Origin of the sequence: Cutibacterium nasicola (genome assembly GCF_051303185.1) — a bacterium.
In the GTDB taxonomy this organism is placed as follows: Bacteria; Actinomycetota; Actinomycetes; order Propionibacteriales; family Propionibacteriaceae; genus Cutibacterium.
Window position 1 is genome coordinate 344,133 of sequence record NZ_JBPPGE010000001.1, and the last position, 57,671, is coordinate 401,803.

A 57,671-nucleotide genomic window follows, 5' to 3' on the forward strand; every position below is an offset into this window, starting at 1 on the left:
AACTACGCCGAGTCGTCTCGGAGGACCTGGCCGAGGTGTCCGCCAAGTACGGCACCCCTCGTCGCACCGTGCTGCTGGGGGCGGCCCCTGCAGTCGCTGCAGCCTCCGCCCCGTTGGAGGTCCCCGACAGCCCCTGCTGGGTGCTGCTGTCGGCCACCGGTCTGCTGGCCCGCATTGACACCGACGACGACCTTCCCGGTGTCGGCGACAGAGCGAGCCACGACGTCATCATCTCCCGTGCACGCACCACGGCTCGTGGTGATTTCGGCATCATCACCAGCGCGGGTCGACTCATCAGGACACACGCCATCGAGCTGGCCAGTCTGCCCATGACCGCCACCGCCCCGTCGGTGGCCGGCGGCACCCCGTTGGCAGACCTCGTCGGGTTGGAGACGGGGGAAAAGGCCCTGGCGGTGACGAGCCTTTCCGGTGACGGCCCATCCCTGGCCCTGGGAACCCGCAACGGCATCGTCAAGCGGGTCAATCCTGAGCTGCTCGGCAAGGACTTCTGGGAGGTCATCGGACTCAAGGACGGCGACGAGGTCGTCGGAGCCGTTGAGCTGGACGACGAACACCTTGAGCTGTGCTTCGTCACCGAGGGCGCCTCCCTGCTCCACTTCCCCGCCTCGACAGTGCGCCCCCAGGGGCGTTCCGGTGGCGGCGTGGCCGGTATCAGGGCCAAGGACCCGGTCATCTTCTTCGGAGCGGCCCCCAGCCATGGTTCCTCGGTCGTGACGGTTGCGGCCTCCTCCCCCGCTGCCGCCGGTACGGAACCCGGTTCGGTCAAAGTGACCCCCCTTGACCAGTACCCGCCCAAGGGCCGCGCGACCGGCGGCATGAGGTGTCAGCGCTTCCTCAAGGGTGAAAGGGCCCTGGTGCTGGCCTGGATTGGTCCTGGCCCTGCCGTGGCATGTGCGGCATCCGGCGTTCCTGTCACACTACCGGGGCCGACCATGCGTCGCGACGCTTCCGGGGATCAAGGGCTCCAGCCCATTCTGGCCGTCGGCACCCGCAACCATGATGGGGACGACGTGGCCCAACCCGCGGAACCACTCGACCCCGAACCGCTTGTCGCGGACACGGTCGACGAGGATCTCGGATCCACCGACGTCGAGGATGAGGGGACCCCACATACGGACGGAGCTCTCATCCCTGCCCCGGAGTCGACGCTCGGGGAGGGCTCGGAGGAGTCCAGGCCGCACCGACGTCATCGCCGTGCCAGAACTGACCACGATGACGAATCAGGACCGGATCTGTTCAGCTGATCGGGACGCAATGACCTGGTCGACACCCTGAGTGATGACAATGCTCGCTGTGCCGGATCCTTCGACCTGGCAGACATGCCGGGGACGGGCAACTCTAAGGGGCGAGATCGTCAGATGGCCGGCCTGCGTCACGGCGTCGAGACTCTGCATTGGGGCTCGCTGGTAGCCGCTGAGGTGCGCATGGTCCATGACGTCATGACCGGGCGACTCGAGCGGGTCTGTTGATCCCAGTCGGTCCCAGGATGGTGCTCCATCCAGATGTTCCGGTTCACCTGAACCGCAATACCTGGGCCACTCACGTGTCCTCGGGTTCGGCGGTGCTGACCGGGATCATCGCTACCAGACCGACGACGAGTACCAGGACGATGCCGATGATTCCCCAGTACTGGTTATTGTCGCCTCCCGTGATGGCGTGTCCCATCGTGACGAAGAGACCGAACAGGGCTGGTGCCAGGAAGGACACCGCTTTGCCCGTGGTGGCGTAGAGGCCGAAGACCTCTCCTTGGCATCCCGGTGGGCAAATCCGGGCGAGGAGGCTTCGCGAGGCCGACTGGGCAGGGCCGACGAAGCCACACATCATGAGCCCAAGCACCCAGAAGACCATGGCCGAACCGTTGTGGCCGATGAATATGCCAACGCCGCAGGCAGACAACACGACCAGAGAGAAGACGATGAGATATTTGGGTCCAATTCGGTCGTCCAGACGTCCCATCAGAATGGTCGAGACACCGGCAACCAGGTTGGCCACGATGCCGAAGATGAGGACGTCGGCAGCACTGAATCCGAAGGTCTGCCGGGCCAGCGGGCCACCGAACTGGAAGACGCCGTTGAGGCCGTCGCGGAACAGTGCCGAGGCGATGAGGAAGATGATGGTGTTGCGGCTGATGTGCCAGATTCTCACCACACTGCGCCACAATTCGGCGTAGGCATGGCCCAGCGCACGGAATCCTCGTAGTCTGGGCTCGGATCGGTCCACCGGACGTGGGTTGTCACGCAGGATGAGGAAGGTGGGTAGGGTCAGCACCAGGATCCAGATGGCGCAGAACAACATCGCCACACGGATGTTCATGCCTTCGTGGCTCGTGACCCCGAACCAGCCGACCCCCGGCTTGATCCAGGCGATGTAAATGATGAGCAGGGCAATGATGCCGCCCAGGTATCCCATGCCCCATCCCAGACCGGAGATGCGACCGACCTTGCTGGGCTCCGCGACGTCGTCAAGCATGCCGTTGTACAGCGAGCTGCCGACATCCGAGATGACCGTGCCGACTCCCAACAACACCAGTCCCAGGACGAGGTAGGACGGATGGGGCTTGACGAGGAACAACAGTCCGGACATCACGGCCAGGGTCCAGGTGAGCCATTTCAGGACTGTCACCTGGCGTCCTCGTCTGTCTGCCCATTGACCGACGATCGGCGCCAGCAAGGCGATCGCCAGGCCGGCAAGGCTCATCGTCCACGACAGGGCCGTCACAGTGGTGTCCTTCGACCCGAAGGCGTCGCCCACGAGGTAGACGGCAAAGACGAAGGTGGTGATGACCGATGCGAAAGGCTGAGTGCCCGGATCCCACATGGCCCAGGCGAAGACGCGTTTGCGTTGATCAGCCGGCACGTCGGTGTGACTCATGGTTGTGGAGTTTATCGACGTCGAGCGAACAGTACGTAAACGAACGGATTCGCCCAGCGCCTTGAGACTTCAACCAAGTCCGACCGGAACCGGGTATGACGGAGGGGCCGGCCCCTTTCCAAGAAGGTTCAGGGACACTCAGGCGTCAATCTGTTCGGCGTCGAGACGGTAGGCCCCCTCGACGATGAACTGCTTTCGCGGGGCCACGTCGTTGCCCATGAGGACATCGAACGTGCCCTCGGCCTCAGCGGCATCGTCAACGGTGATGCGACGCAAGGTGCGATGACGCGGGTCCATGGTCGTCTCCTTGAGCTGGGACGCATCCATCTCACCAAGGCCCTTGTACCGCTGCGGTTCCTTGAATCGCACTCCCTTCTTGGCGAGCTGAGCGGCAGTGCGCTGGTACTCGGCGTCGGTGTACGTATACAGGTACTTGTCCATCCCCCGTTTGGGGTTGATGAGCTCGAACCGGTGCAATGGCGGCACGGCTGAGAAAACCCGTCCAGCCTCCACCATCGGGCGCATGTACCGGAAGAAAAGGGTGGCCAACAAACATCGAATATGGGCACCATCGGAGTCGGCGTCCGCCATGAAGATGACCTTGCCGTAGCGGGCCTGGTCGAGGTCGAAGGTCTTGCCCGATCCGGCCCCGACCACCTGGATGATCGACGCACACTCCAGATTCTTGAGCATGGCGCCCAGGTCAGCCTTCTGGACATTGAGGATCTTGCCTCGGATCGGCAGCAGGGCCTGGTGCTCGGAGTTGCGGGCCACATTGGCAGTACCCAGGGCCGAATCACCCTCGACGATGAACAGCTCGGTGATGTCGGGATCTGAGGAGCGGCAGTCCTTGAGCTTGGGTGGCAGGTGGGAGGACTCCAAAGCGTTTTTGCGACGCTGGTTCTCCTTGTGGGCGCGGGCCGCGACGCGAGTCCGGGAGGCATTGACGACCTTCTCCATGAGGGTGCGTGCCACCGGTTTGTCAGCAGCCTTGGACGAGGTCAGGAAGGCCGTCATCCTCTGCTCGACGATGCGAGCCACCAGACGACGCACTGGCGGAGTGCCCAGTACCTCCTTGGTCTGGCCCTCGAACTGAGGCTCGGCCAGGTTCACCGTCACCACAGCGGTCAGACCCTCCAGGACGTCGTCCTTGACGATCTCCTCGGAGGACTTGAGGATGCGGGTACCCTCCAAACCAGCGTTGAAGGCCCGCAGCAGACCCTGCTCAAATCCCTGAACATGGGTGCCGCCCTTGGGAGTGGCGATGATGTTGACGAAGGAGCGCACCGTGGTGTCGTACCCAGTCCCCCATCGCACGGCGATGTCCACCTCGAGGTCACGGTCGACGTCGGTCGGCGTCATGCCGCCATTCTGGTCTAGCATCGGGACGGTCTCGGTGAAGGAGGCCTCCCCCTGCAATCTCGTGACGTCATTGATCGGCTGGTCATTGGCAAGGTACTCGGCAAACTCTGAGATGCCGCCGTCGAAGCGCATCGTCTCGGAGACGGTCTCGAGAACATCGCCGGTCTGCGGATCAGCCTGGATGCCGCGCTCGTCGGTGATGACGATCTCCAGCCCAGGAACGAGGAAAGCGGTCTGACGAGCGCGATCGGCAAGCTTGGACCACGACAACTTGGCATCGGGCAGAAAGATCTGAGGATCCGGCCAGTAACGCACCCGGGTACCGGTGGCTCCCCGCTTGGCCTTGCCAATCTTGCGCACCCCGGACTCGGGGGTGAAGGGGGCATCGGGGTCGTCCCCGTCAAAGACGCCGGGGACACCGCGTCGGAAACTCATTCCCCACACGGTGGACTTACGGTCCACCTCCACGTCCAGGCGGGAGGAGACGGCGTTGACCACCGATGCGCCCACGCCGTGAAGGCCACCTGAGACGTCGTAGGCGCCGCCACCGAACTTTCCGCCGGCATGGAGCTTGGTGTAGACGACCTCGACACCACTCAGCCCAGTCCTCGGCTCGACGTCGACCGGAATACCGCGTCCCTCGTCGGTGACGAGGATCGACCCGCCCTTCTCCAAGGTGACGGTGATACGGCGCCCGAATCCGGCCAGGGCCTCGTCCACACCGTTGTCGAAGATCTCCCACAGACAGTGCATGAGGCCGCGGGTGTCCGTCGACCCGATGTACATGGCGGGACGTTTTCGGACAGCCTCAAGACCTTCGAGCACCAAGAGGTTCTTCGCGCCGTACTCGCGGCTCGTCGACGCCGTGCGCACGGTGTTTCCGATACTGACTGAGGCGTCAGCAGCACCGGATGATGAGGTCGAGGTCTTGTCCATCGTCACGCAGATAGCCTATCGGCAGGCTCGGACAGGGCTCTGCGGAAAATGTCCGCCCCCCGTGGGGTCCATTCCGCGATACTTCTGGGAACATTCCGCCGATGACGTACGTTGTTCAGTACGGTGACCGAACGCATGAACCGGAGGAGGTTGTCATGAGCACCACGATGATCGAGCACCACGCCCTCACCACTGCGGACCGTTGTGATCGTTGCGGCGCACAGGCCTACGTGCGCATCACACTGCGCAATGGTGGCGAGCTCCTCTTCTGTGCCCACCATGCCAGGGCTCACGAGGACAAGCTGAAGCAGGTGGCCCTGCACATCCAGGACGACACCACGAAACTCTCCTCCCATACCTGAGGAACCCGCGATCGTCGGCGTGTCGGGGTCTACCGCCCCGGACGGCGGTGCAGCGCCGAATTCGCCCCCCTGGCTGCCCACGCCGTTGCACTGTCCGGTGCCACCGGCGACCCCCAGAGTTGGGTGTCTGGCAACGACCTACAGCAACCAGGTGGACCGTCATTCGGCTTCGATCACGTCCCCGCGGATGAGCCGTTGGAGCTCCACCCCACCGAGCGAATCGTCGACCGCACCATCGGTGTCGTCGACGTGGAACCCGTGACGCTCGTAGAACGTGATCGCGCGGGCGTTGTCGGCGAAGACCCACACGTAGGCTGAGCGGTGCCCGATGCAGGCGTTGAGGAGATCGTCCGAGGCACCGCAGTTACGAGCTTCGGGAAGGACGTGAAGGGTCGCAACCTCCCACGGGGTGGGAGCATCCGGGCTGGTGGAGATACGTGCCATCGCCACTCCGACGGTCCTCATGTCGAGGCGATCGACAAGGATCTTGAAGACCGCGCCGTCGTCCATGAACTGCTTCCACTGCTCAATCGTGGTGTGGACGATACCGGGGCCAGTAACCTCGGTGAGGATGTCATTGGGGATCACCCCCTGACCAATCTCCCGGAAGCACACTGCTTGAACAGCCGCAGCCTCAGGCAGGTCCTCACGATGAGCATCCCTGACGACGAAACGACCGGGAGCGGTGGCCGAGTCGTGCGCCGATCTTGACGACGTGTCAACATTGACTGACGTATCCATGGCCTGATCCTATCGGTCCGAGGTCTCAAGGAGGCCCGATTCGCAACGGTCAGGGGGGTGGCACCGAGACCGGCACCACCCCCCTTCTGGTCACCTCGCGACCTAGCTTCTCACCTCACTCGAAGAACCGGGTCACCAAGTCCTTGGAGTAGTGGCACACCTCGTCAAAATCGCCGAAGCTCATGATCTCTCCGGCGTAGAAGGTGTTGCGGCGACCCTGCATGCCCTCGACCTTCTCGTACCACCCGGCCTTATAGTCCTCCGAGCTGACGTGCGGGAAGTAGTACCAGGTCTGCTCCTCAATGATCTTCTCAACCGGGTGACCGAAAGTCTCCATGTCATCGAGGACCATCTGGCGGCACTCCTCCTGAGTCTTGTCCGCGTAGTCGGGATGGTTGCGCAGCAGGTAGGTCGTGATGATCTGGTGCGGATCATCGGCCCAGCGGTGGTAGTAGACCATGACGTGGCCGAGGCGTTCAGGCCTCATGTTGTCCGGGATGTACCCGGAGATGGTCGGATACTCCTTCACCAGGCAGGCATCCACCATGTACTGCTCATGGATGATCTTCGAGAAGTACTCCTGCTCGTCCTCGTCGGCGTCGGAGTAGTCGAGGAATTTCTCCAACGGGACGGTGAGGACGAGGACGTCGAACTCGTGGTCCCAGTCAGTGGTGTGGATTTGAACCTTACCGTCCTCGCGGGTGATGCGAGTGATGTCGACGTTGCGCTCGGCCGGGTGATCCAAGGTGGCGTTGAGGTGCTCGAACATCGCCTGAGTGCCGTCAGCCCACGTCCACAGGTCTCCCTTGGCAAACGACATCATGGTGATGAAGTCGAGGTACTTCAGCACATAGGCAGCCGGGACGTTGTCGAAATGCCCGTAGCCGAAGGCCGTGAAGGGGTTGATCCACAGGTCCCGAGCAGCCTCGCACCCGTTGAGGGCGAGGAACTCGTCGAAGGGCAGCATGAGATCCTCATGGACCTTGTTGTAGTGACCGTTGGCGTCATAGCCCTGGTACTTCGTCGCGAGGAGCTCTCCCAGCTTCTGCACTGCGGCCATGACCTGAGGACCACGCACTGGATCCTTCTCCGGCACGTAGATCTCGCCGTCCTCGCGCAGGAACTCACGACGCAGTTTTGGTCCGTCGACCTTGTCCCCGGTGCGATCCATGATCTCTTGGGTGGTGTCATAGCTGGGAACGCCCATGATCGCCCCCATCTCATAACGACGACCGCGGTAGTTCGGTGAGTGACACTTGCCGCCGACGTGGTCGGTTCGTTCCAGGATCGTGTAGTCGTGGAATCCGGCCTTTTCGAGGTACATTCCGGCAGCCAGTCCGGCCGGGCCGGCACCGATGATGGCAATACGTGAATCCTTCGAGACGGACATCGTTCTTCCTTGTCAATACGTGGTGAATAGTTTCGGTGGTTGGGTTGGGAGGTCTCAGCGGGCGGTTCGCCGACCGCGAGCCATCTCATCGAGATGTGCCGCCAGTTCCTTGGCACGGCGCTCGGCCTCGGCGTCATTCGATGCCGGAGTGTCCTTGGTCCACCCGTTGTGGGCATTGTTGCCCTCGATGTCGGCGTGGTACTCCTCCCCCGGGGCCGGTGGCCAGTTGGGATCCTCGGTGAATGGGGCGCGCTCGCTAGCTACCCGCGGGAAGTCGCGAGACCAACGAATCTCGGGGTAGGGAATGCGGTATTGCAGCTCGTCGTCAGTCCCATAGGACTTGCCCATGAAGCGCTGGTAGGCGCGTAGGAAAACGTTCTTGCGGGCGGTTCCGACAGCAGCCTTCTCCAGCCCCTGGAACATTCGACGATTCATCATTCCGCCGCCGTCCATCATGACCAGATCCATGAGGAAGGCCGAGATCGGGCTGGACTCCTCGGAGGCCGAGACGTTCCACCGCGAATAGATTCGCGTCCGGTTGCCGCCGTCGAGGGGTTCCAGAGCGATGGCCCAGCTCCAGCGATTCCACGGCATCCCGGGCGGCAACAGGAAGCTTGCGCCGGGGGTGCGAGTGCCGTCTCGGGTGTCGGCGAACCACACCAAGTACTTGCCGGGAACCATGTCGGCGACTTCGGCACCGAAGCCAGCGTAACTCCAGCAGAACATGTCACCGGGCTTGTAGTAGTCCGGGTCCTGCCATGCCTGTTCGACCATGAAGGTGTTGTCGACCGACAGGCCGAACATCTTCTCGAAGAACGTGAACGAGTAGAACCCGGCCGTGGTGGTGTTGAGCTGGTAGACGTGCTTCCAGACCTCATCACAGGGGGCGTCGAGATCCTCCACGTGCGTCAGACGCTTGAATCGCGGCGACCCCTCCGGGACGAGGTCGTCGCCGGGAAGGGTCATCTCGTACTGCTCAGGGGTCCCGTTGACCTGGCTGGAATAGAACTTCGTCGCTCCCTTGAGGAATCCGTAGGCGCCGAGGGCAGCGGCCACCGGCGCTGAGGCAAGGGCAGCAACCTTGCACCGTCGTGGTGTTCTGGACATGACACTCCTTCGTGACCGGCAACCCTGTGTCGGTTCCACCACGACGCCGTGGCGCATCGACACAGGAAATAGTTAGATTCCACCTATTCTAGCTTGTCGCGAACAAGAACCAGCAGATTTTCAGCGAATCCAGCGCTCCAGGAGGTAGGCCGGGTCTTCATCCCGGTGGTCGTCGAGACAACCGTCCGGAGCGAATCCGTTGCGTCGGTAGAAGGCCTTGGCCCGGGCGTTGTCGGGGTAGACCATGACGTAAGCTGGTGAGTCGCCGCTGGCGGTGTCCATGAGAGCTTGCCCCAGCCCCGTGCCATGCAAGCGGGAACGAACATAGAGACTCTCGAGCTCCAGTGGGGTGGGAGTCAAACCAGTCCAGACACCATGGCGAGTATTCGAGGAAGGATTCCTTCCAGCACGTCCTCATGCATTCCGTGACGGCGTGACCGTCTCCCGCGGCCGCCTGTCTGATCCTGATGGCCATGGTCCCTCCTGCGCGAAGATCCTACCGACCGCGGCCCGTGGGTACGGTGGACGCGCGGCAGGCTCGAAAACCTCTCGTCATTCCTGGCTACGCATCGCCTCCGGTCTCGTCGGTCTGGTGCTGGCCCCTCCGGTACTGGCATGGTCAGTGGCCGCGATCCTGCCATCCCACAATGCCCTGACCTTCGTCTCCTCCGTCCTGGTGGGTTCGTTGGCCGTACCGGCGCTCGCCATCGCCGTCATTGCCCTCGTCCTCGCCCTTCTGGCACGAGGTGGTCTGCGGGTGGTGGCCGTCCTGTTCTCGGTGCTGGCCCTCATCGTGCCAACGGCGGCGACTGCGACGACGACGTGGATCACGGATCGCGTCGGCGGGGAGATCAACGTCTTCTCAGCAGCTGCGGTGTCATCGATGGCAGATCATCCTGACGAGACGGTCCGTTACGGATCCGGGCCCGACGAGACTGCCCAGATCTACCGTCCTCGACGCCACAATGCCCCCGTCCTGGTCGACATTCACGGCGGTGGGATGGTCATCAATCTGGCCTACGATGTCGCGAGCGGGACATTGACGAGCTCCTGTGGACCAGTGCGAGCCCCGAGGTCAGTGCTTGCTCTCTACCCGACGGTGGATGTCGCAGCCGTCCAGTCCGTCACCACCCTGGGAGCAGGGAATGCCGCGACGATGTACACCGGTGGCACCCCGGAGCAATTCCCTGACCGCTACCGCGCCGTCAACAGTTCTACCTGGATCACTCCCAAAGCTCCTCCGACGATGGTCATTCAAGGCAACCACGACACCTTCGTTCCACCCTCGAGCCTGCGAGATTTCGTCGCCCGCGCTCGCCAGGTCGGGGTGGACGTCGAACACGTGCAACTGCCGATGCTCAACCACGCCTTCGACGCCCAGGCGCGAAACTCACTGGGATTCCACGTCACCAACCTTGGGCAGACCTTCCTCAGCGCGCACCAGTGATCCACCGGTGAGCACCCGAGCCAAGGCCTCGAGATCCCCGGCGATGTCGGTGTCCTTCTCCTGGATCCACCTCATCTGCAGGCCCTCGGCTGCCGCGACTGCCAGCCGCACGGCCTGCTCATCGTCAATCCCCAGGGCCATCCTGACGACCTCGTGGACCCGTCGGCGGTGCCTCTCCATGAAGGCATGGGCCGGATGGTTGGGGTCGGCGGCCGCCACACTCATGTCGACGAAGAGCTTGGTCAAACCCGGGGTGCGCGTGGTCCCGGCCATGTATGCCCACACGTGGTCGGGGTCGGTGAGTGCACCGGCGTCGACGGCGTGAGCGTCGCGAGCCTCCAAGATCGCGACGAAGAGCTCGTCCATCGTCCCGAAATAGTGCAGCACGCCGGCCTCGGTGAGACCAACCTCGGCGGCAATGGCTGCCAGGGTGGGTCGTTCGCCGGAGCTTGCACCATAGAGCCGCAGGGCGACGTCAAGGATCTCGGCCCTGCGAGCAACCCCTTTGGCGTATGGTCCACGTCGAATCGAGGTTTTCGTCGTCACTGCCATGGCCCCAACGATAGAGGGAAAACACAGATTGCCTTCCCCCTGACCCACCAATGAATACTGAACCGTGCTAGGTTTTAGAGGTGCTTCGGGCCGACAAAGGAGTTCTCATGAGTGCCCTCTTCCAGCTCACCTCAAGCAACCCGCGCGTCGTCGATCCAGTCGAGTTGACTGCCGAGGCCTGCGAGTGGATCGACGCGGTGGTGCCGGGCGGAGTCCACGAAAGTCTCATCGCGGCCGGCGTGATTGATCACCCCTACCTGCGAAACCACGAGAAGGACTGTCGCTGGGTCGAGGACCGCGCCTGGTGGTACCACGGCACGCTACCCGTGCCGAGCGGAGACGAACCCCTCGTCCTGACACTGACAGGAGTCGACACGGTCGCGGACATCTGGGTCAACGGAGAGCATGTCGGCCGTCATGCCAGCCAGTACCGCCCCTTCTCAACCGTCCTTCCAGCCATTGACGGGGACCAGGCCGAGGTCCTCATTCGCTTCGCTCCCCCGCTGGACGGTCTCACCGAGCCGCCCGCCACCCGGGCGATGGTCAACGCCGTGAGTGATTTCCTCGACGCAGCAGCTCCTCAGGAGCTCGACGCCGAGCCCGGAGCCGGGATCCTCACCCTCAATCTGGCCGCGACTCGCCGCCGCAAGGCGATGTTCTCCTGGGGTTGGGACTTCGCCCCGCGCGTTGCCTCCATTGGTCTGACGGGGACGATCGAATTTGTCCGACGCGCTCCTGTCGAGCTCACGCACCGCCTCGAGACCGTCTCCATCTCCGAGGATTCCGCCCGGGTCAAGGCCACCGTGACCGTCACCCACCACGACGGCCCTCGGCCTCTCGGCGTCGATGTCTCCCTGACATCGCCCAGCGGAGAGCGTACCGGCGGCCACGCCCACATCCATGACGGAGTGGCCACGGTCGAGCTGCACATCGAGCATCCCCAGCTGTGGTGGACCCACGACCTGGGCGAGCCGTCGTTGTATCGCGTCGAGGTCAGCGCCCACGACAAGGACGCCAACACCATCGCCACCGAGACTGGGGCCGCCGGCATCCGGACGATCGAGGCGGATCACTCCCCCGACCCCGATGACCCCGAGTGCGACGGACCTGCTCGTCACTTCCGCTTCATCCTCAATGGTGTGCCGATCTTCGCCCGGGGCGCCAACCTTGTGCCACAGTCGATGCTGGTGGGCTCGGTGACCCCGGAACAGGATCGCGATCTCGTACGTGCCTGCCGCAACGGCGGAATGACGATGGTGCGCGTCTGGGGCGGAGGGGTCTACGCCTCCGACGCCTTCATGGATGCCTGCGACGAGAACGGCATCCTCGTCTGGCACGATTTCATGTTCGCCTGCATCGACTACCCCTGTGACGACCAGGAATTCATGTCCGAGGTACGAACCGAGGCCGACTTCCAGACCAGTCGTCTGGCACATCACCCGAGCCTTGCGCTGTGGGCCGGCGGCAACGAGGTGCAGGCCATGCACCAGGCGGTCTGGAACAACCTGGACCCCGGTCGATGGGGATCGGAGATCTTTGACGAGATCCTGCCTGAGGCCGTTCGCCGCAACAGCCCGACCGTGGGTTACTGGTCCAACAGCCCGGCCACCGACGCCGACACCGACCCGCGTGTCAATGGCACCGGGGCTGGCGATCGTCACGCCTGGGAGGTCTGGCACGGAGCCGATGTCGGGGCCGGGACCCACGAGGACTACGCCAGCTCGGCCCAGGCCATGCACTTCCACCGCTATCGCCACGACACCGGCCGCTTCATCAGTGAGTTCGGCATTCACGCCAGCGCTGATCTGCCAACCCTGGAGAGGTGGCTCGGCAAGGACCACCTGAAGCTCGACGACCCGGCGCTCATCGCGCGCAACAAGGACACCCCAAAGGCCAAGGAAATGGCCCTCATCGAGTACGAGGTCGGCAAGCCGACGTCGGTCCAGTCCTATGTCACCTCCACCCAGGTGGTGCAGGCTGAGGGACTCAAGTACGGCATCGAGCACTATCGACGTCGCTGGCCTCACTGCGCCGGCACCTTGGTCTGGCAGCTCAATGAGCCGTGGCCAGGGATGACCTGGTCCCTTCTCGATCACGATCTGGGGGCCAAGCCGGGCTATTACGCCGCGGCTCGGGCCTTCGCTCCGGCCCTGCCGATCCTGCGACTGACCGACGACGCCCTGGAACTGTGGGTCAGCAACGTCCAGCCGACTCGCGTCACCGACACCGTGACCGTCAGCATCGAGGGATTTGACGGCACGGTTGAGCAGACGCACGAGGTCAGGGTGTCCGTACCGGCATCCACGTCAGAGATGGTGTGGTCAGTACCGCGTGCCCAGGTGCCGGTGAATGGCGGCCATTACGTGTGGGTTGAGGGGGCAATACTGCCGGCCAACCGACTCTTCCTGACGCGCACAGCTGACCTCGCTCTGCCCGACTCCGATCTCGATGTCGAGGTGACACCGACGGGAACCACGACGGCGAAAGTCTGGGTGACAGCCTCGAAGTTCGCCTATTTCGTCCGCGTCCTGACGCCGTGGCCCGGCGCCCGCGCTGATGTCTCGGCCCTTGATGTGCGGCCGGGGAAGACGATCGTCATGAACCTCGAGGGCCTGCCCGACAGATTCAATCCTGACGAGATCACCGTCCGTCATTTCCTTGACGACGTCACACCATGATGCCTTGGTCACTCGGACATGATGAAGGGGCGCTCGATCGAGCGCCCCTTCATTCATCGTGATGATTTCTCAGTCGAGGTAGTCACGCAGCACCTGGGATCGGCTCGGGTGGCGCAGCTTCGACATCGTCTTGGACTCGATCTGGCGAATGCGCTCACGAGTGACGCCGTACACCTTGCCGATCTCGTCGAGCGTCTTCGGCTGGCCATCGGTCAGGCCGAATCGCATCGAGACGACGCCGGCCTCACGTTCGGACAGGGTGTCGAGGACGTCGTGCAGTTGCTCCTGCAAGAGGGTGAAGTTGACGGCATCGGCCGGGACGATGGCTTCGGAATCCTCGATGAGATCGCCGAACTCGGAGTCGCCGTCCTCGCCCAGCGGGGTGTGCAGGGAAATCGGCTCACGGCCGTACTTCTGCACCTCGACGACCTTCTCAGCGGTCATGTCGAGTTCCTTGGCCAGCTCCTCCGGGCTGGGTTCGCGTCCCAGGTCCTGAAGCATCTGACGCTGCACTCGGGCCAGCTTGTTGATGACCTCGACCATGTGCACCGGGATACGAATCGTGCGGGCTTGGTCAGCCATGGCGCGGGTGATGGCCTGCTTGATCCACCACGTCGCATAGGTCGAGAACTTGTAGCCCTTGGTGTAGTCGAACTTCTCGACGGCACGGATGAGGCCGAGGTTTCCTTCCTGAATGAGGTCGAGGAAGAGCATGCCGCGGCCGGTGTAGCGCTTGGCCAAGGACACCACCAGACGAAGATTGGCCTCCAGCAGGTGGTTCTTGGCGACCTTGCCATCCTCGGAGATCCACTCATAGTCCTCGCGATCCTCCTCGGGGACCTTGGCGTCCGGGTCGGCCAGCTGCTCACCGGCGAACAGGCCGGCCTCGATGCGCTTGGCGAGGTCAACCTCCTCGACAGCGTTCAGCAGGGCCACCTTGCCGATCTGCTTGAGGTAATCCTTGACGGGGTCAGCGGTGGCACCAGCGACCATGACCGTCTGCTCGGGCTCGTCGGCGTCGTCGTTGTCGGATAGGGAGAACCCTTCGGTCTCCTTGTTGATCCTCTGCTCGTCCTTGGCAGCCTCGTCCGGGTCGTAGTCCTTGTCATCGACGTCGTCAAGGGAACGTTTCTTGCCACCAACGGTCAGCACGATGTCGTCGCCGTCGCGCTCCACCGTCACGTCAACTTCACCGGAGGCAGCCTCGGCGATGGTGGTTTCCTTCTTGGCCTTCGACCTGGTGGTCGACTTCTTGGCCGTGGACTTCTTCGCTCCAGTTGATTTGGTTCGGGCTGCCTTGGCCCCGGAAGCCTTCTTGGCTGCGGGAGCCTTGGCATCGTCGTCAGACTTCTTGGCCGACGACTTCGTGGTCGATGAAGAGCTCGTCTTCGTCGTCTTCCTGGCCCGACCGGCGGCACCGGTCTTGGCAGAGGTGGAACGTGTGCTCTTCCTCGCGGTGGCTGTCTTCGCCTCCTCGTCTGCAGCGGTGTTTGCAGTGCTGGACGTGGTGGTCGACACAGGTATCCTCTCCAAGGACTGGCCAGTCCTTCAGTGCTGTCCCCTCCAAAATGAGCCCGGGAGAATCGGCGAACGAACACCTGACGGACCCAAGGGCATACGACACCCGGCAGGCGTCAAGACCCTGAAACAATTGTGGCACCCCGTCACCGATGACACAAACTGGGGCACTCCCTTCCACCCTCCTGCCAAGGAATGGCTGCACTGCGCAACCGTGTACGACCACAGTCTTATCCTCCGTTTTCGCCCACGACTGCAGGCACTCTTCAGCCGATGAGGGATGACATTCGACCCCTTCGGACGTTGCTATAGGTGTCAGCCAGTCAGACGGAGAAAGGCGGAGCACATGGACACCAAGTCCCGGGTTCGTACCACCGATGGCATTGATGGAAAGGACGCGGTCGGCCTCTACTTGGACGGAATCGCCCGCACCCCACTACTCAATGCCGCAGAGGAAGTTGCGTTGGCCCGCCGGATCGAGGCAGGTGTGTTTGCACGCGCCATCCTCGAGGGTCATGCCAAGACCACATCGGATGCCACCGAGGAGGAGCTTCGTCTCATCGCGGCTGACGGTGACCAGGCGATGGCCCACTTCGTACGCGCCAACCTGCGGCTGGTCGTTTCAGTGGCCCGCAAGTACGGTCGCTCCCAGATGCCCCTGCTCGACCTCGTACAGGAGGGCAACACCGGCCTCATCCGCGCCGTCGAGAAGTTCGACTACGCCAGGGGTTTCAAGTTCTCGACCTACGCCACCTGGTGGGTTCGTCAGGCCATCAGCCGTGGCATTGCTCAGCAGGGCCGCATCGTCCGCCTCCCGGTGCATGTCGCCGAGCAGGTGAACCAGGTCTCGTCCGCTCGCCGCAACCTCGAGCGTCAGCTGGGCCGCGAGCCCGAGACCTCTGAGATCGCCGACGAGCTGGAGATCACCGAGGAGCGTGTCATCGAGCTCATCCGTTTCGGACGCGATCACGTCTCCCTCGATGCTCCGGTGGAGGACGACGGCGACACCAGCCTGGGTGACCTCATCGCCCGTGAGACCTCCCCCGGCCCCGACGACATCGTCCTGGATGCCGAGGACCGTGGCCGCCTCGAGGGTCTCCTCGACGATCTCGACGAGCGTTCCGCCGACGTCGTGCGTCGTCGCTACGGGCTCGTCGACGGTCGTCAGGCCAAGCTCGCGGACATCGGCAAGGTTTGGGGAATCACCGCCGAGCGCGTCCGTCAGATCGAGCGCGCCGCCTTGGCCACCATGCGTCAGCGCAACCTGGCCACCATGGCTGCCTGACCCCTACAACCAACCTGACACGACGATGGGCCCAGAGACGTCTGGGCCCATCGTCGTGTTTTCAAGGGATTGTCGTTCAACGGATTGTCACTGCCCGGGGCCGAGCGGGAAGGTCACCGAGGCGTCCACCTCATTGGCGTCCACCAGCTTCATGACTCCCTCCTGGCAACAGGACGCGATGAGTTTTCCGTCCTGCATCAAGCGGCCCATGGAAAATCCGAGCAGACCCGAAGCACTCGGGGAAACTTGGTCGTAGAGCATCCACTCATCTGCCTTGGCGGTGCGATGGAACCACATCGCGTGGTCCAGGGATGCCGGATTGACGATCATGCCCGGTGGGATCGACCCCAGATGGGGCATGGCGGCACCGGCCATCAAGCTGATGTCAGAGATGTAAGCCAGAATCGCCCGTTGCACGACGCGGTCATCAGGAAGGCTCGCGGTGGTGCGCACCCACAAGCTCAGATGGGTGGCGTGAGTGGGATCGACGAGGTTGGACCCGTCACTGGCCAGCCGGACGTCGAGGGCGTCCCATTCCTTGACTGTCGGCATCGGCCGTCCGAACATTTGCTCCAGAGCCTGCGCCAGGGTCGGGCACTTGTCCGGGCCAGGCAGGTAGCCCGGCATCGGATCGGAGTGCTCCGGTCCGTTCTCGCGGTTCTTGAAGGACAGCTCGGCGGTGAAGATCGTCCGGCCATGCTGGCGCGCATTGACCCGTCGAGTGCTGAAGGTCCGTCCGTCACGAATCCGCTCGACGTCGAAGATCATCGGCAAATCAGTGCGACCAGCGTGAAGGAAGAGGGCATGCATGGAGTGGGCAGTGCGCTCGGGAACCGTGCGAGCACCCGCCACCAAGGCCTGGGCAAGCACCTGCCCGCCAAAGGTTCGCTGCCACGTTGTGCGAGGTTGTTTGCCTCGGAACAAGTCGAGATCAAGGGCCTCAAGGTCGAGCAGGTCAAGCAATTCAGCGGTTGTCGATGGCATCCACCCACTGTGCCAGATCGGCGGGTCCCACACGGCGGACTCGGGTTCTCGTCGTCCCGCCCAGCTGCCCACCAGATCGCCCGGTGCAGCAGCCGCGAGTTGTCGACGGTGTAGGGCAGGCCAGCCAGGTAGAGCGCAGTCTGCTTGTCGTACAGGGCATGGGCGACCATATGAGTCATTCAGGCGCGACGGGCGCACCAGCAGTTGAGGAGCCCGACACCGAACGCGGCGGTGCGCGAGAGCCTCCCGTCACTGCGCTCCCGGCTGTCTCGCAATTCCTGGCAGATCCGCGAGATCCTCTCTACGAGCTCCGGGTACTGGCTGGCCGGCAGGAGGTGTCCGCCGTCGCCAATGCGGTTGAGGGGGTTGCCGAGGATGGCTCGCCGAGTCTGCACCCATAAGGTGTTCGCCTTTCCCACTGGATCCCCCTCATCGTCGAACACGCCGGGGAATAGGGCAAGAATCGTTCCTCGGTGCAGCCGCCCCAGGAATGTCGCAGATCAATCTGGCAGATGGTGAGCGATCCAACCCAAGCCCACCACGGCATCCAGATCGGTGGGGCGAAGGGGTTGACAGCCCTCCGGGGTGATCTGTCAGCTGGTGCCGGCCTCACAGACCTTCGTGAGGTGGTAGGAGAAGGTCAGGTGGGGTCGCCTTCCAGTGATTCCTCGTGTAGTTGCCCATCCCCCAGCTGGCAGAGTGACTCGTCGCGGGGCACGGGGATCAGACGTGTTCAGGCCGAGGACACCTTGTCCATTGCCGAGCGGATCCGCTTCGGGGAGACGGTGACCCTGGTACCGAGACGCTGGGCGAAGTACTGGACGCGAAGCTCCTCCAGCATGAACCCGATCTCCTCGACCTCAGCGGGAAGCTTGCCGGCCGGCTGTTCCTCACACAGGGCGTCGTACTCGGCCAGCAGTGGCTCCAACTCAGCCATCTGGCGAGGATCACGTGACGGATTCGTCGTGAGGGATTCGATGCGCACGCTCACCCCCTGGATCCATCGCGGCATGTCGTCGTACCAAGGATCCGGGGTGGCCGAGATGAAGTTCTCAAAGACGAGATCGTCAATCTGAGCGGTGATGTCGGCGCGGATGACCGGATCCGAGACCGTTGCCAGGGCCTGACGAGCCTCGACAACTCGGGTGAGGATCCGCCCAACGGTACGCACCACACGCGCCATCCGGTCGGCCTGGTCCTGACGGACTGCCAAGGAAAGGTCATCGAAGGACTCCTTGGTACGGATCCCTGACAGGTCATCAGCCTTCTCGTGGGCAACCGAGGCGACCGCTTTGTGGCGGGCGTCGGCCAACAACGCCGGCACGGTGGGATACGGCGAGGTCGCCAAGGCCAACTTCGTGGCATTGTCCATGTGTGAGACGACCCATTTCGTCGGGTCGGGCAGGGTGAGGACGAGCAGCCTGACGACTCCGGCGGCATGACTGGCGTGTTGAGCCCTTGGAGTGTCGAGGACGGTCGTGCCGACCGCTGTGCCCTCGTCGACCAGGCATGGGTAGCCCACGGCGTCGGCACCCTTGCGCAACAGATCGACCCGTTCCGGAATCGGATCGAAGGTCCACCGCGTTGCCCCATGGATCTGGGGTCGTCCGGCAGCCTTGGTCAAGGATTGCGAGACCTTGGGGGCCAGATCGCTCTGGAGGGACTCGAGGTCCTCGGATCTGGCAATGTGCTTGGGCTGGGAGAGGGCCGACTTGTTCATGCCCTTCTTCCCCGACTCTTTGCCGACGGCACGGCCCTCGGCGTCAATGATGTCGAAACCGACACGCAGGTGGGCCGGGATGACGGCAGTGTTCCAGTCATCCGTGTCGACGATGACTCCGGTGAGGGCCCGCAATGCCCGTCCGAGTTCCTCGGTGAAGGGGGCCTCACGGTCGGCGTCGTTGTCCTCGAGCCAAGTCAGCGCAGCACGAGCGCGGTCAGGGGCGGGGACGAGCTGAGTGCGAATCGGCTTGGGAAGGGCTCTGATGAGCTCGATCGCCAGTTCGGTGCGCAGACCCGGGACTTGCCAGCTGAAGGGCGCCGTTGGAACCTGGTTGAGCAGGGCCAGCGGGATGGTGACGGTGACGCCGTCATGGCCGGATCCCGGTTCGAAGACGTAACGTACCGGAAGGTCGAGATTGCCAATTCTCCAGTGATCGGGAAAGGCATCGGCGTCGACCGAGTCGGAGTCGACGAGGTCGTCAAGGGACAGGTCAAGTTGGTGACGGTCCTGGACACGTCGCCACCACGCGTCGAAATGGGATCCCGAGACGATGCCCTCGGGAACACGACGGTCGTAGAAGGCAAAGATGGCGTCGTCATCGGCGACCAGTCCGCGCTGACGGCTGCGCTCCTCGAGATCGACTGCCTCGTCCCGGATACGGTCATTGTGCTTGAGGAAGCCATGGTTGGATCGCCAGTCTCGCTCCACCAGGGCGGAACGGATGAAGATCTGCCGGGACACGACCGGATCGATGCGTCCGTAATTGACGTGACGATCGGCCCACAGCGGCACCCCGAAGAGGGTTGCCCGCTCCGTGGCAACCACGGAGGCCGACGAAGCTGCCCAATGCGGTGCTGCCCACGTGCGCTTGATGAGCGGTCCAGCGACCTCCTCCACCCACTCCGGCTGGACAGCGGCCACCGTCCGGGCCCACAGCCTGGAGGTCTCCACCAGCTCGACGGCGACGACGAGTTCCGGGGACTTTCGCGCCAACAGGGAACCGGGATTGATGGCGAATGTGGTTCCCCGGGCACCGATGTACTCCTGGGGTCCGGGACGCTGACCCCGACGCTTCGAGGATCCCCGGAGCTGGGCCAAGCCGATGTGGGAGAGCAACCCCGACAGCAGCGCAACGAGGACGCGGTCGGTCGGAGCCGGGGTGCGGTTGACCTCCAGGTGCAGTTCCTTGGCGATCTGGCGCAGCTGGCCGTGCAGATCGTCCCATTCGCGCACGCGCAGGTAGTTGATGTACTCGTCGCGACACATCCGACGGAAGGCCGAAGAGCCCATCTGACGACGCTGGTGCCGCAGGTAGCGCCACAGCCGGTGGATGGCCATGATGTCGCCGCCCTCGTCAATGCCACCAGGCTGGGGCTCAGCAGCGGGCTTGCTCGGACGCGAGTTGGTGTGCGGAGTGTGGCGTGCCGGAGTTCCCGGTTTCAGGGTGTTCGTCGTCTCGTTGCGCACGCGGGACTGACGGACCTGGGACCAGTCCCCCACCCGATTGTTGTCGGAGTTGTCGACGGCCTGAAGGGTCTGCAGCAGGTTCGTCTCGCAGGCGAAACGTCGATGGAAGCTGTCAGCCTCCTCCCGCTTCTCGACAGGGCGCTCCCGGACATCGCGGATGGACAGCGCCGCGACGATGACGAGGACCTCGGCAAGACTGCCCTGTGTCGACCCCTCGAGCAGCATACGTCCCAGGCGTGGATCCAGCGGGACGCGGGCAAGCTGGTGGCCGATCTTGGTCAGTCTGGGAGCATCACGGTGGCCGGGTTTGAGAGCTCCCAGTTCGTCAAGCAGACGGATTCCATCGTTGATCCGGGAACGGTCTGGGGCCTCGACGAAGGGGAAGTCGGTGATGGCACCGAGCCGGGCCTGGGCCATCTGGAGGATGACGGCGGCCAAGTTGGTACGCAGGATCTCCGGCTCGGTGAATTCGGGACGGGACCCGAAGTCGGCCTCGGAGTAGAGCCGGATGCAGATGCCGGGGGCAACGCGGCCACATCGTCCGGCTCGCTGGTTGGCACTGGCCTGGGAGACGGGCTCGATGGGGAGACGCTGCACCTTGGTACGCATCGAGTACCGCGAGATACGAGCAGTTCCCGGATCGATGACGTACCGGATGCCCGGCACCGTCAGCGAGGTCTCGGCGACGTTGGTGGCCAGTACGATGCGCCGGCCACCGTGCGGGGTGAACACGCGATGTTGTTCTGCTGCCGACAGTCGAGCGAAGAGCGGAAGAATCTCGGTATCGGCCAGTTTGAGGTCGGTCAAGGCCTCGGTGGTCTCCCGGATCTCCTGCTCGCCGGCCAGGAAGACGAGGATGTCGCCACTTCTTCCTTCCCGGATGAGTTCCTCGACAGCCCGACAGATGCCGGTGGCCTGATCTACGACCTCGTCATTCAGGTTGCTCGAAGCAGGAGCTGACGGGCGCTCCGAGAAATCCTCGTCGCCATCGTCGTCGACACGGGCCTGCTCGGAGGGGTCAAGAGGACGATACCTCACCTCGACGGGGTAAGTACGTCCGGAAACCTCAATGACGGGGGCGTCATCGAAATGGGCTGAAAACCTCGCGGTGTCGATGGTGGCCGAGGTGATGATGACCTTGAGATCGGGACGCCGCGGCAGCAGCTGTTTGAGGTAGCCAAGCAGGAAGTCGATGTTGAGGCTGCGTTCGTGGGCCTCGTCGATGATGATGGTGTCGTGGGCACGCAGGTCGCGATCATGGGAGATCTCGGCCAACAACACACCGTCGGTCATGACCGTCAAGGCTGTGTCGGAGGTGGCGCGACGGGTGAATCGCACCTGAAATCCGACCTGTTCCCCCAGATCGACCCCCATTTCCTCCGCGACACGTTCGGCGACGCTGCGGGCGGCGATCCGGCGAGGCTGGGTGTGGGCGATGTGTCGCCGTCCCAATGCCAGGCAGATCTTGGGTAGCTGGGTGGTCTTTCCCGAACCTGTCTCACCGGCGACAACCACGACTTGATGGTTCTGAATGAGATCAGCGATCTCGTCGGCATGTGCCGCGATGGGAAGCTCGGTGTCGAAGGCGACGACTCCCCCACCGGGCAGCTCACCTTCCAGTCGTGAATCAGGCATGACCGGCTCAGTCTATGTGAGAGGTCGGACACTCGGCGACGAGCTCCAGAGTGATCAAGGTCGCGTGAGTCAGGCGGAGAAGATCTCCATCCGCTGACACCTCGGCGATCTGGTCGCCCCTGCAGAGCTGTCGTGGACATGTGCGGCGTCTTGCAGACCCCGACGACGTGGTTCAGGGCCATGATGCCATCACCGGTCATCGCATAGTCTTGGTGAAGGAACTGATGATCATGGTGCAACTACCCGTACCAGGAAGGGTCATCATCGAGATGAAGGGCACCCAAACGGCACGTTTACACCGAGGTGACGGCCCGCAACACGCGTTTCATTGTGGTCTGTTTCAATCTCCATGACGACGGTGCTGACCCCCATTGGACGTCAGCACCTTCGACTCATGAACCGTGTCAAGGTGACTCCCGTTCGCAACAATGCCACAGTGGTCCGTCAGGTCACCGGGTCAGTGACAAATGGCCAGTGGGGACTGCGCGTGGGCCATGATGCCGCGGCTGACTCCGCCGGCAGTCCATCCCAGGATCGGGTGCTTCTTCATACCGATGACGAGGAGGTCGACGTCGCCGGACAGGTCGACCAGAGCGTCCACCGGCTCGCCGGAAAGCACCCGAGTCTCGACCTCGACGTCGGTATGCTCGTTGGCGATCGGCTTGACGACCTCGTTGAGTCGCTTGAGGGCCTCGTCATGGACCTTCTGGGAATCCTGCCCGGGAACGGTCACAGCGACCAACTTGCAGCCACGAAGGTCGGCCTCGGCGAATCCGAATCCCAGGGCAGCAGTTCCTGCGCTCTGGGGGCCGACGGCGACGGCCACGCACTTCTTGCCACCGGTCGGGTCCGGGTTGGAGGCACGGGAGATGACGACGACGGGTGCCGCGGACATGCCAGCCACGGCCACCGAGGTCGATCCGACGAACATCCGCTCGAGTCCGGAACTGGCACGACGGCCGACAACGACGAGCTGGGCGTTGGCGCTCCGGTCGGCAAGGATGGCTGCCGGGTTGCCCAGGACCACCTCACCCGAGATGCGATCGGCATCCATGTTGCGCCCCTTGGCGACATTGATGGCGTCATCAACGACGACCTGACCGGCATCCTGCAGGGCGGTCGGGTCATAGACGACACCCCAGGCGCCGGCGACAGCAGCATCGTCAACAGCGTGGAGAACGATGAGATCGGCGTCCATCCTGATCGCGGATCCTGCGGCGTACCGGGCAGCGCGCAGACCGTCCTCCGAGCCGTCGACTCCAACGATGACGGTGGTACGACGAGCCTTCGACGAGGTTCGATCGTCGGTCATGGTGATCCTCCTCAGTAAGACATCAGGGGCATCAACCCCTTCTCACATTGTCCCACCACTTGGCTGGTTGCAAGGCGATCAGGTCAGGATCCTTCTTCAAAAGTCGTTCTGCCACGCAGTTTGCGAGCCAGTTCGTTATCCAATCCGTCAGCCAGCCTGGACATGATGGAGACCGCCTGGTGCAGGTGCGCCGCGACGAAGGGACGAGCCATCACTGACATCGTGACGAAGACCCGATCCTGATGCAGGGCGAAGCGTCCGTAACGTGACTGCACGTTGAGGTCATTGAGAACCTCGACGGCCCGGGATCGTCCCTCGATGTCATGGACGAGGGCTGCGAAGAGCAACAGTTCAGAGGCGTCGGGAGTGGTTCGCACGAACACCATGCAGGTTCCCACCCGGATGGCGAAATCTCCCTCGCTGTCGCGAATCGCAGGGTGCCCGAACATCTGGGACAGTTCGTCGGCCACCAGGCGGTCGAGATGGTCCTTGTCGACCGGCATGATGGCGGGGACGCTGGCCGCCTCGGTGGGAGACAGCGGGGGTTCGGGCTGCAGGATTTCCGCGAGTGGGTCGGGGGCCAGGAAGACCGGGTGAGGGACACCGAAGATGTCGCGAAGGGTCGTCACTGCCAGTTCGGCAAGCTGTTCGCTGTCATCCTGGTTTCGGTAGACCCAGTAGTTGTCAGTCTTGTGAGAGGTACAGGTTCCAGGGTCCTGCCATCCCAGGGAGCTCAGCCCGTCGAGCTGACCGGGGGTGAGCCGAGAGCTGTCCGGCAGACAGCTGTTGCTGGACGCCTCGGCGAGAATCATCGCGGTGTCATTACTGCGATCGGGGTCATCCTGCACGAACCGGATGAAGGGCGCGGTGTCATTGCGCGCCGACATGGTCGAGATCGTCAATTCACCATCATCGTCGATGACGGAGACGACCTCGGCCAGACGCTCGGTGAACTGGTCCCAGGCCTGTGCTGTGCTGCGGTCCAGGTCGAACACGAAGTCTGGTGGCTCGTCCATGCCTCCAACCTAGTAGGTCCGAAACCAGATGTGCAGCCTGGGCTCGGTTTCCAGTGCCACCTGGTGAACATGCATGACGAGGTGCACGCGTGGACCTTGACACCCGGAAACCGGCGGGCGCAGCGAGACGACATGCCAGGTGCCGGGGCACAACCTCTGCTGTACCCCGGCACCTGGTCAGATCAGGACGTCATCAGCTGCAACCGCTGGTGGATCCACAGCCCTCGCAGACGTAGCAGGACCCCGACGGACGCATCTTCGTTCCGCAGGTCATGCACAACGGAGCGTCGACCTCACGGCCCATCCGCTCCTCGAGCAGCTCGGCGCTGGTGTGGGCACCACCGACTCGCTCGGGGGTCTGCTGGGCAGCGAAGAGACCAGGCTGGTTGGCACCGTCTTCGTGGACCCGAACGCGGTCAGCCGGGGTTTCCTTGAGGGTCTCGGAGTCGATGAGCTCGCCCTCATCCTCGTCTGACAGGTAGGAACCGGTCTCCACGTACCGGGCACGCTCGGCAGCAGTGTAGATACCCAGCTCGGCGCGCTCATCGAAGTCCAGGTAGTCCAGGGCCAGGCGACGGAACACGTAGTCGATGATTGACGAGGCGATCCGGATGTCCGGATCGTCAGTCATGCCAGCAGGCTCAAACTTGAGGTTGGAGAACTTCTGGACGAAGGACTCCAACGGCACGCCGTACTGCAGACCGATGGACACCGCGATGGAGAAGGCATCCATGACTCCGGCCAACGTCGATCCCTGCTTTCCGAGCTTGAGGAAGATCTCGCCCAAGCGGCCGGAATCATAGGCGCCGGTCGTGAGGTAACCGCCAGCTCCGGCGACCTGGAAGCTCGTCGTGCGGCCCATGCGCGACTTCGGCAGACGCTGACGACGCGGACGGTACTCGATGCGAACCTCCGGCTCGGGCGTCTCCTCCTCCTTCTTCTTGACCTCGGAGAGGGGCTGGCCAACCTTGCAGTTGTCACGGTAGACGGCCAGGGCCTTGAGGCCGAGCTTCCAGCCCTCCATGTAAACGTTGGCGATGTCCTCGACGGTGGAGGACTCCGGCAGGTTGACGGTCTTGGAGATGGCACCAGACAGGAAGGGCTGAACGGCAGCCATCATCCTCACGTGGCCCATCGGCGCGATGAAGCGGTTACCCATGGCGCAGTCGAAAACCTCGTAGTGGGCCTCGTCAAGGCCGGGAGCTCCAACGACCGAACCGTTGTCGGCGATGTGGGCCACGATTTTCTCGGACTGTTCAGGGGTGTAGCCGAGATTCTTCAGGGCACGCGGCACCGTCTGGTTGACGATCTGCATGGACCCACCACCGACCATCTTCTTGAACTTCACCAGTGAGAAGTCGGGCTCGATCCCAGTGGTGTCGCAGTCCATCATGAAGCCGATGGTGCCGGTCGGCGCCAGCACCGAGGCCTGGGCGTTGCGGAAGCCGTTGACGTGCCCTAGCTTGACGACCTTGTCCCATTCAACCTTGGCAGCAGCCAGGACAGTGGTGTCGTTGTCGTGCAGCGGATGAACCTGACGGTTGGCGTCACGGTGCTTGGCCATGACGGCCTGGTGCGGCTCGACATTCTCTGCGTAGCCAGCGTACGGACCGACGATGGCCGCCAACTCAGCGGAGCGTCGGTAGGATACACCAGTCATGAGGGAAGTGATGGCAGCAGCCAGGGCACGACCACCGTCGGAGTCATACCCCAGGCCCAGAGCCATGAGAAGGGCACCCAGGTTGGCGTATCCGATTCCGAGCTGACGGAAGTTGCGAGTGGTCTCCCCGATGGCTTCGGTCGGGAAGTCGGCGAAGCAGATGGAGATGTCCATCGCGGTGATGACCAGCTCCACGGCCTTGGTGAACTTCTCGACGTCGAAGTGATCGTTCTCGTCGAGGAACTTCAACAGGTTGAGGCTGGCCAGGTTGCACGAGGAGTTGTCCAGGCTCATGTACTCCGAGCACGGGTTGGAGGCATTGATCCGACCGGTGTTTGGGTTGGTGTGCCAAGCATTGATGGTGTCGTCGTACTGCAGACCGGGGTCGGCGCACTCCCAGGCGGCCTGGGCGATCTTGCCGAAGAGCTCCTTGGCATCGACGGTGTCGAGCACCTTGCCCGGCTCGGTGCGGGAGGTCAGCCCAAACGGCTTGCCCTGCTTGACGGCCGTCATGAAGGCATCCGAGACGCGCACCGAGTTGTTGGCGTTCTGGTACTGGACACTGGTGATGTCCCGGCCACCCAGGTCCATGTCGAAGCCGGCATCGCGCAGGGCGCGGATCTTGTCCTCCTCGCGAGCCTTGGTCTCGATGAACTCCTCGACGTCCGGGTGATCGATGTCGAGGACGACCATCTTGGCAGCGCGACGGGTGGCGCCACCGGACTTGATGGTTCCGGCAGACGCGTCGGCACCACGCATGAAGGACACCGGACCGGAAGCCGTACCCCCGGAGCTCAACAGCTCCTTGGAAGAACGAATGCGGGAAATGTTGAGACCGGCACCAGAACCACCCTTGAAGATGAATCCCTCTTCCCGGTACCAGTTGAGGATCGACTCCATGGAGTCGTCCACCGAGAGGATGAAACAGGCGCTGACCTGCTGAGGACTCGTCGTGCCGACGTTGAACCACACCGGGGAGTTGAAGCTGAAGTACTGGTGAACCAGCAGCCAGGTCAGCTCATCACCAAAGACCTTGGCGTCCTCGTCAGAGGCGAAGTAGCCGCTTTGACGTCCGGAGGTCACGTAGCTGTTGACGACGCGGTCGATGAGGGTCTTGAGGCTGTCCTCGCGGGCCGGAGTGCCCAGGGCGCCACGGAAGTACTTGTTCGTGACGATCGTCGAGGCGTTGACGCTCCAGAAGTCGGGGAACTCAACTCCGCGCTGCTCGAAGACCACGTCACCGGTGCGCCAGTTCGTCTGGACGACGTCGCGACGCTCCCACGTCACCTCGTCGTAGGGATGGACGCCCTCGGTGCTGAAGGTGCGCTCGACGTGCAGCCCCTTGGAGCGGCTCGTCCTGCGTGATGCGGACTTGGTCTCAGTCATGGCTCCCTCTAGATACTCGGTGATACGGGTGGTTTGATGTCGGTACTTGTCGTGAACTGAGGCACGCTCGGCCACGGCTCGTCAGAACAGCGGCTCGTCCTGCTTCGAAGGCCGCTTGCGGCCCGAGGACCGCGGTTTCTCAGGGGACTCGTCGCGCAGCCGATCGATCTCAGTGGCGAAGTCCTCGATGGTGTCGTACTTGAGGTACACACTCGCGAACCGCAGATAGGCGATGGGATCCAGCTCGCGAAGTGGGCCCAGGATTGCCAACCCAACCTCGTCGCTCGGAATCTCCGCGACTCCTCGGGCTCGAAGACCGTCCTCGACGCGTTGTCCCAACAAGGCCAGGTCGGCGTCCGTGACCGGGCGTCCCTTGCATGCATTGCGCACACCACGGATCACCTTGTCCCGGGAAAAGGGTTCTTCGATGCCGTTGCGTTTGTGAACCGTCATCTGCATGCGCTCGATGGTGGTGAACCGTCGTTCGCACACGGGACACTGCCGTCTCCGACGGATCGCGGTGCCGTCCTCGCACACTCGGGAATCCAGGACTCGCGAGTCGTCATGCTGACAGAACGGACAGCGCATTGTCGCCTCCTTCCCCGATCTCGCTGGGTTCCTAACGGCAGATTCGCCGTCGACCCGGAACATTACTCCGAACTCGGACCAAAAACACAACTTGTAGGGATGGCAATACTGTCTACCACAACATCTGGTGCCGCGGAGGATCATTGAGGATGCGCGTGATCGTCCGTCAAGCTGCCACGCGCGACACGCCGAAGACGCTCAGTCCATGCGACCACCTTCCACGGTCAGGATCTGACACCAGGCACGTCGCCCGACTGATGTCCATCGATCTGGACGACGGCGGCCGGGTCGGAATGACCACTCTCGGCGTCGCCCCGCCACACCTGGCCAAGACGTCCCAGGGACAGGATCACACCAACGATCATCACAGCAACCGTGGCCATCACGGCGACGTCCCAGAACCGATCGTGGACGGGTTCATGGTGTGCGACGGCACCAGGACGCCCTGCCATCAAGTCCCGACGATCGATGACGACCACCGGTTCGGCCAGCTCATCCTGCCACGGCCCGACAACCAGGTCACCTTGCCGACTGGTCGTCGTCTCAACATCCCACTCGTACGTCTGAGCACTCATCGGATCACCTCTCTGTCAACGAGAGCCATCCGCTCCCGTCAGCGGCCCCGAGATGACTCCCGGGGAGGGCCCGGCGGCGAACCTCCGCCAGTGCCATCAATGACATCCGGCCCAACCGACAGGTTCGCCGCCACCAGGGTGGAACACCAGAAGAACAGCCTAGTCAGAAGTATTTTCCAGGTTCTTTGAAAACTCCTGTCGCCATGGTCCCCACGCTCCGGAGCAGGTGTCGACCAAAGCTGATGGGGAACTGTCGTACCCGACCTATACCGTGACTGCTATGACCATCGATACGTCCGGAACCGACTCCTCGGACCCGGCCGCCGTCTCTTCGGCCGTCCCGTTCACCACCACCCGTGAACCTTCTGCCAAGGAGCGTGCGGTGCTGGCCGCAGTCAAGGAGGGGCTGCGTCGCGACGGCCGCGCACCGACTGTTCGCGCCCTGGCTGACATGACGGGAGCAGCCAGCACCTCGACTATCCAGAGGCGTATCTCCGCGCTCATCGATCTCGGCCTGCTGCGACGCACTGATGGCACCCTCGAGGTCGTTGAGGACGTCGTCGACGTCAACGATCCGCAGGGACCCCACGCCTTTCAGATCGAGGTTTTCAACCCGAGTGAGATTACCGATGCCAAGCATCACGACACTGCCATCGCGGTTCCCTCCCAGTTGCTGGGCCACGGAGACCACGTGGTGGTCGTCGTCCGCGACGACGGGATGACACCCGATTTCCATGTCGGGGACCTTGTCCTCGTCCGGCAACTGCCCGTGACGGACCTTCCCGACAACCCGCCCGAAACCTATTTCGTGGCGGCCACAGTCGGTGGTAAGACCATCGTCCGTTCCTTGGCCAAGCTCGGCGGGAAACCGTGGCTAATGGCCTCGAACCCCGCTCATTCACCGGTCAACCTCGATGATGCTTCTCTCGTCGGCCGCGCCGTCTCGGTCATGAGACGACTATGACTCTGGGGGTCACTCCCCCAGCCTGCGCAGAGCTCCAACAGCCATCTCGCGATCCGTCGTCGTCCAAAACGAGGGCATGGAGGCCCTCAGGAAACCGCCATATCGCGCCGTCGCCAACCGCGGGTCCAGAACTGCAACGACTCCTCGATCGTCGGAACGCCGTATGAGTCGGCCCGCCCCTTGGGCCAGCAGGAGGGCCGCATGCCCAGCCGACACCGTCATGAATCCATTACCGCCAGCATCCTCAACCGCTTTGCTTCGTGCCGCCATGAGCGGGTCATCCGGACGTGGGAACGGAATCCGGTCAATGATGACCAACCGACAGGTGTCACCAGGAACATCAACCCCCTGCCACAAGGACAAGGTTCCGAAGAGACATGTCCGCGGATCAGCCGTGAATCGGCGGGTGAGATCGGCCAGATGCCCCTCCCCCTGGCACAACACCGGAATGTCCGGCATGACCTTGCGCATGTGTTCGGTGGCAGCCACCGCATTACGCTGGGACGAGAACAGCCCGAGGGTCCGTCCACCAGCGCCCCAAATCAGCTCAGCAAGATCGTCGAGCACCTCGGGCGCGATGCCATCTCGGCCCGGGCGCGGCAGGGACCTACCGACATACAGAATCCCCTGCTTCGAATAGTCGAAGGGCGAGCCGACGTTGACCCCCCGCCACCCCATCTGGGTGTCGAGGACCTTCGGCGCCTCCTCCTCGATCTGCTCGCGCGGCGACAGCCCGACGTTCCGTGCCGTGGCCAGGAAATTACCGCCGATGCACAAGGTGGCCGAGGTCAGAATAGTCGTCGCCCCCGCGAAGACGTTCTCCCGCAGCAGGCCTGCCACGCTCAATGGCGCGATGTGGATGCTGCGATACCCCTTCTCTGATTCCGAGACCCATACCACGTCAGCGGCTGCCATCGACACCATACGGTCGACGGTCTCGAAGACCTCGCGCATGGCGGCTTGGGCCTGCACCCTCTCGGCGTCGACGGATTCCTTGGAATCCTCATCCCGTCGACCCAACTGGCTCACTGCTTCCCTGGCCAGATCTCGCAATACCGTGCACGCCTGGATAACCTGGGCACCGGTCTCGGTGACCTGTCCCGGTGCGGTCGCCTCCAAGGCTCTGGCCAGCACGTCCGCTTGATCGAGGAGATCCGCGCTCACGTCGTCATCCAGCCATGTCAAGGCCCGCTTGACCGTCGTCGCCACGAGAGAAGGAGACAGATCCTTGGACGCCGCCCCGGTGAACCGATCCACCAGCTCGTGGGCCTCGTCAATGATGACGGTGTCGTGCTCGGGCAACACGTTGTTGTCATTCAGCGCATCGATCGCGAGCATGGCGTGGTTGGTGACGACGAGGTCAGCGTTTCGAGCCTTCTCACGGGCTGCTTCGGAGAGGCACTCGCTGCCGAAAGGACAGCGCTGAGCCCCTAAGCACTCGTTGGCCGGCACGCTCACCTGGCTCCACGCCAGGGGAGCGTGCGGTGGGGCGTCATCACGATCGCCGAGTCCCGACTCCTCGACCTGTTTCTCGGCCCATTCACGCAGCATAACGACCTCGGCGCCCAGTGCGGAAGCCGGAGCCGTCCCAGCCTCCTTGGTGTCCGCGGCCTCAGCGGCGAGATCGGCTCCGGGGACCAAGGCGTCCTGCCCTCTGACCCCCGTCGATCCACCGCGAACCTTGTGCAGACAGACGTGGTTGTTACGCCCCTTGAGCACGGCAACCTTCGGCCTGCGGAGCAGGACCTCGTCCGAGGCGTTGAGGACCGCCGGAATGTCCTTGTGAGCGAGCTGAGTCTGCAAGGCGAGGGTGGCGGTGGCGACGACGACCTGCGCGCCTTCTTCGACGCAGTGAACCAGAGCAGGCGCCAAATACCCCAGTGACTTTCCGGTTCCGGTACCGGCTTGAACCAACAGGTGCAGCTCTTCTCGCATCGCTTGGTCGACAGCCTCGACCATCGTCGCCTGGCCAGATCTCTCCTGACCCCCCATCCGGGAGACGGCGGTGGCGAGGAGGTCACGACACATCTTGCTGACCTCGGCGGGCTCACGCGCCATGACACGCCTCCTCGACCTCGACGGCCAGAGCAGGATGAAGATGGGCGATGACATGGGTGCCATCGGCGGTGTGGTCAATGAGTTCGATCGTCCCTTTGTGGTGGATCTTGTCCATGAGGTCTCCGCGCACATAGGGCACGACGACGTCAACCTTCTGGGAAGGCACCGGCAGCGACTCCTCGATGGCTGTCACGAGGTCGTCGATTCCCTCTCCGGTATGAGCCGAGATGACATGGGCACCGGGAAAGGTCGACCGCAACGTCACGATGGTGTCGTCGTCGAGACGATCACTCTTGTTGAGCACCAGAATCTCGGGAATGTCACTGGCGCCGATTCCGGCCAGCACACCACGCACGGCATCGACCTGACCGATGGGATCGGGGTCGGCTGCATCGACGACGTGCACCAGGACGTCTGCCAGCGCAGTCTCCTCGAGGGTGGAGGCGAAGGCCTCGACCAGATCATGCGGAAGGTGGCGCACGAAGCCGACGGTGTCGGTGAGGGTGTAGACGCGACCATCCGCCGTCGTGGTCCGACGAGTCGTGGGGTCAAGAGTGGCGAACAGGGCATTCTCGACGAGCACTCCGGCGCGGGTCAGCCGGTTGAGCAGGGAGGACTTTCCCGCGTTGGTGTATCCGACGATGGCGACGGAGGGCACCTTGTTGCGAAAACGATCAGCCCGCTTGGAAGCACGGGTGGACTCGATGTGTTTGAGACGACGCCGCAGCACCGCGATGCGATGACCGATACGTCGTCTGTCCGTCTCGATCCGGGTCTCACCAGGGCCACGACCACCGATACCAGCACCACCGGCGGCTCGACCACCCGACTGACGGGAAAGGTTCCCACCCCATCCACGCAACCTCTGCCTGAGGTAATTGAGCTGAGCCAATTCGACCTGGGTGCGACCCTCCACGCTGCGGGCGTGCTGGGCGAAGATGTCGAGGATCAACGCCATCCGGTCCACCACCTTGACCTTGACGCGGTCCTCGAGGTTACGAAGCTGAGCGGCATCGAGCTCACCATCACAGATGACCGTGTCGGCTCCGGTGGCCCGGACCACCTCGGCCAGCTCGGCCACCTTGCCTGAACCGATGTAGGTCGCCGGATCCGGGGTCGTTCGTCTCTGCATGACGGCCTCGAGAACCTGTGAACCCGCAGTCTCGGCCAGCGCCTTGAGCTCAGTCATGGCGTTCTCTGCATCGGCGACCGACCCCTGGGTCCACACCGAACAGAGCACCACCCGTTCGAGCCTCAGCTGTCGGTACTCGACCTCCGGGATGTCAGACAGATCAGTCGACATGCCCGGCACGCGGGTCAAGGACAATCGGGCATCCAGGTCGAACTGATCACCGTCGTATACGTCCTGATCGTTGCTGAGGTCCCCGACATCGGGCGCATCCTCACGCTCGTCGTCGAATCGTGCGGTGTCGCTCACCCGGTCCCCGTCCTGTTGGTCCACTGTCCCATGCCCTGATACCTCACATTCCGAGGTCGTCGCGCCAAGTGTAGGGGGAGGTGACGACACGTCACCGACCGTGCTGTTCCTCACTCCTCGGGAAGGTCGACCTTTCCAGACGCGAGGATGATCGCAGGGCCTGTCAGCACTGCGTCGTAACCATCATCAGCAGGACGGAGGGCGACAACGACATGACCGCCAGGCACCCGGACGGTCCAGGGGCCACGGTGGCCGGTACGGGTGGCCATCGTTGCTGCCACCGCAACGGTTCCGGTACCGCACGACATCGTCTCTCCCGATCCGCGCTCGTGGACCCTCATCGAGACCGAATGGTCATCCAACCACTCGACGAATTCGACGTTAACCCCTTGGGGGAAGGCCGACCTGGGGCGCCACGTCGGCGACTCGTCAAGGTTGAGTGCGGCGACGGTCGTGTGGTCCGTCACGACCACAGCATGTGGATTGCCGACGTCAACCTTGTATGCCGGCCACCACATGTCCTGATGTTCGATGGTGACGTCGTCACCATCGACATGGACCGTTCCCATCGTCACCGACACGTCACCGTTGTCACGTAGGGTGACATGGCGAATACCAGCGCGCGTCGCGACATCGGCCTGGTCACCTGCGATACGCCCGGTCTGGGACAGATGACGAGCAAAAACTCGCAGGCCGTTGCCGCACATCTGCGCAATGGTGCCGTCGGCGTTACGGTAGTCCATGAACCACAGATCCGGATCGCCATCCCAGCCAGGAACGTCACCGGCCCGCAGAGCCTGCAGGGTGCCATCGGCGCCAATACCGAATCGACGGTGACACAGCCATCGAACCTGTTCAGGGGTGAGAGGCTCGGGACGGTCGACAATGACGAAGTCATTGCCTGTCCCGTGTCCCTTCCAGAACGTCGTCGTCATACCGTCAATCCTCCTCGCCAGTGGACAGGGCGGTCAACACCCGCGCCACAACCTTGTCATCGAGATCAGGATCAAGCGCATCGAACCACTCGACACGGTCGTCGCGTCGGTACCACATGAGCTGTTTACGGGCGAAACGTCGAGTTCGGGTCACGGTGCGACGACGGGCTTCGGCCTCGTCATAGTCGCCGTCAAGGAACCCCAACACCTGTCGGTATCCCAACGCTCGGCTTGCCGTGCGCCCCTCCCTCAACCCGGCATCAGCCAGGGCGCGGACCTCGTCAACCAGCCCTTCGTCCCACATCTGGTCAACTCGCTTCGCGATTCGCCGATCCATGTCCTCACGAGGAAGCTCCAGGCCGATCTGCACCGTGTTGGGCCAGTGAAAGATACCGTCGGGAAGGGTCGCGGTGAACGACCCCGTGAGCTCAATGACCTCAAGGGCCCGGACGATTCTGCGGCCATTTCCGGGCAAGATCGATCTGGCCGTCCTGGGATCTCGCCGCGCGAGCTCCTCATGCAAGGCCTTCGGGCCTTCGGCATCCAACCTTTCCTGCCACTTCGCTCGCACCTTCGGGTTGGTGGGAGGAACGATCATCTCATCGATGACGGCCTTGGTGTAGAGGGCTGAACCCCCGACCAATACCGGAATGACACCGCGTGACACACACTCTTCGGTCTCGTCGCGCGCCAGCTTCTGCATGAGGACGATTGAACAGGGATCGGTGACATCAAGGATCGACACCAAGTGGTGCTTCACCGCACGCTGCTGGGCGAGCGTAGGGGTGGCGGTACCGATGTTCATCCCTCGATACACCACCATTGAATCGGTGTTGATGATCTCGGCGGGGTGCCCCCCCCGTCCCAGGCGTGAACAGACTCGCACCGCCAACCCTGATTTTCCGCTGGCGGTGGGCCCCAGAAGACATATGACCGGCAGATTCACACGTCCATCCTTGCGCACTGCAACGACATCGGAGCCAACGCGTAGAGCGAAAAGCCTCGCATGGGAGGACCACCTCGTGTGTAGCCTGAAGGAGTCATCCCCGAGAGGGGGAAGCCTCCCGAAAGGAGATCACATGGGACTCTTCGACAAGGCCAAGGACGCCATCAACGACCACAAGGACGACATCAAGGGCCAGGTCAGCCAGCACAGCGACAAGGTCGAGCAGGGCATCGACAAAGCTGGCGACGCTGTCGACGACAAGACCGGCGGCAAGTTCTCCGATCAGGTCAACAAGGGCCAGGATGCCCTCAAGGACAAGCTTGGCGACCTCTGAGTCGTCCACGACACGACGCGGCCTGTCCCCTGAGAGGACCCGCTCCGGATGGGAGTGGATGAGCTGCGACACGAGGGGTTGATGCTCCACTGAGCATCAACCCCTCGTTGCATGTCTGAACGGGTTTCGAGACGAGGTTTCCCGGCCACCGGACTCGACATGACGAAATGGCTCGGACGGCCCGGCCAGTCGTTCAGGTCCGTGGCGCACCAACCGAAGGAATACCGAGCATGGTGGCTTCAGACTGAGAGCATGATTCTTCGCGAATCTGCCATGCATCTCCCCCGCGAGTGCGACGCAAATTCACCAAGCCGCCGTCAGCAACTAAATGATGAGGATGGCCGGAGGTGATAACGACCTCGCCGATGTCTCCGGGGCGCGGGACCTCCCCCCCGGGTGCAAGACTGACGTGAACCAGTCGGTTGTCCCGGGCACGACCGGTGACGCGGTGGGTGGCCTCGTCCTTGCGCCCCTCCCCCTCGGCGAACATCACCTCGACAGTGCGACCGACCTGGGCCTTGTCCTCCTGCCATGCGATATCATCGACGAGCTCGACGAGGCGCTCGTACCGTTCCTGGACGACCGGCTTGGGAACCTGGTCCCCCATGACTCCCGCCGGCGTGTTGGGACGGATGGAGTATTGGAAAGTGAAGGCCGCAGAAAACCTCGACTCCTCGACGACGCGCATGGTCTCGGCGAAATCCGCGTCGGTCTCGCCTGGGAAGCCGACGATGATGTCGGTGGTGATGGCGGCGTCTGGAATGGCCTCGCGCACCCGGCCAAGGATGCCGAGGAACTTCTTGGACCGATACGACCGGCGCATCCGACGCAGCACGTCGTCAGATCCCGACTGCAGGGGCATGTGCAGGCTGGGCATGACGTTGGGGGTCTGCGCCATCGCCTCGATGACATCGTCGGTGAAAGCGGCGGGGTGAGGAGACGCGAACCGCACCCTCTCCAGACCGTCAATTTCGCCGCAGGCGCGCAGTAACTTGGCGAAGGCTCCACGATCACCGAACTGGACTCCGTACGAGTTGACGTTCTGACCAAGCAGGGTGATCTCCTGGACACCCTCGTCGACGAGGGCTCGAATCTCCGAGAGGATTTCGCCGGGACGTCGATCGGTTTCCTTGCCGCGCAGCTGCGGGACAATGCAGAAGGTGCAGGTGTTGTTGCATCCCACCGAGATCGACACCCAGGCCGAATATGCCGAATCGCGCCGAGTCGGCAGGTTCGACGGAAAGGTGACCAGGGACTCCTCGATCTCCACCTGGGCCATGGCATTGTGACGAGCCCGCCTGAGGAGGGCCGGCAGAGAACCCACATTGTGAGTTCCGAAGACCACATCGACCCATGGCGCCCGGGCGACGACGGTGTCCTTGTCCTTCTGGGCCATGCAGCCGCCGACGGCCAGCTGCATCCCAGGATGCGCCGACTTCACCGGGGCCATGTGACCGAGCGTGCCGTAGAGACGATTGTCGGCATTCTCGCGAACCGCACAGGTGTTGAAGACGACGACGTCAGCCGGCGCCAAGGTGTCGGTTCTGGGATCGGGAACGTAGCCGGCCTCTTCGAGGAGGCCAGCAATCCGTTCGGAGTCATGGACATTCATCTGACACCCGTAGGTCACGACCCGGTAGGTCGGGGCCTCGGTGTGCGGCACGGTGTTATTGGGCATGGCGCGAACACTCTACGTCATCTGCCCAGCCATAGGACCACTCCGTTTCTCACACCGCAGTGTGCAGCACGAGCACGATCGCGCCATGCACCAGCACGAACACCCCCGAGACCACAGGAACTTCAGCCAGGGTGAGTACCTTCTCCAGAGTTGCGATACCCCATAGGCGTCATCATTGCCCAAGGACCACTGAGCGGAAAAAGCGTCACGACCCTCCCCCAATATCGGAGAATTCCTGATGTGCCTTCACCTTTGGCAAATACCAGGCGAGACAGATGGCGTCAGCTATCGCGCCGTCGACCAGTCCTACACCACGCCAGGACATACCTTCGGCACACCGAAACCCGACCACATTCGCTCCCACCACAGAAGAGGACGTCAATAGTCGAAAAGCACGTGCCAATCGATCCAGCGAGAAAGACTGACGCAAGGATGAGATGGCAGGCGTTGACAAGTACCTGATACTGACACCTAACCCGTCATGGACCCTGCCGTGAATTCTGAGATCTTCATCGCGATCCCCTATTTGTCAAAGGGCTCCTGGGCGGCCGCTCACGTCGTCATGACGTCGCGAGGATGTACAACGATCACCTGAGCCGGCGGAACAACTCATCTTTGAGTAAATTCCCGCCGGGACACACCATATACATACAACAGCGAGAACTGTGGAAAAGAAACGGATGACGAAAACTGACGGAACCCCTCAGGACCGAGAGCTCAAGAATTAGCGTCCGCAAAGGTCTCAGCGATAAACTTTTCATCATGATCAGTGACGTCACCCTCCCCACCGGCACCCAGTACAAGATTTCCCATGGTTCTTGGCAGGCCATCGTGACGGAGCAGGGAGCCACCCTTCGTACCCTTCGCCACAACGAGGACGACGTCATCAAGACCTTCGAGGCTGACCAGTCGCCGGCTTCGTCGCAAGGGCAGCATCTGCTTCCCTGGCCCAACCGCATCCGTGACGGCCGCTACCGGTTCGATGACGTTGACCAGCAGCTGGCGATCAGCGAGGTCGGTCGCAACAACGCCATTCATGGTCTGGTGGCGTGGTCACCGTGGTCCCTCGTTGAGCACACCGACTCCTCGGTGACCCAGGAGATCCGAATCATGGCTCGGCCTGGCTGGCCTGGAACAATTGATGTCCGGCTGACCCACAACCTGGACGATCACGGCCTGAAGGTCACTGTGAGGGCTCGGAACGTCGGGGCCAAGGCGGTGCCCTTCGGCTATGCCGCCCATCCCTATTTCTGCCTCGGCGGATCCATTGATGAGTGGAAGGTTGACGCCCCGTTCGCCTCGTGGCTGCAGGTCGACGAGCGACTGTTACCGGTTCGGATCTGCGAGATGGACGAGGTCCACACCATGAATGGACAGTCTCTCGGTCAGCGCACCTTTGACACCGCCTACACCGTGGGACGGGGAGACACCGTTGGATCGCCGGCATGGCGTTTCAAGGTCACCAGCGGTGAGACGAGCCATGAGCTGTGGGGAGATGTGACCATGGGCTGGGCGCAGATTTACACTCCGGATGACCGCCTCAGCCTCGCTGTCGAGCCGATGACATGCGGGCCGGATGCCTTCAACGAGGGGCCCACCCACGACGACGTCATCCGCCTGGAGCCCAGGGACGAGGTCGTCCTCACCTGGGGAATCGCCTGAGCCACCGCTCAGGACTCTCCCACCATCTCCACGGCTTGGAAGGAACGGATGACGGTGACCCTGGTCCGTCCTGGCACGGTGACCTGTTCCCCCACCGCCAACGCGATCTGGCGTGCGAGTCGAGATGCGTGCACATCGTCGACTGTGCCCGGATCGACGAGGACCTGGACCTCACGTCCGGCTTGCAGCGCGAAGGACCGTTCGACCCCGGGGAAGCTGGTGGCAATCTCCTCGATGGTGTCCATCCGGCGAACGTGGGACTCCAAGGAATCCCGACGTGCTCCTGGACGGGCCGCAGAGATCGCGTCAGCAGCCTTGACGATGAGATCCGTGACGCCCACCGGTTCGATCTCATCGTGGTGGGCTGCAATGGCATGCACGACCTCATCAGATTCCCCATGACGTCGGGCCAATTCAGCGCCAATGGCCGCGTGGGTTCCCTCAATCCCAGGGGTGAGGGACTTACCAAGATCGTGCAGGAAGGCCGCACGACGACAGGTGTCGACATCGGCACCGATTTCGGCGGCCAAGATGGCGGCAAGACGGGCGCACTCGACGCAGTGATCGAGGACCTGTTGGCCGTAGGAGGTCCGGAAGCGCAGGGACCCGAGGATCGGTAGGAGCCGCTCGTCGATGTCGTCGATCCCGGCTTCGGACAGCGCCTCGGACGCGGCTCCCAGGCACATCTGGTCGATGTGGTCGACGGCTCGCTGATGGGCCTTTTCGATACTGATGGGGTGGATGCGACCATCTTCGACCAGATCGACGAGAGCCTGTCGGGCCACCTCGCGTCGCATGGGGTCGAAGCAGCTCAGCAAGACGATACCCGGGGTGTCATCGATGATGACCGTGACTCCCGTCACCTGCTCGAAGGTGCGGACGTTGCGGCCTTCTCGCCCGATGACGCGACCCTTCATCTCGTCGCTGGGCAGTGGCACCACGCTGACAACGGTGTCAGCAACCATCTCGGAGGAACACCGCTGTATGGCATCGGCCACGATGTGACGGGCCTTGCCCTCGGCGTTTTCCGTCACTTCTGCGATGATCGCTCGAGCGTCATTCTCGGCCAGGACGCGGGCCTCTCTGCTGAGGTGCTCTGCAAGTTCGTCCCGGGCCTGGTCGAGGGACATCCCAGCAACTCGCTCCAGCTCGGTGACGATCCGCTCATCCCGTCTATCGAGTTCTGCGTCTCGCTCGTCGAGGCGGAAGCTGCGCTCGGCCAACTCCAAGCGATCCCTCTCGAGCTTGTCGAGGCCTTCGTCGAGGCGGCGACGGGCCTCGCGCAGCTGACGATCACGCTCTGTCAGCTCCTCGACGGAGCGCCGGTTGATCTCGAGCAAAGCCTCCGCACTGTGGCGAGCCTGTTCGGCATGATCAGCCCGACGTTCCTCATCAGCGACCCGAACACGACTGGACTCGAGCGCAACGCGAGCTGACGCGATCTCGTCACGACTGTCCGAAAGGTCTTGAGTAGCACGAGCCAGGCGCTCCTCGCTGCGGGAAAGCTCCAAGGCCTTCGCATCACGTTCAGACTCTGCTCGTTCCGCCCTCCTGCCAATGGCTCGACGGTCTGCCAGCCAGCCAATGATGACTGCCACTGAGAGCACCGCCACCACGACGAGTGCGATGAGCATGACCTCCACCCTTCCTCACATCCTGACTCGGAGCTGCAGCGTCGCCCCCCTGACGTCGGTGCCAGGAAAACCGAGGTGAGGGGCAAACGATACGACCCTAGTCGAAGGGGCCGGTTATCGGCGCTTCGGGGGTTCTTCACCGAGTTCCTCGCGGGCGGCACGGATGGCGGCCCAGGCGACCTGGGGTCCGTAGCCCTTGCGGGCCAGGGCACCCAACACCCGGCGGGTCAGACGGGCTTCCTCGACACCTCGACCTGCCCGCAGCTTGTTCACTGCGAGTTCGGTGGCGGCATCCAACTCGTCAGCCTCCGTGATCTGGGAGGTCGCGTCCTCAATGATCTGGGAATCGACCCCTTTGCGCGACAATTCGACTGCCACTGCTCTGCGGGACAGACCTCGCACACCGTGACGGGACGCTATCCATCGGTTGGCAAAGTCAGCATCATCGACGAGCCCCACCTCGGTGAGGCGATCAAGGACTGTCTCACGCACCTGCTCGGGCACACCTTTGGAATCCAGAGCTGCTGCGAGTTCACTTCGGGTGTTGGCCCGACGATCCAGTCGTTTGAGGCAGATCTCGCGAGCTTCCTCGTACCACTGGTCGTCGGTCAACTCCTCTGGAGAATCCTTGTGTCGCCGGCTCAGAATGCCACCTCACCGGTCTCGGGATCGACCCCCTCGGGGACCTCAACCTCGCGCAGGCCCAGGTGGGTGAGGATCTTGTCCTCGATCTCGTTGGCGACGTCCGGGTTACCCCTGAGAAAGTTGCGAACATTCTCCTTGCCCTGGCCCAGCTGCTCATTGTTGTAGCTGAACCACGATCCGGACTTGGTGATGATTCCGCAGTCCACACCCATGTCGATAAGGCTTCCCTCTCGGGAAATGCCCTGCCCATAGAGAATGTCGAACTCGGCCTGTTTGAACGGCGGGGCGACCTTGTTCTTCACGACCTTGACGCGGGTACGGTTACCAACCATCTCGGAGCCGTCCTTGAGGGTCTCGATGCGACGCACGTCCAGGCGCACCGAGGAGTAGAACTTCAACGCACGTCCACCGGTGGTCGTCTCCGGGGAGCCGAACATGACACCGATCTTCTCGCGCAACTGGTTGATGAAGATGGCCGTCGTCCCGGCAGCGTTGAGGGCACCAGTCATCTTGCGCAGGGCCTGACTCATGAGGCGAGCCTGCAGACCGACATGGGAATCACCCATCTCTCCCTCGATCTCAGCCTTCGGGGTGAGGGCTGCAACGGAGTCGACGACGATGAGCTCGAGGGCGCCCGACCGCACCAGGGTGTCGGCAATCTCGAGTGCCTGCTCACCGTTGTCGGGCTGGCTCACCAGCAGGGAGTCGGTGTCGACACCAAGCTTGCGGGCGTATTCCGGGTCGAGGGCGTGCTCGGCGTCGATGAAGGCGCAGATGCCGCCTTCGGCCTGAGCATTCGCGATGGCGTGCAGGGCCACGGTCGTCTTGCCGGAGGACTCCGGACCGTAGATCTCGACGATCCGGCCACGCGGGAGACCTCCCACGCCGAGGGCGACGTCCAGGGCTACTGACCCGGTCGGGATCGCCGCAATCTTCACTGTCTCCTGTTCGCCAAGGCGCATGACGGAGCCCTTGCCGTGCTGCTTCTCGATCTGCTGCAAGGCCGTGGCAAGGGCCTTTTCGCGATCTGCGGTCGCTGCCATGTCGTTCCTTCCTTGAAGGCGGTCTCCCGCCTCATCTGCCGCGCGGCATCGCCGCAGCGTTGGTCGTATGTCGTGAGTTGGTCGTATGTCGTCATGAGGGAGACTCACCGGTTTCCCCGTGCCATCACCCAAACTGTAGGAGCGGGGGCGGACAATCCGTCAGGCAATGCGTTGCTGTGGACAACTGCCGTCACGACTGCCCCCTCGCTTGTGGACAACCCTTCCAGATACCACTGACGACTTTGCAGCACATCGTGTTCCGGTTTTGTTCCACTTCTGTTCCGACACCACGTCCTCATCGTCGGGACACGTCCCATCCCCCAGATCAGCGCAGCGAATCGGGCAGCTCCAGCGCTTTCCAGCAGGTCCGCCAAATCGTCTTGGCATCGACTCCATCGGCCAAGGCTTCCTGCACCGTTCGTGAGTCGAGACCCGGTACGGCCTGCTGTGCAGCCCAGATTCGGCAGTAGTCGTCGCCCAGAACCTCAGCCAGTCGCGTCCACAATTGGGTCTCTGTCATGAAGACAAGCCTAAGGGCAGGATAAAATCAGCGCAGATGTGCGAACGCTCACTGCGCGGCTCTCCCCCACGAGCCGTGAGTCACGCGAAAGGAGAAGCGATGACGATGCCGTCGGATGCCCGCTCGTCATCCTCACGACGAAACGACCGCATGGTCGCCATTCTCGCCATGTTGCGTGACCACGACGAGGTTCCCCTGCGCGACATGGCGGCCACCTTGGGAGCGAGCGCTGCGACGATCCGACGCGATGTCGCCTCGCTCGCTGAGCAGGGCCTGCTCATTCGCTCACACGGGACAGCTCGTCGCGCTGGAACGGGCGCCGAATTGCCCGTCAATTTGCGAGACGGTCGGCGTCGTGGCGCCAAGGAAGCGATCGCGCACGCCGTCGCATCCGAGCTCCCCGTCGGACGTCATGCGATTGGGCTCACCGGGGGCACGACGACCACCGAGATCGTGCGTGCCTTGCACCACCGTCATGATCTCACCCTCATCACGAACTCCGTGAGCATTGCTCTCGAGGCCGCCAGCCAGGGCCAGCAACGTGTCCTCATCACCGGCGGTGTGCTGCGCCCCTCCTCCTTGGAACTGGTCGGCTCCCTGGCCGAGTCAACCTTCAAGCAGGTCAACGTCGGCACCGCCATCGTGGGGTGTGACGGAATGAGTGCCGAGGGTGGCCTGACGACCCACGACGGCATCGAAGCCGCTGCAAACCACACCATGATCAAGAGGGCAGCTCGCATCATCGCGGCCGTCGACGGCTCCAAGATCGGTCGGGTCACCCTGGCAAAGCTGGCCGATGCCAAGGACGTCGACCTCCTCGTCACTGACGACTCAGCCGATCCCGACAAGCTGGCCACGCTGCGTGCCCTCGGAATCGCGATTCGTATCGTCCACGCACCGACTGACTGATCAGGCCGCGCACGTCGTCCGGAGACGAGGTCAATCCGGACAATTCGCGGCCCCAAAGGCCCACAACACAGAAGTTCCCGGCCCCAGCGGGACCGGGAAACGTCAAAAGTTCAGGATGGTGGTCATGCCGCAACAGTGATGTGGTGATCGGGGGTGCCTTCACTGCTGAGCATCTTGTCGCTGACGATCCGCATCAATTCGGACTGCGGTAGATCCAGAGCCGTGCAAATGGCCAGGATGAGCTCGCTGGAAGCTTCCTTCTGGCCCCGCTCGACCTCCGACAGGTATCCGAGGGAAACGCGTGCGGCAGAAGACACCTCCCGCAAGGTACGGCCCTGTGCGAACCTCTGCTCACGCAGCGACTCGCCGAGTATTTCACGCAGCAGAGCTGATTTCATGGGCGTCTCCTCCTAGGTGATTCATCCATGACAACGCCCCCAACGGATGAAACATTCCCTACGCGGCGAAATTTTTCACACTTTTCCTGCGGGGGGTTGTCGTCAGCTCGGTGAACGGCTCACAACCTCGCATCCGAGGCCAAGAAGTGCCTCGACCGTCAATCGCCTAATGTCTTCACGTGCCCCCCTCAACTGGAGGCGCTTGACGACCGGAGCTCCCTGGTACACCGCACCAATGAAGACCGTTCCGGGCTCCTCACCGTTCTGGGGATCTGGCCCGGCAACCCCGGTGCACGACAGACCGATATCAGCCCGGCACGCCTTGCGACACCCCATCGCCATCTGAGCAGCGGTGATGGAATTGATGACCCCGTTCTCGGCGATCCAGCCAGCATCGACCCCAGCGAGCGTGGTCTTGAGGTCGCTGGCGTACGTCACCAGCCCCCCACGAAACACCGCCGAGGCGCCCGGAACGGTCGTGATCGTCGCCGCGACCAGGCCGGCCGTCAGGGATTCGCAGGTTGCCGCCGTCAGACCGCGTTCCGACAACCCGGCAATGAGTCGACGTGCTCCTTCGTCGCCGATCACTTGACGCTCCGCTTCCCGGACTTCGCCGACTTGCCCCCAGCGGTCTTGGCACGGTCGCGGATCTGGAGGGCGTCCCTGATGTACACCAGGCCAGTGACGACAGTGAGCAGGAAGGCGATGATCATGACAGCCCAGGCAATGACATCGACGAAGGTCGGGGTTCGCCACAGTCCGAGGCAGAACAGCATGATTGCCAAGGCCTGCATCGCCGTCTTGAGCTTGCCACCCCTGTTGGCCGCCATCACCTCATACTTGAGCATCTTCATCCGCATGACGGTGATGCCCCATTCGCGCAGCAGGATGATGATTGTCATCCACCATGGCAGCTCACCGAGGATCGACAGGCCGATGAAGGCCATGCCGGTGAGCGCCTTGTCAGCGACGGAGTCACCAATCTTGCCGACGTTGGTGACGAGGTCGTACTTGCGCGCAATCTTGCCGTCGACGAAATCGGTGAGGATCGCCAGCATGAAGACGATCGTCGTCGCCGTCCGCCAGCTGCCTTCATGGGGATGGGCCAAGAGCATCCATCCGAAGACGGGAACCGCAATGACTCTCAGCAGGGTCAGCGCATTCGGAACGTTGACGTTGCTGGAGCGGTCCTTCTTCGTGGCCATGGGCTCAGTATGTCGCGTGACGACGAGTGATGCGACCCACCGCCCCGAAACGGTTCCGGATTGGTCAATCGGCGTCAGTACCGTGGGACCACGGTAGTGCTCATACCGTTGCGATGACGTTCAGGCCTACGCCGGGCGCGCAATGAGGTCGACGCCGTCAGAGCCGACGAACTCGACGTCGACGATGTCCCCGACGCTCGCCCCGGCAACATCAACGAGGGTCACGACCCCGTCAACCTCTGGACCCTGGTGCTCCGCCCTACCGACAATGGCTTCGTCGGTCTCCTCGATCATGACCCGCCCACGGGTGCCGACACGATCCTCGGCACGCTGGGAGACGAGCTCGTCGATGAGATCGGCAAGGTCCTCGCGTCGAGCAGCGATGACGTTCTCGTCAACATGCCCGTCAAGGGTCGCTCCCTCGGTACCTTCCTCGTCGGAATAGGCGAAGACACCAGCAACGTCGAGACGCGCCCGCTGCAGGAATTCCGCGAGGACTCCGACATCAGCCTCGGTCTCGCCGGGGAAACCGGTGATGAAGTTCGACCTGAAGCCGGCCTCTGGGCAACAGGACCGGATGGACTCGATGATGTCGAGGAAGGACTCGGCGTCGCCGAAGCGACGCATCCGACGCAACAACGGCCCTGACGCGTGCTGGAAGGACAGATCGAAGTAGGGCACGACCTTGTCAGTCGCCACCATGGCCTCGATGAGGCCCGGTCGAAGTTCTGCGGGCTGCAGGTAGGACACCCGGATCCACTCCAGCCCCTCGACCTGGTCCAAGCCGGTGAGGAGCTTCTCCAGCGCGCGTAAATCCCCTAGGTCCTTGCCGTAGGAGGAGGAGTTCTCGCTGACGAGAAAGACCTCCTTGACACCATGGTCAACCAGCCAACGTGCCTCCTCGACAATCTCGGCGGCAGGTCGGGAGAGGTAGGAGCCACGGAATCGCGGGATGGCGCAGAAGGCACAGCGCCGATCACAGCCCAAAGCCATCTTGAGCGGTGCGCTGGGCCCCGAACCGAGACGACGTCGGGTGGCTCGGGGGCCTGAGGCCGGAGCCAGGGAGGCCGGCAGGTCGGGGGCAGTGCCATGACCGGGAACCGAGACGCCGGAGCTGGCTGAACCTCGATCGACCGGGGTGAGGGGAAGCAGGGTGCGACGATCACGGGGAACACGGGCCTCGATCGATCCGCCGTCGAGGATGGTGCGAAGTCGGTCCGCGATGTCGTCGTAGTCGTCGAACCCCAGCACAGCGTCGGCCTCAGGAAGGGACTCGGCCAGTTCACGTCCATATCGCTCGGCCATGCATCCCACCGCGACGACCGACTGGGTGGTTCCTTGAGCCTTGAGGTCTGCGGCAGCCAGCAAGGTGTCGACGGAGTCCTTCTTGGCCTGCGCAATGAATCCGCAGGTGTTGACGACGACCGTCTCGGCCACGCTGGGGTCGTCAACGAGTCGGAATCCGCCAGCCTCCATGCGGGCCGCAAGCTCCTCGGAATCGACGTCGTTGCGGGCGCAGCCCATCGACACGAGATGGACTGTCATGAGGTGATCACCGACGGACACGAGACTCCATTCTGATGGGCGAGGTGGTTTCGGCCGCATCCTACGCGTCTACCGTGGAACACATGACCTTTCATAAGACCGACCACCACAGGAATGCCATCGCCTACGAGGTTGCCGGGCTGACGTGGCTCGCGGCTGCTCAGCCCACTGGGGCTGCGATAGTCGAGGTCTTGGACCACGGCAATGGTTGGCTCACGGAACCCGAGCTCTTTCCGGTCCATCCCACCCGTAAGGCAGCTGAGGAATTCGGTCGACGTCTGGCCCACACCCACGCAGCAGGGGCATCCCACCTGGGAGCGGCTCCCGACGGGTTCACCCCTGACGGCGGGTACATCGGTCGTGCTCCCCTGCCTCTGCCCTGTGAACACATCGACTCGTGGGGAGAGTTCTACGCGCGTTACCGCATCGAGCCCTACATGGACAGCCTTGACGCCGACGCCCGGGCAATCATGTCCGCACTCGTCGACCGGCTTGCCAGCGGGGTGTTCGACCACGACCAGCCCGCGCTGGTGACCTACCCTGCCGCGCGTACCCACGGCGACATGTGGTCCGGGAACCTCATGTGGACCTCCGAGGGGGTCGTCCTCATCGATCCTGCTGCCCAGGGTGGTCACGCCGAGGAGGACCTTGCCTGCCTGTCGGTCTTCGGTGCCCCCTTCACCAACGAGATCCGTGCCACGTACAACGAGGAGTCCCCGCTGGCCGACGGTTGGCAGGAGCGAATCGGGTTGCACCAGCTCCACATGCTCATCGTCCACTGCTTCCTCTTCGGCGGCGGATATGTCGGGAAAACCGTCGAGGTGGCACGCCGCTACCTCTGATCGCTTTCCCAGGAACGAGCTCATGGCCCCGCCATATGACGGGGCCACGAATATGTCTCACCAGCCGGTTCTCGGCATCGATGTAAGCCGATGAGGCCAGCCTGGACGGGCTCACATGAAAGGAATCAGTGGGAGTCGGACCAGGCCTGCGGATCTGAGGACCAGGTCTGCAGGGTGGCCAGCTGCTCCGGGGTGATGCGTCCGGACTCCGCTGCCACCTCGATGAGAGTCGGGTAGTTCGACAACGTGTACAGCGGCAGACTGGCCTCCTCGAACGCACGATGCCCCTTCTCCAACTCGTAGGAGAACAGGGCGAGGACGCCGGCCACCGTCGATCCCTCCCGCTCGACGGCCTGAGCAGCCTTGAGTACGGAGCCGCCGGTGGAGATGAGATCCTCGACCATGACGACCCTGGACCCGGATGGAATGCACCCCTCGATCTGATTGCCACGTCCGTGGTCCTTGGGTGCGGAACGGACGTAGGCCATCGGAACGCCGAGGCGATCGGCGGCCAGCGCGGCATGGGCGATACCAGCGGTGGCAGTACCGGCGACGACGTCGACCTGGTCGACATTCGCGCGCACGAGCTGGGCCAGGCCCGAAGCGATGAGGTCACGGGTCTGTGGGTCCGAGAGGGTCACTCGGTTGTCGCAGTAGATCGGTGAATGCAGGCCGGAAGCCCAGGTGAAGGGGGCATCCGGGGCCAGCGAGACGGCTTCGATGGCGAGCAGACGCTCTGCGAACTGCTGGGCGATCTCCTTGTTGGTGACGGTCATGGCGTTCTTCCTCCAGGTCGTGTTGTCGTCAGGCTGCCGTACGCCCGACATTCCATTCGTCGCGGATGGCGTGGTAAGCCGCGACCGGGTCGTCGGACTTGGTGATGGGACGGCCCACCACGATCGCCGAGGAGCCCATCGACGCTGCGTTGCCGGGGGTGGCGACCCGGGACTGGTCCCCTACTGCGGCGCCTGCTGGACGGATACCGGGGGTGACGCGCAGGAAGTCCGGGCCCGTCACCGAGGCGATGTCGGCGGCCTCATGGGCCGAGCAGACGACACCGACCAGACCCGCCGACTGGGCAAGTTTTGCGTAGTTACGCACCGATTCAGCCAGCGACACCTCAATGAGTTGCTCTGTCCTGAGCGCCTCCGGGGAGGTCGAGGTGAGCTGGGTGATGGCAATGACACGAGTATTCTGGGCCGCATCCCCAAGACCCTCCAGAGCCGCCTCCATCATGGCCCTTCCGCCCGCGGCGTGGACGGTCAGCAGATCCGCTCCCAGCCTCGACAGGCTTGCGGCCGCTCCCTTGACAGTGTTGGGGATGTCGTGGAGTTTGAGGTCGCAGAAGACATCGTGCCCAGCCTCCTTGAGGCTGGTGATGACACTCGGACCAGCGGCGTAGAACAGCTCCATGCCCACCTTGACGAAGAGACTTTCGTCGAACTCCGCGACGAAGTCGAGGGCGGCCTCGGCGCTGGGAAGGTCAAGGGCGATGATCGGGCGGCTGGTGTCCATGTGTACTCCTTGATGGTGGTCGATGATCATCGAGACCGACGGACCTCGGTACGAAGATCCTCGAGGCTGGAGATGTGCAGGTCGTCCATGAGCGGCTCGAGTCCCTCGATGATCTTGGGGCAGGCCAGTGGATCGGTGAAGTTGGCGGTGCCGACTGCGACGGCCGAGGCTCCGGCCATCATGAGTTCCAGCGCATCGGCGCTGGTCGTCACCCCACCCATCCCGATGACGGGAATGTCGACGGCTCTGGTGACGGCGTCGATCATGCGCACTGCGATGGGAAGGACGGCTGGGCCGGAGAGCCCGCCCGTGCCATTGGCGATGACGGGCTTTCGCCATCCCAGGTTGATCCGCATACCGGTGAGGGTGTTGATGAGGGTCAAGCCATCAGCCCCGGCGTCGGCGACCGCCCGGGCGATCTCGGTGATGTCGGTGACGTTGGGAGACAGCTTGACGTAGACCGGCACGCCGGCGGCCGCGACGACAGCCCTCGTCAAGTCATGGGCGGCGGCCGCATTGGTGCCAAAGGTGATCCCGCCGCGCTTGACGTTGGGGCAGGAGATGTTGATCTCCAGGGCTGCAACGTTCGGGGCTGTCGAGGTGACCTCGGAAACCTTGACGTAGTCCTCGGTGGTGTACCCGGCAACGTTCGCGATGATCGGCAGGTCCGGGAAGTGCTCGGCCAGCCACGGCAGCTTTTCGGCCATGACGACGTCGAGCCCCGGATTCTGCAGACCGATGGCATTGAGCATCCCGCCTGGCGTCTCGGCGACCCTGGGAACCGGGTTGCCAGGACGCGGCTCGACGGTGGTCGCCTTGACCATGATCGATCCCAGCACTGACAGGTCGTAGTACTGGGCGTACTCGGCGCCGAACCCGAAACACCCACTGGCGGGCATGATCGGATTCTTGAGCTCCAGGCCCGGCAGGCAGACGGCCAATCTGTTCACAGCACGACCTCCTCGGCCTCGAACACCGGTCCGTCGTAACAGACCCGGAACTGGTGATCGGGATGTCTCGCGTCCGAGATGACACAGGCGTAGCAGGCACCCACCGCGCAGGCCATCCTCTCTTCCAAGGAGAGTTGGGTACGCACCGTCGGTGCCAGCGCCGACCTCACCCACTTCAGCATCGGGGTGGGCCCACAGGCCTGCACGATGTCGGGGGCGAACCGTCGCGCTGCGTCGGTCTCGGCGATCTGGGCAACGGTCCCCTTCGTCCCCACCGAGCCGTCGTCGGTGGAGATGAGCACCTCGCCCAGCTGGGAGAACTCGTCGACCCAGAAGATGTCGTTACGGTCCCGGAATCCAAGTCGGAACTGCACCTGGACGCCACGCTCGACGAGGCAACGACCGAGCAGGTACAGCGGCGGGATGCCCACACCTCCCCCCACGAGCAGGGCGCGCTGGCCTGGATGCACGGCGTCGGGGTCGAATCCGTGTCCCAGGGGGCCGAAAACATCCATTCTTGCCCCGAGAGGCGCCCGTGACAGCTCGTCGGTCCCTCGACCGACCACCCGGAAGATGAGGGTGTATCCCCCCTCGTCGGCGTCAGCGATGGACAGTGGCCGACGCAGCACGTGCAGTCCACCGAGCAGCAGGTCGAGGAAGGTCCCCGGAACGACTCTGGGCATCGGCTGGTCAGGGATGAGGCGCACCGCGTACACTCCGGCGGCGATCTCCCGACGATCCGACAGTTCCATCAGCTGAGGGGCCTGGCACAGCTCCGTCGTATCACTCATCAGATCGACTCCGTCGAGAAGACTCGCGACTCCATCACCCGACAGATAGCCGCAGCGGTGTCGAGAGAGGTGAACAGCGGGATGCCGCGAGCGATGGCCTCACGACGTATCTGCTTTCCGTCGATGATGGTCTCCTGGCCATTACCCATGACGTTGATGACGGCGTCGCAACCGTTGCGGTTGATGAGGTCGAGGACGGACTCGGTGGAACCGGCCTCCCCCGACCCGATCTTCTCGGCCGCGTCGATCCGCAAGCCACCCTCGTCGAAGAATCGCGCAGTGCCCTTGGTGCCGACGAGCTGGAATCCAATCCGGTCGAAGCGGCGGGCCAGGGCGAGGGCCTCGGGCTTGGCGTCATCGGCCACCGTGATGAGGATCTTGCCGTACTCGGGGAGGTGCAGACTGGCGGCCTCGAAGACCTTGTACAGCGCCTTCTCGACGGTGTCGTCGGAACCCATGACCTCGCCGGTCGACTTCATCTCAGGGCCCAGGTGCGAGTCGACCAGGTCGAGCTTGGAGAAGCTGAAGACCGGGGATTTGACGTGGATGCGTGTGGGCACCGGCAGCAATCCGGGCTGCAGACTGAGGTCCGACAGTTTCTCCTTGAGGATGATCCGGGTGGCCACCTCAGCCATCGACACGCCGGTGACCTTGGACAGGAAGGGCACGGTGCGCGATGCACGAGGATTGGCCTCGATGACGTACACGGTGTCCTCGCCATCGGCAGGATCCTTGGCGATGACGAACTGGATGTTGAGGATCCCCCTGGTGTTGAGCCCCAGGGCCAGCTTCGTCGTCACCTCGACGATCCGGTCGGTGACCTTCTGGCTCATCCGCTGCGGTGGGTAGACGGCCATCGAGTCGCCGGAGTGCACGCCCGCACGCTCGATGTGCTCCATGATACCGGGAATGAGGACATCGGTACCGTCACAGATGGCGTCGACCTCACACTCCAGACCATTGAGGTAGCGGTCCACCAACACTGGCTTGTCAGGGCTCGCGTGGACGGCGTCGCGCATGTAGCGCTTGAGCTCCTCGGCGCTCGTCACGATGGCCATGGCGCGACCCCCAATAACGTAGGAGGGACGCACCAGCACCGGGTATCCGAGCTCCTCGGCAACCGCCAGGGCTTCATTGGTAGAGCGTGCGGTACCGCCTGGGGCCTGTGGGATCCCCAGCTCGGCCAGCAGGGACTCAAATCCCTCACGGTCCTCGGCGCGGTCGAGGTCGGCCAGCTGGGTGCCCAGGATCGGCACTCCGGCGGCCTCCAGCGGGCCCGCAAGGTTGATCGCCGTCTGGCCACCGAATTGGACGATGACCCCCTCTGGCTGTTCGAGGTCGATGACGTTCATGACGTCCTCGATGGTGAGGGGCTCGAAGTACAGCTTGTCAGAGATCGAGAAGTCGGTGGAAACCGTCTCCGGGTTGGAATTCATGATGATCGCCTCGTACCCGGCAGCCTGGATGGCCTTGACCGAATGCACGGTGGCGTAATCGAACTCGATGCCCTGGCCGATGCGGATCGGTCCGGAGCCCAGCACCAGGACGCTGGGCCGATCCGACCTCACCGACTCGTTCTCCACCTCGTAGGTCGAGTAGAAGTACGGAGTCGAGGAGTCGAACTCGCCGGCGCAGGTGTCGACCATCTTGTAAATGGGCGTGATCCCGGTCTCGACCCGACGGGTACGCACCTCGTCGGCGGTCGTGCCCCAGGACCGGGCGACGGCCGCGTCGGAGAAGCCATTGCGCTTGGCGATCCAGAGGGTTTCCGGATCGTCGGGGCAAGCTCGCAGCCTCTCCTCGATCTCGAGGATGTGGGCGATCTTGTCGAGGAAGAAGACGTCGATCTTGGTCTGCTGGTGGAGTTCGTGCACCGTGCGTCCGCGGCGGATCGCCTCGGCCAGACAGAAGAGCCGGTCGTCACGGGCGTGCAGCAGGCGTTCCTCGAGGACATCGTCGGGCAGGTCCGCGACATCACGCAGCGCGATGTGGTCGACCCCGATTTCCAAGGAACGCACTGCCTTGAGCAGGGATTCCTCGATGGTGCGGCCCAGGGCCATGACCTCGCCGGTGGCCTTCATCTGGGTGCCGAGGCGACGATCGGCCCGTGCGAACTTGTCGAAGGGCCAGCGCGGAATCTTGGCGACGACGTAGTCGAGCATGGGCTCGAACATCGACCAGGTCGTCCCGGTGACAGGGTTGCGGATCTCGTCGAGGGTCATACCGACGGCGATCTTCGCCGCAATCTTGGCGATCGGGTAGCCGGTGGCCTTGGACGCCAGGGCCGAGGACCGCGAGACGCGCGGGTTGACCTCGATGACGTAGTACTGGAAAGACTCAGGATCCAGGGCGAGCTGGACGTTGCAGCCGCCCTCGATGCCCAGCGCCCGGACGATCTCGATCGACGCGTCACGCAGCATCTCATGTTCGACGTCAGTGAGGGTCTGGGTGGGGGCGAAAACGATGGAATCGCCGGTGTGGACGCCGACCGGGTCGAAGTTCTCCATGGTGCAGACCACCATGGCGTTGTCTGCGCCATCGCGCATCATCTCGTACTCGATCTCCTTGTACCCCGCGATCGACTGCTCGACCAGGCACTCGGTGACCGGGGAGAGCTCCAGTCCCTTCCCGACGACGCGTACCAGTTCAGCCTCGTCACGGCAGATGCCGCCGCCGGTACCACCGAGGGTGTAGGCAGGACGGACGATGAGCGGGTAACCGATGGAGTTGCCCACCTCGACCGCCTCTTCGACGGTGTGGACGATCTCGGACGCGGGCACCGGCTGGCCCAGCTCGTCCATGAGCTGCTTGAACAGATCACGGTCCTCGGCCCTCTCGATGGCGGAGAGCTTGGTGCCAAGCAGCTCGATGCCCAACTCCTCGAGGATCCCGGACCTGGCCAGGTCGGTGGCCATGTTGAGGCCGGTCTGACCGCCCAGGGTGGGGACGATGGCGTCGGGACGCTCCCGACGCAGGATCGAGGAGACGAACTCCAAGGTGATCGGCTCGATGTAGACCTTGTCGGCGATGTCACGGTCGGTCATGATCGTCGCCGGATTGGAGTTGACGAGGATGACCTCGTACCCCTCCTCCTTGAGGGCCAGGCAGGCTTGGGTGCCGGCGTAGTCGAACTCGGCAGCCTGACCGATGATGATCGGACCGGATCCGATGACGAGGACACGATGCAGGTCGGTGCGGCGGGGCATCAGTTCTGGCCTCCAGAGTGATTGGCGTCCATGAGTGCCACGAAGTCGTCGAAGACGTGGGCTGCGTCGTGCGGCCCGGCGGCCGCGTCAGGGTGGTACTGCACCGAGAAGGATCCGAGCCGGGCGTGACGCACACCCATGACCGTCTCGTCATTGATCTCGATGTGGGTGATCTCCAGCTCGGTACCGGCCACTGAGTCGGGATCGACGGCGTATCCGTGGTTCTGGCTGGTGAAGTCGATCCGTCCGGTGGAAAGTTCGCGCACCGGGTGGTTGAAGCCACGGTGTCCGAAGGGCAGCTTGTAGGTGTCAGCACCGTTGGCCAGGGCGAAGACCTGGTGGCCCATGCAGATGCCGAGGACCGGGTATTCCTCCTGGAGCTCACGCACAACGTCCTGGACCTGCGGGATCGACTTCGGGTCGCCGGGACCGTTCGACAGCATGATGCCGTCGGGGGCCAGGGCACGCACCCGGTCGGCCGAGATGTTCCAGGGCACCACGGTGACGGCGCATCCGCGCTTGCTGAGCTCGCGCAGGATGGAGTGCTTGAGGCCGAAGTCGAAGAGCACCACGCTGCGTCCACCCAGCGGCGACGGGTAGGCGGTGCGGGTGGAGACCTGAGCGATCTGGTCGGTGGGAAGCTGGGTGTCGCGCAACTTCTCCTGCTGGGCGTCAAGGTCAGCGTCGGGACCGAGCAGGACCCCCTTCATGACCCCCTCGTTACGCAGTCGTCGCACCAGGGCACGCGTGTCGATGCCGGCCAGGCCAGGAATGCCATGGGTGGTGAGGAACTCGTCAAGGGTGCGCCGGTTTCGCCAGTTGCTGGCCAATCTCGGCACCTCTCGGCAGATGACCCCGGCGGTCGTCGGAAAGAGGGACTCCATGTCGTCGCGGTTGATGCCGCAGTTTCCGATGAGAGGGTAGGTGAAGGTCACGATCTGTCCGTTGTAGGACTGATCGGTGAGGGTCTCCTGATAACCGGTCATCCCGGTGGTAAAGACGACCTCGGCACTCACCTCACGGTCAGCCCCGAAGGCCTCCCCCTGGTAGCTCGTCCCATCGGCCAGCAACAGGGTGCGTCTGCTCATTGCGGATCTCCCATCTCGTGGTCATCAGTCTTGCCGATCTGCTGTCCTCGTCGGTGCACCGTCCGACCACCGACCATCGTCAGCACGCAGTCACCGAGGACGGGGCGACCGGCGAAGGGGGTGTTGCGTCCCATACCGGCTCCCTCCTCGGGGATGATCGTCGTCTGGGTCTGCAGGTCGAAGGCGGCCAGGTCGGCCGGTCCGCCCACTCGCAGTCGTCCTGCTTCGGCCAGCCCGAAGGTGTCCGCAGGCCCGACGGTGAGCCAGTCAACCAGCTGATCCAGGCGGAATCGCCGGTTCAGCACGAAGTTCGTGTACAGCAGGGCGAAGGTGTGCTCGTTCGTGATGACACCGAAGGCGGCACTGCGGAAGGAGCAGTCCTTCTCGGCGGCAGCATGGGGGGCATTGTCGGTGGCGATACAGGTCAAGGTGCCGTCACACAACCCGTCGACCATGGCGTCGACGTCGTCGCGGGTGCGAAGCGGCGGATTCATCTTGTAGAACCCGTCGTCGCTGGGGATGTCGTCGTCGGCCAGCAGCAGATGATGCGGGGCTGCCTCGCCAGTGACGTCTGCCCCGTCCTCCCGGCCACGACTCAAGGTGCGAATCGACTGCCTGGTCGAGGCGTGACACAAGTGGTAATGGGCTCCGGTGGCCTCGGCGATCACGACGTCGCGAGCCACCTGGACGGTCTCGGTGAGGCGAGTCATGGGCGGCAGACCGAGTTCTCGGGCCCGGCGTCCGTCATTGATGACTCCGCCACGTACCAAGGACTCGTCCTCGGCGTGGGCGGCGATGGGACGACCCACCTCGGCGGCAGCGCGCATGGCGTCATACATCGTCCCGGCCAGCTGGACTCCCTTGCCGTCATTGGAGAAGGCAATGGCCCCAGCCTGGGTCAAGGCACCGACATCGACCAGATCGGTACTGGTCAGCCCGACGGTGATGGGAGCGATGGGACGCACTCGTACCAGGGCTGACTCGTCGATCTTGCGCTTGAGGTCGGCCATGAGCTCAGAGGTGTGCGGGTCGGGCACAGTGTTCGGCATCGCGCAGATCGTCGTCCATCCGCCTCGGGCTGCGGCAGCAGTACCGGATGCGATGGTCTCCTTGTACTCCTGTCCTGGCTCGCGCAGATGGACGTGCAGGTCGACCATGCCGGGAGTCACGAGAGCCCCACCCAGGTCGATGACCTCGGCGTCCGCCCCATCGAGGGCCTTGCGACGCCCCCGTGACATGGCTTCGATCCGGTCATCGCGGACGAGGAGCTGGGAGGGAACCGGAGTGGCTCCCTCCAGCATCGTCAAGTGAGTGAGGAGGACTCTTCGGCTCACCTCGCCTCCCTGGCTTGCAGCACCTGTTCCAGAATGGCCGTTCGTACCATGACTCCGTTCCGCATCTGCTCAAAAATACGAGACGAGGGGGCCTCCACGAGGTGACCAGAGATCTCACATCCGCGGTTCACAGGAGCCGGGTGCATGATGATCGCATTCGGCTTCATCCGCTCCGCCCGCTCATCGGTGAGGCCGAAAGCCTGCAGGTAGTCGGTGGCGGAGAAGTCCGGGCCGGCGTCGAACCTCTCGTGCTGGACTCGCAGCATCATGGCGACGTCAACGTCGGAAATGACCTCGTCGAGGGTGGCCATCGTGCCAAGCCTGGTGACGTCGTGGTCCATCCACTCGCGCGGTCCGGTGAAGACGACGTTGGCACCCAGTCGCACGAGGATCTGGGCATCGGAACGAGCCACTCGTGAGTGGGCGATGTCACCACTGATGGAGACCGTCAGGCCATCGATGTGTCCGAATTCCTCGGCGATGGTCATGAGGTCGAGCATGCACTGGCTGGGGTGCTGGCCAGAGCCGTCACCACCATTGACGACCGACAGGCCGAGCATCCCGGTCGCCAGCAGGTAGTCGTAGTAGTGGTTGGTGGAGTGGCGGATGACGGCCACCTCAGCGCCGATGGCGTCGACCGTACGCACCGAGTCGTAGAGGCTCTCACCCTTGGTGACGCTGGAGTGCCCCGGATCGAAGTCCAGGACTTTCATCCCCAGGCGGTGCTCGGCCATCTGGAAGCTCGTCATGGTTCGGGTGGAGTTCTCGAAGAACATGTTGATGGCTACGTGACCGGGCGCGACACGCGCGGCCTCGCCAGCCTTGAACTGACGTCCACGATCGATGATCTTCATGACGTCGTCATTGGACATGTCCTCCACGGACAGGAAGTGACGTCCGGAGTGGTCGACGTCGAACTCCTCAACGACCTCAGCACTCATCGGGAGGCCACCTTTCGAATGGTGACGGCGTCCTCGCCATCAACTTCGGCGACGTGGACGTCGACGGCCTCGCTCAGCGAGGTGGGGATGTTCTTTCCGACGAAGTCGGCACGGACCGGGAGCTCGCGGTGACCTCGGTCGACCATGACGGCCAGCAGGATGCGATCGGGGCGACCGGTGTCGAGCAGGGCGTCGAGGGCAGCTCGCACGGTGCGACCGGTGAAGAGAACATCGTCGACGAGGACGACCGTCTTGCCAGCCAGGTTGGTCGGGACGTTGTTGCCCGACAGCACCGGATTCTGTGGACGCTCGCGGTGCTCATTGGGATCGAGGTCGTCCCGGTACAAGGTGATGTCCAGCTCACTGACGGGCACATCAACATCACTCAGGGACGACAACTTGGTGGCCATACGCTGTGCCAGGTACGCGCCGCGGGTGCGAATACCGACGATGACCAACTGGTCGAGCCCCTCG

The 57,671-nt window shown here is 63.4% G+C and carries 48 protein-coding genes and 3 pseudogenes (2 of these 51 cut by a window edge); 11 read left to right on the forward strand and 40 right to left on the reverse strand.

What is annotated here, in order from left to right:
* Together ACSJJT_RS01635 and ACSJJT_RS01640 are read left to right on the forward strand one after the other, a co-directional pair.
* A protein-coding gene (locus ACSJJT_RS01635; RefSeq protein WP_435916635.1) for a DNA gyrase/topoisomerase IV subunit A crosses the window boundary here: on the forward strand, positions 1-1,265 show its end. It extends 1,402 nt beyond the left edge of the window; the window shows 1,265 of its 2,667 coding nt (coding positions 1,403-2,667); its start codon lies off the left edge, out of view; it ends in the stop codon at positions 1,263-1,265.
* 75 nt (positions 1,266-1,340) lie between these two features.
* Positions 1,341-1,490 carry a hypothetical protein gene (locus ACSJJT_RS01640; RefSeq protein ID WP_435916636.1) on the forward strand — a complete coding sequence of 50 codons (150 nt, stop codon included), beginning with the start codon at positions 1,341-1,343 and terminating at the stop codon, positions 1,488-1,490.
* Between the two features lie 70 nt (positions 1,491-1,560).
* Here ACSJJT_RS01640 and ACSJJT_RS01645 read toward each other — a convergent pair whose 3' ends face one another.
* On the reverse strand, positions 1,561-2,892 hold the full coding sequence (locus tag ACSJJT_RS01645) for an MFS transporter (protein WP_435916637.1): 1,332 nt from the start codon (positions 2,890-2,892) through the stop codon (positions 1,561-1,563).
* Positions 2,893-3,030: 138 nt separating this feature from the next.
* The gene (locus tag ACSJJT_RS01650; RefSeq protein ID WP_435917019.1) at positions 3,031-5,190 is read right to left on the reverse strand and encodes a DNA gyrase/topoisomerase IV subunit B; all 2,160 of its coding nucleotides are present in this window, start codon (positions 5,188-5,190) and stop codon (positions 3,031-3,033) included.
* Positions 5,191-5,345: 155 nt separating this feature from the next.
* Here ACSJJT_RS01650 and ACSJJT_RS01655 point away from each other — a divergent pair, with 155 nt between their 5' ends.
* Positions 5,346-5,552 (forward strand): DUF7455 domain-containing protein, encoded by a 207-nt coding sequence (locus ACSJJT_RS01655; protein ID WP_016667527.1) that lies wholly within the window; start codon positions 5,346-5,348, stop codon positions 5,550-5,552.
* Positions 5,553-5,711: 159 nt separating this feature from the next.
* Here the strand turns inward: ACSJJT_RS01655 and ACSJJT_RS01660 are convergent, their stop codons facing one another.
* From ACSJJT_RS01660 to ACSJJT_RS01680, 5 genes and pseudogenes are all read right to left on the reverse strand, one after another.
* Positions 5,712-6,293 (reverse strand): GNAT family N-acetyltransferase, encoded by a 582-nt coding sequence (locus ACSJJT_RS01660; protein WP_435916638.1) that lies wholly within the window; start codon positions 6,291-6,293, stop codon positions 5,712-5,714.
* 115 nt (positions 6,294-6,408) lie between these two features.
* A complete protein-coding gene (locus tag ACSJJT_RS01665; RefSeq protein WP_435916639.1) occupies positions 6,409-7,683 on the reverse strand; it encodes an FAD-dependent oxidoreductase in 1,275 nt (424 codons plus the stop codon).
* 54 nt (positions 7,684-7,737) lie between these two features.
* Entirely contained in the window at positions 7,738-8,031 is a 294-nt protein-coding gene (locus ACSJJT_RS01670) for a hypothetical protein (RefSeq protein WP_069101449.1), read from the reverse strand.
* Positions 8,009-8,790 (reverse strand): annotated as a pseudogene (locus tag ACSJJT_RS01675) (hypothetical protein). The gene ACSJJT_RS01670 and the pseudogene ACSJJT_RS01675 overlap by 23 nt, the downstream one beginning before the upstream one ends.
* A gap of 120 nt (positions 8,791-8,910) precedes the next feature.
* Positions 8,911-9,150 carry a GNAT family N-acetyltransferase gene (locus tag ACSJJT_RS01680; protein ID WP_435916640.1) on the reverse strand — a complete coding sequence of 80 codons (240 nt, stop codon included), beginning with the start codon at positions 9,148-9,150 and terminating at the stop codon, positions 8,911-8,913.
* Positions 9,151-9,283: 133 nt separating this feature from the next.
* On the opposite strand from ACSJJT_RS01680, the gene ACSJJT_RS01685 reads away from it, so the two are divergent.
* Entirely contained in the window at positions 9,284-10,237 is a 954-nt protein-coding gene (locus tag ACSJJT_RS01685; RefSeq protein ID WP_435917020.1) for an alpha/beta hydrolase family protein, read from the forward strand.
* Here the strand turns inward: ACSJJT_RS01685 and ACSJJT_RS01690 are convergent.
* Positions 10,181-10,789, reverse strand: a complete 609-nt coding sequence (locus ACSJJT_RS01690) for a TetR/AcrR family transcriptional regulator (protein ID WP_435916641.1) — start codon at positions 10,787-10,789, stop codon at positions 10,181-10,183. The genes ACSJJT_RS01685 and ACSJJT_RS01690 overlap by 57 nt on opposite strands.
* A gap of 107 nt (positions 10,790-10,896) precedes the next feature.
* On the opposite strand from ACSJJT_RS01690, the gene ACSJJT_RS01695 reads away from it, so the two are divergent.
* On the forward strand, positions 10,897-13,467 hold the full coding sequence (locus tag ACSJJT_RS01695; RefSeq protein WP_435916642.1) for a glycoside hydrolase family 2 protein: 2,571 nt from the start codon (positions 10,897-10,899) through the stop codon (positions 13,465-13,467).
* Between the two features lie 69 nt (positions 13,468-13,536).
* Here the strand turns inward: ACSJJT_RS01695 and ACSJJT_RS01700 are convergent, their stop codons facing one another.
* A complete protein-coding gene (locus ACSJJT_RS01700; RefSeq protein WP_435916643.1) occupies positions 13,537-15,000 on the reverse strand; it encodes an RNA polymerase sigma factor in 1,464 nt (487 codons plus the stop codon).
* A 331-nt stretch (positions 15,001-15,331) separates the two neighbouring features.
* Between ACSJJT_RS01700 and ACSJJT_RS01705 the strand changes: the two genes are divergently transcribed.
* Positions 15,332-16,270, forward strand: a complete 939-nt coding sequence (locus tag ACSJJT_RS01705) for a sigma-70 family RNA polymerase sigma factor (protein WP_435916644.1) — start codon at positions 15,332-15,334, stop codon at positions 16,268-16,270.
* 87 nt (positions 16,271-16,357) lie between these two features.
* Here ACSJJT_RS01705 and ACSJJT_RS01710 read toward each other — a convergent pair whose 3' ends face one another.
* The 9 genes and pseudogenes from ACSJJT_RS01710 to ACSJJT_RS01750 all read right to left on the reverse strand — a co-directional run bounded on the left by ACSJJT_RS01710 (position 16,358) and on the right by ACSJJT_RS01750 (position 28,616).
* Complete coding sequence (locus ACSJJT_RS01710) at positions 16,358-17,254, reverse strand: acyl-CoA thioesterase (protein ID WP_435916645.1); 897 nt, start codon at positions 17,252-17,254, stop codon at positions 16,358-16,360.
* Between the two features lie 65 nt (positions 17,255-17,319).
* Positions 17,320-17,433, reverse strand: a pseudogene (locus ACSJJT_RS01715) (lacto-N-biose phosphorylase central domain-containing protein); the annotation flags it as partial.
* Complete coding sequence (locus tag ACSJJT_RS01720) at positions 17,434-17,697, reverse strand: 1,3-beta-galactosyl-N-acetylhexosamine phosphorylase N-terminal domain-containing protein (protein WP_435916646.1); 264 nt, start codon at positions 17,695-17,697, stop codon at positions 17,434-17,436.
* 290 nt (positions 17,698-17,987) lie between these two features.
* Entirely contained in the window at positions 17,988-22,079 is a 4,092-nt protein-coding gene (gene hrpA, locus ACSJJT_RS01725) for an ATP-dependent RNA helicase HrpA (protein ID WP_435916647.1), read from the reverse strand.
* 457 nt (positions 22,080-22,536) lie between these two features.
* Positions 22,537-23,391, reverse strand: coding sequence for a universal stress protein (locus tag ACSJJT_RS01730; protein ID WP_435916648.1), 855 nt, complete (start codon positions 23,389-23,391; stop codon positions 22,537-22,539).
* 83 nt (positions 23,392-23,474) lie between these two features.
* Positions 23,475-24,407, reverse strand: coding sequence for a T3SS (YopN, CesT) and YbjN peptide-binding chaperone 1 (locus ACSJJT_RS01735; protein WP_435916649.1), 933 nt, complete (start codon positions 24,405-24,407; stop codon positions 23,475-23,477).
* A 193-nt stretch (positions 24,408-24,600) separates the two neighbouring features.
* The gene (locus ACSJJT_RS01740) at positions 24,601-27,453 is read right to left on the reverse strand and encodes a vitamin B12-dependent ribonucleotide reductase (RefSeq protein ID WP_435916650.1); all 2,853 of its coding nucleotides are present in this window, start codon (positions 27,451-27,453) and stop codon (positions 24,601-24,603) included.
* Between the two features lie 81 nt (positions 27,454-27,534).
* Complete coding sequence (gene nrdR, locus ACSJJT_RS01745; protein ID WP_435916651.1) at positions 27,535-28,041, reverse strand: transcriptional regulator NrdR; 507 nt, start codon at positions 28,039-28,041, stop codon at positions 27,535-27,537.
* Between the two features lie 224 nt (positions 28,042-28,265).
* A complete protein-coding gene (locus ACSJJT_RS01750; protein WP_435916652.1) occupies positions 28,266-28,616 on the reverse strand; it encodes a hypothetical protein in 351 nt (116 codons plus the stop codon).
* 280 nt (positions 28,617-28,896) lie between these two features.
* Here ACSJJT_RS01750 and ACSJJT_RS01755 point away from each other — a divergent pair, with 280 nt between their 5' ends.
* Positions 28,897-29,580: a LexA family protein gene (locus ACSJJT_RS01755; RefSeq protein ID WP_435916653.1), complete on the forward strand. Its 684-nt coding sequence runs from the start codon at positions 28,897-28,899 to the stop codon at positions 29,578-29,580.
* A 9-nt stretch (positions 29,581-29,589) separates the two neighbouring features.
* On the opposite strand, the gene ACSJJT_RS01760 is transcribed toward ACSJJT_RS01755, so the two are convergent.
* The 4 genes from ACSJJT_RS01760 to miaA form a co-directional block, all read right to left on the reverse strand.
* Entirely contained in the window at positions 29,590-31,638 is a 2,049-nt protein-coding gene (locus ACSJJT_RS01760; protein WP_435916654.1) for an ATP-dependent DNA helicase, read from the reverse strand.
* Positions 31,628-33,076 carry a GTPase HflX gene (gene hflX, locus ACSJJT_RS01765; protein WP_462981551.1) on the reverse strand — a complete coding sequence of 483 codons (1,449 nt, stop codon included), beginning with the start codon at positions 33,074-33,076 and terminating at the stop codon, positions 31,628-31,630. Before hflX ends, ACSJJT_RS01760 begins: the two co-directional genes overlap by 11 nt.
* 110 nt (positions 33,077-33,186) lie before the next feature.
* Positions 33,187-34,011 (reverse strand): diaminopimelate epimerase, encoded by an 825-nt coding sequence (gene dapF / locus ACSJJT_RS01770; protein ID WP_435916656.1) that lies wholly within the window; start codon positions 34,009-34,011, stop codon positions 33,187-33,189.
* Positions 34,012-34,015: 4 nt separating this feature from the next.
* A complete protein-coding gene (gene miaA / locus ACSJJT_RS01775; protein WP_435917021.1) occupies positions 34,016-34,897 on the reverse strand; it encodes a tRNA (adenosine(37)-N6)-dimethylallyltransferase MiaA in 882 nt (293 codons plus the stop codon).
* Positions 34,898-35,090: 193 nt separating this feature from the next.
* Here miaA and ACSJJT_RS01780 point away from each other — a divergent pair, with 193 nt between their 5' ends.
* Positions 35,091-35,291: an antitoxin gene (locus ACSJJT_RS01780; protein ID WP_435916657.1), complete on the forward strand. Its 201-nt coding sequence runs from the start codon at positions 35,091-35,093 to the stop codon at positions 35,289-35,291.
* Between the two features lie 193 nt (positions 35,292-35,484).
* Here ACSJJT_RS01780 and miaB read toward each other — a convergent pair whose 3' ends face one another.
* On the reverse strand, positions 35,485-36,969 hold the full coding sequence (gene miaB, locus ACSJJT_RS01785; protein ID WP_435916658.1) for a tRNA (N6-isopentenyl adenosine(37)-C2)-methylthiotransferase MiaB: 1,485 nt from the start codon (positions 36,967-36,969) through the stop codon (positions 35,485-35,487).
* A 762-nt stretch (positions 36,970-37,731) separates the two neighbouring features.
* Between miaB and ACSJJT_RS01790 the strand changes: the two genes are divergently transcribed.
* A complete protein-coding gene (locus ACSJJT_RS01790) occupies positions 37,732-38,631 on the forward strand; it encodes an aldose 1-epimerase family protein (RefSeq protein ID WP_435916659.1) in 900 nt (299 codons plus the stop codon).
* Between the two features lie 8 nt (positions 38,632-38,639).
* On the opposite strand, the gene rny is transcribed toward ACSJJT_RS01790, so the two are convergent.
* The 4 genes and pseudogenes from rny to ACSJJT_RS01810 form a co-directional block, all read right to left on the reverse strand.
* The gene (gene rny / locus ACSJJT_RS01795; protein ID WP_435916660.1) at positions 38,640-40,265 is read right to left on the reverse strand and encodes a ribonuclease Y; all 1,626 of its coding nucleotides are present in this window, start codon (positions 40,263-40,265) and stop codon (positions 38,640-38,642) included.
* A gap of 97 nt (positions 40,266-40,362) precedes the next feature.
* Positions 40,363-40,877: pseudogene (gene recX / locus ACSJJT_RS01800) on the reverse strand (recombination regulator RecX).
* Between the two features lie 29 nt (positions 40,878-40,906).
* Positions 40,907-41,953 carry a recombinase RecA gene (recA, locus tag ACSJJT_RS01805; RefSeq protein WP_435916661.1) on the reverse strand — a complete coding sequence of 349 codons (1,047 nt, stop codon included), beginning with the start codon at positions 41,951-41,953 and terminating at the stop codon, positions 40,907-40,909.
* Between the two features lie 325 nt (positions 41,954-42,278).
* Positions 42,279-42,473, reverse strand: a complete 195-nt coding sequence (locus tag ACSJJT_RS01810) for a DUF3046 domain-containing protein (protein ID WP_435916663.1) — start codon at positions 42,471-42,473, stop codon at positions 42,279-42,281.
* 150 nt (positions 42,474-42,623) lie between these two features.
* Here ACSJJT_RS01810 and ACSJJT_RS01815 point away from each other — a divergent pair, with 150 nt between their 5' ends.
* The gene (locus ACSJJT_RS01815) at positions 42,624-43,382 is read left to right on the forward strand and encodes a DeoR/GlpR family DNA-binding transcription regulator (RefSeq protein ID WP_435917022.1); all 759 of its coding nucleotides are present in this window, start codon (positions 42,624-42,626) and stop codon (positions 43,380-43,382) included.
* Between the two features lie 122 nt (positions 43,383-43,504).
* Here the strand turns inward: ACSJJT_RS01815 and ACSJJT_RS01820 are convergent, their stop codons facing one another.
* From ACSJJT_RS01820 to rimO, 4 genes are all read right to left on the reverse strand, one after another.
* Positions 43,505-43,780, reverse strand: coding sequence for a helix-turn-helix domain-containing protein (locus ACSJJT_RS01820; protein ID WP_435916664.1), 276 nt, complete (start codon positions 43,778-43,780; stop codon positions 43,505-43,507).
* Positions 43,781-43,882: 102 nt separating this feature from the next.
* Positions 43,883-44,368 carry a CinA family protein gene (locus tag ACSJJT_RS01825; RefSeq protein WP_435916665.1) on the reverse strand — a complete coding sequence of 162 codons (486 nt, stop codon included), beginning with the start codon at positions 44,366-44,368 and terminating at the stop codon, positions 43,883-43,885.
* On the reverse strand, positions 44,365-44,985 hold the full coding sequence (pgsA, locus tag ACSJJT_RS01830) for a CDP-diacylglycerol--glycerol-3-phosphate 3-phosphatidyltransferase (protein WP_435916666.1): 621 nt from the start codon (positions 44,983-44,985) through the stop codon (positions 44,365-44,367). The genes ACSJJT_RS01825 and pgsA overlap by 4 nt, the downstream gene beginning before the upstream one ends.
* Positions 44,986-45,111: 126 nt before the next feature.
* Positions 45,112-46,530: a 30S ribosomal protein S12 methylthiotransferase RimO gene (gene rimO, locus ACSJJT_RS01835; protein WP_435916667.1), complete on the reverse strand. Its 1,419-nt coding sequence runs from the start codon at positions 46,528-46,530 to the stop codon at positions 45,112-45,114.
* A 35-nt stretch (positions 46,531-46,565) separates the two neighbouring features.
* Between rimO and ACSJJT_RS01840 the strand changes: the two genes are divergently transcribed.
* Positions 46,566-47,372: a fructosamine kinase family protein gene (locus ACSJJT_RS01840; protein ID WP_435916668.1), complete on the forward strand. Its 807-nt coding sequence runs from the start codon at positions 46,566-46,568 to the stop codon at positions 47,370-47,372.
* Positions 47,373-47,497: 125 nt separating this feature from the next.
* Here ACSJJT_RS01840 and pyrE read toward each other — a convergent pair whose 3' ends face one another.
* The 9 genes in view from pyrE to pyrR are tightly spaced (at most 28 nt apart) and all read right to left on the reverse strand, a layout consistent with a single transcriptional unit that may run on beyond the window.
* On the reverse strand, positions 47,498-48,148 hold the full coding sequence (gene pyrE / locus ACSJJT_RS01845; protein ID WP_435916669.1) for an orotate phosphoribosyltransferase: 651 nt from the start codon (positions 48,146-48,148) through the stop codon (positions 47,498-47,500).
* Positions 48,149-48,176: 28 nt separating this feature from the next.
* A complete protein-coding gene (pyrF, locus tag ACSJJT_RS01850; protein WP_435916670.1) occupies positions 48,177-48,887 on the reverse strand; it encodes an orotidine-5'-phosphate decarboxylase in 711 nt (236 codons plus the stop codon).
* A 26-nt stretch (positions 48,888-48,913) separates the two neighbouring features.
* On the reverse strand, positions 48,914-49,837 hold the full coding sequence (locus ACSJJT_RS01855) for a dihydroorotate dehydrogenase (protein WP_435916671.1): 924 nt from the start codon (positions 49,835-49,837) through the stop codon (positions 48,914-48,916).
* Positions 49,834-50,628 (reverse strand): dihydroorotate dehydrogenase electron transfer subunit, encoded by a 795-nt coding sequence (locus ACSJJT_RS01860; protein ID WP_435916672.1) that lies wholly within the window; start codon positions 50,626-50,628, stop codon positions 49,834-49,836. The genes ACSJJT_RS01855 and ACSJJT_RS01860 overlap by 4 nt, the downstream gene beginning before the upstream one ends.
* Positions 50,628-53,834 (reverse strand): carbamoyl-phosphate synthase large subunit, encoded by a 3,207-nt coding sequence (gene carB / locus ACSJJT_RS01865; protein ID WP_435916673.1) that lies wholly within the window; start codon positions 53,832-53,834, stop codon positions 50,628-50,630. Before carB ends, ACSJJT_RS01860 begins: the two co-directional genes overlap by 1 nt.
* Complete coding sequence (locus ACSJJT_RS01870) at positions 53,834-54,922, reverse strand: carbamoyl phosphate synthase small subunit (protein WP_435916674.1); 1,089 nt, start codon at positions 54,920-54,922, stop codon at positions 53,834-53,836. The genes carB and ACSJJT_RS01870 overlap by 1 nt, the downstream gene beginning before the upstream one ends.
* A complete protein-coding gene (locus ACSJJT_RS01875) occupies positions 54,919-56,256 on the reverse strand; it encodes a dihydroorotase (protein ID WP_435916675.1) in 1,338 nt (445 codons plus the stop codon). The genes ACSJJT_RS01870 and ACSJJT_RS01875 overlap by 4 nt, the downstream gene beginning before the upstream one ends.
* The gene (locus tag ACSJJT_RS01880) at positions 56,253-57,197 is read right to left on the reverse strand and encodes an aspartate carbamoyltransferase catalytic subunit (protein ID WP_435916676.1); all 945 of its coding nucleotides are present in this window, start codon (positions 57,195-57,197) and stop codon (positions 56,253-56,255) included. The genes ACSJJT_RS01875 and ACSJJT_RS01880 overlap by 4 nt, the downstream gene beginning before the upstream one ends.
* On the reverse strand, positions 57,194-57,671 hold the 3' portion of the coding sequence (pyrR, locus tag ACSJJT_RS01885; protein WP_435916677.1) for a bifunctional pyr operon transcriptional regulator/uracil phosphoribosyltransferase PyrR. It continues 98 nt past the right edge of the window; the window shows 478 of its 576 coding nt (coding positions 99-576); its start codon lies beyond the right edge, outside the window; its stop codon occupies positions 57,194-57,196. Before pyrR ends, ACSJJT_RS01880 begins: the two co-directional genes overlap by 4 nt.

Coding starts and splice junctions, on each gene's coding strand:
- ACSJJT_RS01640 (WP_435916636.1), top strand. CDS start 1,341: ATGCCGGGGACGGGCAACTCTAAGGGGCGAGATCGTCAGATGGCCGGC.
- ACSJJT_RS01645 (WP_435916637.1), bottom strand. CDS start 2,892: ATGAGTCACACCGACGTGCCGGCTGATCAACGCAAACGCGTCTTCGCC.
- ACSJJT_RS01650 (WP_435917019.1), bottom strand. CDS start 5,190: ATGGACAAGACCTCGACCTCATCATCCGGTGCTGCTGACGCCTCAGTC.
- ACSJJT_RS01655 (WP_016667527.1), top strand. CDS start 5,346: ATGAGCACCACGATGATCGAGCACCACGCCCTCACCACTGCGGACCGT.
- ACSJJT_RS01660 (WP_435916638.1), bottom strand. CDS start 6,293: ATGGATACGTCAGTCAATGTTGACACGTCGTCAAGATCGGCGCACGAC.
- ACSJJT_RS01665 (WP_435916639.1), bottom strand. CDS start 7,683: ATGTCCGTCTCGAAGGATTCACGTATTGCCATCATCGGTGCCGGCCCG.
- ACSJJT_RS01670 (WP_069101449.1), bottom strand. CDS start 8,031: ATGGGCAAGTCCTATGGGACTGACGACGAGCTGCAATACCGCATTCCC.
- ACSJJT_RS01690 (WP_435916641.1), bottom strand. CDS start 10,789: ATGGCAGTGACGACGAAAACCTCGATTCGACGTGGACCATACGCCAAA.
- ACSJJT_RS01695 (WP_435916642.1), top strand. CDS start 10,897: ATGAGTGCCCTCTTCCAGCTCACCTCAAGCAACCCGCGCGTCGTCGAT.
- ACSJJT_RS01705 (WP_435916644.1), top strand. CDS start 15,332: ATGGACACCAAGTCCCGGGTTCGTACCACCGATGGCATTGATGGAAAG.
- ACSJJT_RS01710 (WP_435916645.1), bottom strand. CDS start 17,254: ATGCCATCGACAACCGCTGAATTGCTTGACCTGCTCGACCTTGAGGCC.
- hrpA (WP_435916647.1), bottom strand. CDS start 22,079: ATGCCTGATTCACGACTGGAAGGTGAGCTGCCCGGTGGGGGAGTCGTC.
- ACSJJT_RS01730 (WP_435916648.1), bottom strand. CDS start 23,391: ATGACCGACGATCGAACCTCGTCGAAGGCTCGTCGTACCACCGTCATC.
- ACSJJT_RS01735 (WP_435916649.1), bottom strand. CDS start 24,407: ATGGACGAGCCACCAGACTTCGTGTTCGACCTGGACCGCAGCACAGCA.
- ACSJJT_RS01740 (WP_435916650.1), bottom strand. CDS start 27,453: ATGACTGAGACCAAGTCCGCATCACGCAGGACGAGCCGCTCCAAGGGG.
- nrdR (WP_435916651.1), bottom strand. CDS start 28,041: ATGCGCTGTCCGTTCTGTCAGCATGACGACTCGCGAGTCCTGGATTCC.
- ACSJJT_RS01750 (WP_435916652.1), bottom strand. CDS start 28,616: ATGAGTGCTCAGACGTACGAGTGGGATGTTGAGACGACGACCAGTCGG.
- ACSJJT_RS01755 (WP_435916653.1), top strand. CDS start 28,897: ATGACCATCGATACGTCCGGAACCGACTCCTCGGACCCGGCCGCCGTC.
- ACSJJT_RS01760 (WP_435916654.1), bottom strand. CDS start 31,638: ATGGCGCGTGAGCCCGCCGAGGTCAGCAAGATGTGTCGTGACCTCCTC.
- dapF (WP_435916656.1), bottom strand. CDS start 34,011: ATGACGACGACGTTCTGGAAGGGACACGGGACAGGCAATGACTTCGTC.
- ACSJJT_RS01780 (WP_435916657.1), top strand. CDS start 35,091: ATGGGACTCTTCGACAAGGCCAAGGACGCCATCAACGACCACAAGGAC.
- miaB (WP_435916658.1), bottom strand. CDS start 36,969: ATGCCCAATAACACCGTGCCGCACACCGAGGCCCCGACCTACCGGGTC.
- ACSJJT_RS01790 (WP_435916659.1), top strand. CDS start 37,732: ATGATCAGTGACGTCACCCTCCCCACCGGCACCCAGTACAAGATTTCC.
- rny (WP_435916660.1), bottom strand. CDS start 40,265: ATGCTCATCGCACTCGTCGTGGTGGCGGTGCTCTCAGTGGCAGTCATC.
- recA (WP_435916661.1), bottom strand. CDS start 41,953: ATGGCAGCGACCGCAGATCGCGAAAAGGCCCTTGCCACGGCCTTGCAG.
- ACSJJT_RS01810 (WP_435916663.1), bottom strand. CDS start 42,473: ATGACAGAGACCCAATTGTGGACGCGACTGGCTGAGGTTCTGGGCGAC.
- ACSJJT_RS01815 (WP_435917022.1), top strand. CDS start 42,624: ATGGTCGCCATTCTCGCCATGTTGCGTGACCACGACGAGGTTCCCCTG.
- ACSJJT_RS01820 (WP_435916664.1), bottom strand. CDS start 43,780: ATGAAATCAGCTCTGCTGCGTGAAATACTCGGCGAGTCGCTGCGTGAG.
- pgsA (WP_435916666.1), bottom strand. CDS start 44,985: ATGGCCACGAAGAAGGACCGCTCCAGCAACGTCAACGTTCCGAATGCG.
- rimO (WP_435916667.1), bottom strand. CDS start 46,530: ATGACAGTCCATCTCGTGTCGATGGGCTGCGCCCGCAACGACGTCGAT.
- ACSJJT_RS01840 (WP_435916668.1), top strand. CDS start 46,566: ATGGGCGAGGTGGTTTCGGCCGCATCCTACGCGTCTACCGTGGAACAC.
- pyrE (WP_435916669.1), bottom strand. CDS start 48,148: ATGACCGTCACCAACAAGGAGATCGCCCAGCAGTTCGCAGAGCGTCTG.
- pyrF (WP_435916670.1), bottom strand. CDS start 48,887: ATGGACACCAGCCGCCCGATCATCGCCCTTGACCTTCCCAGCGCCGAG.
- ACSJJT_RS01860 (WP_435916672.1), bottom strand. CDS start 50,628: ATGAGTGATACGACGGAGCTGTGCCAGGCCCCTCAGCTGATGGAACTG.
- carB (WP_435916673.1), bottom strand. CDS start 53,834: ATGCCCCGCCGCACCGACCTGCATCGTGTCCTCGTCATCGGATCCGGT.
- ACSJJT_RS01870 (WP_435916674.1), bottom strand. CDS start 54,922: ATGAGCAGACGCACCCTGTTGCTGGCCGATGGGACGAGCTACCAGGGG.
- ACSJJT_RS01880 (WP_435916676.1), bottom strand. CDS start 57,197: ATGAGTGCTGAGGTCGTTGAGGAGTTCGACGTCGACCACTCCGGACGT.